Source organism: Stenotrophomonas sp. GQ19, from assembly GCF_059758695.1.
The window spans coordinates 227,368-285,038 of sequence record NZ_JCAXES010000005.1 but is presented as its reverse complement, the minus strand read 5'-3'; the positions used below and the strand labels follow the sequence as shown (position 1 = coordinate 285,038).

The 57,671-nt window shown below is 67.6% G+C and carries 44 protein-coding genes (2 of these 44 only partly in view); 32 read left to right on the top strand and 12 right to left on the bottom strand.

Translation table 11 applies throughout. The annotated features are described in order from the left end of the window. The 3 genes from AC6CHL_RS12330 to AC6CHL_RS12320 all read right to left on the bottom strand — a co-directional run. Positions 1 to 37, bottom strand: the beginning of a protein-coding gene (locus AC6CHL_RS12330; protein WP_128098102.1) for a BPSS1780 family membrane protein. It extends 866 nt beyond the left edge of the window; the window shows 37 of its 903 coding nt (coding positions 1–37); it begins with the start codon at positions 35 to 37; the stop codon falls past the left edge of the window. Between the two features lie 130 nt (positions 38 to 167). Continuing rightward, the gene (locus AC6CHL_RS12325) at positions 168 to 887 is read right to left on the bottom strand and encodes a glutamine amidotransferase (RefSeq protein WP_038685423.1); all 720 of its coding nucleotides are present in this window, start codon (positions 885 to 887) and stop codon (positions 168 to 170) included. After that, positions 859 to 2,709, bottom strand: a complete 1,851-nt coding sequence (locus AC6CHL_RS12320; RefSeq protein WP_038685425.1) for a GspE/PulE family protein — start codon at positions 2,707 to 2,709, stop codon at positions 859 to 861. The genes AC6CHL_RS12325 and AC6CHL_RS12320 overlap by 29 nt, the downstream gene beginning before the upstream one ends. A 116-nt stretch (positions 2,710 to 2,825) precedes the next feature. Here AC6CHL_RS12320 and glyQ point away from each other — a divergent pair, with 116 nt between their 5' ends. The 4 genes from glyQ (at position 2,826) to AC6CHL_RS12300 (ending at position 11,734) form a co-directional block, all read left to right on the top strand. Next, positions 2,826 to 3,737, top strand: coding sequence for a glycine--tRNA ligase subunit alpha (gene glyQ / locus AC6CHL_RS12315; RefSeq protein ID WP_498294567.1), 912 nt, complete (start codon positions 2,826 to 2,828; stop codon positions 3,735 to 3,737). Next, on the top strand, positions 3,734 to 5,830 hold the full coding sequence (gene glyS, locus AC6CHL_RS12310; protein WP_320490273.1) for a glycine--tRNA ligase subunit beta: 2,097 nt from the start codon (positions 3,734 to 3,736) through the stop codon (positions 5,828 to 5,830). The genes glyQ and glyS overlap by 4 nt, the downstream gene beginning before the upstream one ends. Positions 5,831 to 6,110: 280 nt before the next feature. Further along, on the top strand, positions 6,111 to 7,895 hold the full coding sequence (locus tag AC6CHL_RS12305; protein WP_185753416.1) for an autotransporter assembly complex protein TamA: 1,785 nt from the start codon (positions 6,111 to 6,113) through the stop codon (positions 7,893 to 7,895). Further along, positions 7,892 to 11,734 carry a translocation/assembly module TamB domain-containing protein gene (locus AC6CHL_RS12300; protein ID WP_498294565.1) on the top strand — a complete coding sequence of 1,281 codons (3,843 nt, stop codon included), beginning with the start codon at positions 7,892 to 7,894 and terminating at the stop codon, positions 11,732 to 11,734. Before AC6CHL_RS12305 ends, AC6CHL_RS12300 begins: the two co-directional genes overlap by 4 nt. An 84-nt stretch (positions 11,735 to 11,818) precedes the next feature. On the opposite strand, the gene AC6CHL_RS12295 is transcribed toward AC6CHL_RS12300, so the two are convergent. Together AC6CHL_RS12295 and AC6CHL_RS12290 are read right to left on the bottom strand one after the other, a co-directional pair. Continuing rightward, positions 11,819 to 13,360 carry a hypothetical protein gene (locus AC6CHL_RS12295; protein ID WP_498294563.1) on the bottom strand — a complete coding sequence of 514 codons (1,542 nt, stop codon included), beginning with the start codon at positions 13,358 to 13,360 and terminating at the stop codon, positions 11,819 to 11,821. After that, on the bottom strand, positions 13,357 to 15,045 hold the full coding sequence (locus tag AC6CHL_RS12290; RefSeq protein WP_498294561.1) for an Hsp70 family protein: 1,689 nt from the start codon (positions 15,043 to 15,045) through the stop codon (positions 13,357 to 13,359). Before AC6CHL_RS12290 ends, AC6CHL_RS12295 begins: the two co-directional genes overlap by 4 nt. A gap of 126 nt (positions 15,046 to 15,171) precedes the next feature. Between AC6CHL_RS12290 and AC6CHL_RS12285 the strand changes: the two genes are divergently transcribed. Together AC6CHL_RS12285 and AC6CHL_RS12280 are read left to right on the top strand one after the other, a co-directional pair. Next, complete coding sequence (locus AC6CHL_RS12285) at positions 15,172 to 17,319, top strand: S46 family peptidase (protein WP_498294559.1); 2,148 nt, start codon at positions 15,172 to 15,174, stop codon at positions 17,317 to 17,319. Positions 17,320 to 17,570: 251 nt separating this feature from the next. After that, positions 17,571 to 21,020, top strand: coding sequence for a hybrid sensor histidine kinase/response regulator (locus AC6CHL_RS12280; RefSeq protein ID WP_498294557.1), 3,450 nt, complete (start codon positions 17,571 to 17,573; stop codon positions 21,018 to 21,020). 25 nt (positions 21,021 to 21,045) lie between these two features. Here AC6CHL_RS12280 and AC6CHL_RS12275 read toward each other — a convergent pair whose 3' ends face one another. From AC6CHL_RS12275 to acs, 3 genes are all read right to left on the bottom strand, one after another. Further along, entirely contained in the window at positions 21,046 to 21,624 is a 579-nt protein-coding gene (locus AC6CHL_RS12275) for a manganese efflux pump MntP (protein WP_038685438.1), read from the bottom strand. Between the two features lie 667 nt (positions 21,625 to 22,291). Continuing rightward, on the bottom strand, positions 22,292 to 22,957 hold the full coding sequence (locus AC6CHL_RS12270; RefSeq protein WP_038685440.1) for a response regulator transcription factor: 666 nt from the start codon (positions 22,955 to 22,957) through the stop codon (positions 22,292 to 22,294). 157 nt (positions 22,958 to 23,114) lie between these two features. Continuing rightward, entirely contained in the window at positions 23,115 to 25,058 is a 1,944-nt protein-coding gene (gene acs, locus AC6CHL_RS12265; RefSeq protein ID WP_038685442.1) for an acetate--CoA ligase, read from the bottom strand. Between the two features lie 437 nt (positions 25,059 to 25,495). Between acs and AC6CHL_RS12260 the strand changes: the two genes are divergently transcribed. Then, positions 25,496 to 26,923, top strand: coding sequence for a DcaP family trimeric outer membrane transporter (locus tag AC6CHL_RS12260; protein ID WP_498294555.1), 1,428 nt, complete (start codon positions 25,496 to 25,498; stop codon positions 26,921 to 26,923). Positions 26,924 to 27,026: 103 nt separating this feature from the next. Further along, positions 27,027 to 28,676, top strand: coding sequence for an MFS transporter (locus tag AC6CHL_RS12255; protein ID WP_038685446.1), 1,650 nt, complete (start codon positions 27,027 to 27,029; stop codon positions 28,674 to 28,676). Between the two features lie 260 nt (positions 28,677 to 28,936). Here the strand turns inward: AC6CHL_RS12255 and AC6CHL_RS12250 are convergent, their stop codons facing one another. Further along, positions 28,937 to 29,581: a hypothetical protein gene (locus AC6CHL_RS12250; RefSeq protein ID WP_498294553.1), complete on the bottom strand. Its 645-nt coding sequence runs from the start codon at positions 29,579 to 29,581 to the stop codon at positions 28,937 to 28,939. Here AC6CHL_RS12250 and AC6CHL_RS12245 point away from each other — a divergent pair. Together AC6CHL_RS12245 and AC6CHL_RS12240 are read left to right on the top strand one after the other, a co-directional pair. Then, the gene (locus AC6CHL_RS12245; RefSeq protein ID WP_137190818.1) at positions 29,580 to 30,497 is read left to right on the top strand and encodes a hypothetical protein; all 918 of its coding nucleotides are present in this window, start codon (positions 29,580 to 29,582) and stop codon (positions 30,495 to 30,497) included. The genes AC6CHL_RS12250 and AC6CHL_RS12245 overlap by 2 nt on opposite strands. A gap of 83 nt (positions 30,498 to 30,580) precedes the next feature. Further along, the gene (locus AC6CHL_RS12240; protein WP_498294551.1) at positions 30,581 to 31,990 is read left to right on the top strand and encodes a coniferyl aldehyde dehydrogenase; all 1,410 of its coding nucleotides are present in this window, start codon (positions 30,581 to 30,583) and stop codon (positions 31,988 to 31,990) included. Between the two features lie 36 nt (positions 31,991 to 32,026). Here the strand turns inward: AC6CHL_RS12240 and AC6CHL_RS12235 are convergent, their stop codons facing one another. Next, positions 32,027 to 32,353 carry a hypothetical protein gene (locus tag AC6CHL_RS12235; RefSeq protein WP_498294549.1) on the bottom strand — a complete coding sequence of 109 codons (327 nt, stop codon included), beginning with the start codon at positions 32,351 to 32,353 and terminating at the stop codon, positions 32,027 to 32,029. Between the two features lie 182 nt (positions 32,354 to 32,535). On the opposite strand from AC6CHL_RS12235, the gene xth reads away from it, so the two are divergent. After that, positions 32,536 to 33,303 carry an exodeoxyribonuclease III gene (gene xth / locus AC6CHL_RS12230; protein ID WP_448134756.1) on the top strand — a complete coding sequence of 256 codons (768 nt, stop codon included), beginning with the start codon at positions 32,536 to 32,538 and terminating at the stop codon, positions 33,301 to 33,303. A gap of 116 nt (positions 33,304 to 33,419) precedes the next feature. Here the strand turns inward: xth and AC6CHL_RS12225 are convergent, their stop codons facing one another. After that, positions 33,420 to 33,671 carry a GlsB/YeaQ/YmgE family stress response membrane protein gene (locus AC6CHL_RS12225; protein ID WP_038685456.1) on the bottom strand — a complete coding sequence of 84 codons (252 nt, stop codon included), beginning with the start codon at positions 33,669 to 33,671 and terminating at the stop codon, positions 33,420 to 33,422. Between the two features lie 90 nt (positions 33,672 to 33,761). On the opposite strand from AC6CHL_RS12225, the gene AC6CHL_RS12220 reads away from it, so the two are divergent. The 15 genes from AC6CHL_RS12220 to AC6CHL_RS12150 all read left to right on the top strand — a co-directional run bounded on the left by AC6CHL_RS12220 (position 33,762) and on the right by AC6CHL_RS12150 (position 48,943). Next, complete coding sequence (locus AC6CHL_RS12220) at positions 33,762 to 34,361, top strand: 4'-phosphopantetheinyl transferase family protein (RefSeq protein ID WP_498294547.1); 600 nt, start codon at positions 33,762 to 33,764, stop codon at positions 34,359 to 34,361. A gap of 83 nt (positions 34,362 to 34,444) precedes the next feature. After that, on the top strand, positions 34,445 to 35,083 hold the full coding sequence (rsmG, locus tag AC6CHL_RS12215; protein ID WP_038685460.1) for a 16S rRNA (guanine(527)-N(7))-methyltransferase RsmG: 639 nt from the start codon (positions 34,445 to 34,447) through the stop codon (positions 35,081 to 35,083). 211 nt (positions 35,084 to 35,294) lie between these two features. After that, on the top strand, positions 35,295 to 36,092 hold the full coding sequence (locus AC6CHL_RS12210; protein ID WP_038685462.1) for a ParA family protein: 798 nt from the start codon (positions 35,295 to 35,297) through the stop codon (positions 36,090 to 36,092). After that, positions 36,092 to 37,015, top strand: coding sequence for a ParB/RepB/Spo0J family partition protein (locus AC6CHL_RS12205; protein WP_038685464.1), 924 nt, complete (start codon positions 36,092 to 36,094; stop codon positions 37,013 to 37,015). The genes AC6CHL_RS12210 and AC6CHL_RS12205 overlap by 1 nt, the downstream gene beginning before the upstream one ends. Before the next feature lie 35 nt (positions 37,016 to 37,050). Further along, complete coding sequence (locus tag AC6CHL_RS12200; protein WP_137190815.1) at positions 37,051 to 37,359, top strand: helix-hairpin-helix domain-containing protein; 309 nt, start codon at positions 37,051 to 37,053, stop codon at positions 37,357 to 37,359. Positions 37,360 to 37,400: 41 nt separating this feature from the next. Beyond that, positions 37,401 to 38,126, top strand: coding sequence for a suppressor of fused domain protein (locus AC6CHL_RS12195; RefSeq protein WP_498294545.1), 726 nt, complete (start codon positions 37,401 to 37,403; stop codon positions 38,124 to 38,126). Positions 38,127 to 38,176: 50 nt separating this feature from the next. Further along, a complete protein-coding gene (locus AC6CHL_RS12190) occupies positions 38,177 to 39,142 on the top strand; it encodes an NAD-dependent epimerase/dehydratase family protein (RefSeq protein ID WP_498294543.1) in 966 nt (321 codons plus the stop codon). Positions 39,143 to 39,229: 87 nt separating this feature from the next. Next, positions 39,230 to 39,952, top strand: a complete 723-nt coding sequence (locus AC6CHL_RS12185; RefSeq protein WP_038685472.1) for a glycosyltransferase family 2 protein — start codon at positions 39,230 to 39,232, stop codon at positions 39,950 to 39,952. Continuing rightward, positions 39,952 to 40,293, top strand: a complete 342-nt coding sequence (locus tag AC6CHL_RS12180) for a lipid-A-disaccharide synthase N-terminal domain-containing protein (RefSeq protein WP_038685475.1) — start codon at positions 39,952 to 39,954, stop codon at positions 40,291 to 40,293. Before AC6CHL_RS12185 ends, AC6CHL_RS12180 begins: the two co-directional genes overlap by 1 nt. 179 nt (positions 40,294 to 40,472) lie before the next feature. Further along, complete coding sequence (locus AC6CHL_RS12175; RefSeq protein ID WP_038685477.1) at positions 40,473 to 42,257, top strand: DUF885 domain-containing protein; 1,785 nt, start codon at positions 40,473 to 40,475, stop codon at positions 42,255 to 42,257. Between the two features lie 100 nt (positions 42,258 to 42,357). After that, positions 42,358 to 42,726 carry a DUF2946 family protein gene (locus AC6CHL_RS12170; protein ID WP_051598684.1) on the top strand — a complete coding sequence of 123 codons (369 nt, stop codon included), beginning with the start codon at positions 42,358 to 42,360 and terminating at the stop codon, positions 42,724 to 42,726. 57 nt (positions 42,727 to 42,783) lie between these two features. Then, positions 42,784 to 44,079, top strand: coding sequence for a TolC family protein (locus tag AC6CHL_RS12165; RefSeq protein ID WP_038685479.1), 1,296 nt, complete (start codon positions 42,784 to 42,786; stop codon positions 44,077 to 44,079). Next, positions 44,076 to 45,068, top strand: a complete 993-nt coding sequence (locus AC6CHL_RS12160) for an efflux RND transporter periplasmic adaptor subunit (RefSeq protein ID WP_498294541.1) — start codon at positions 44,076 to 44,078, stop codon at positions 45,066 to 45,068. Before AC6CHL_RS12165 ends, AC6CHL_RS12160 begins: the two co-directional genes overlap by 4 nt. Then, positions 45,058 to 48,264, top strand: a complete 3,207-nt coding sequence (locus tag AC6CHL_RS12155; protein ID WP_498294539.1) for an efflux RND transporter permease subunit — start codon at positions 45,058 to 45,060, stop codon at positions 48,262 to 48,264. Before AC6CHL_RS12160 ends, AC6CHL_RS12155 begins: the two co-directional genes overlap by 11 nt. Before the next feature lie 184 nt (positions 48,265 to 48,448). After that, the gene (locus tag AC6CHL_RS12150; RefSeq protein WP_448134747.1) at positions 48,449 to 48,943 is read left to right on the top strand and encodes a YjaZ family protein; all 495 of its coding nucleotides are present in this window, start codon (positions 48,449 to 48,451) and stop codon (positions 48,941 to 48,943) included. A 216-nt stretch (positions 48,944 to 49,159) separates the two neighbouring features. On the opposite strand, the gene AC6CHL_RS12145 is transcribed toward AC6CHL_RS12150, so the two are convergent. Next, the gene (locus AC6CHL_RS12145) at positions 49,160 to 50,419 is read right to left on the bottom strand and encodes a glycosyltransferase (protein ID WP_498294537.1); all 1,260 of its coding nucleotides are present in this window, start codon (positions 50,417 to 50,419) and stop codon (positions 49,160 to 49,162) included. Between the two features lie 304 nt (positions 50,420 to 50,723). Between AC6CHL_RS12145 and rpmB the strand changes: the two genes are divergently transcribed. The 6 genes from rpmB to uvrD all read left to right on the top strand — a co-directional run. Then, on the top strand, positions 50,724 to 50,960 hold the full coding sequence (gene rpmB, locus AC6CHL_RS12140; RefSeq protein ID WP_019185625.1) for a 50S ribosomal protein L28: 237 nt from the start codon (positions 50,724 to 50,726) through the stop codon (positions 50,958 to 50,960). A gap of 10 nt (positions 50,961 to 50,970) precedes the next feature. Beyond that, a complete protein-coding gene (rpmG, locus tag AC6CHL_RS12135; RefSeq protein ID WP_172407465.1) occupies positions 50,971 to 51,138 on the top strand; it encodes a 50S ribosomal protein L33 in 168 nt (55 codons plus the stop codon). 653 nt (positions 51,139 to 51,791) lie between these two features. Then, complete coding sequence (gene cls / locus AC6CHL_RS12130) at positions 51,792 to 53,210, top strand: cardiolipin synthase (protein WP_498294576.1); 1,419 nt, start codon at positions 51,792 to 51,794, stop codon at positions 53,208 to 53,210. Between the two features lie 36 nt (positions 53,211 to 53,246). Further along, entirely contained in the window at positions 53,247 to 54,647 is a 1,401-nt protein-coding gene (locus tag AC6CHL_RS12125) for an FAD/NAD(P)-binding protein (RefSeq protein ID WP_498294574.1), read from the top strand. Between the two features lie 146 nt (positions 54,648 to 54,793). Then, positions 54,794 to 55,801 (top strand): subclass B3 metallo-beta-lactamase, encoded by a 1,008-nt coding sequence (bla, locus tag AC6CHL_RS12120; RefSeq protein ID WP_498294535.1) that lies wholly within the window; start codon positions 54,794 to 54,796, stop codon positions 55,799 to 55,801. Positions 55,802 to 55,835: 34 nt separating this feature from the next. After that, positions 55,836 to 57,671, top strand: the 5' portion of a protein-coding gene (uvrD, locus tag AC6CHL_RS12115; RefSeq protein WP_038685491.1) for a DNA helicase II. Its footprint extends 357 nt past the window's final position; the window shows 1,836 of its 2,193 coding nt (coding positions 1–1,836); it begins with the start codon at positions 55,836 to 55,838; the stop codon falls past the right edge of the window.

The following is a 57,671-nucleotide window of genomic DNA, read 5'->3' as shown; positions in this document are numbered from 1 at the left end:
CGCCGGCCGAGGCGGGCAGCTTGCGAATCTCGCTCATACCATTCCGGAAGCAGGGGGAAGGGGCGCAGCCGCCCCGAATCCGTTCGATTATCCCTGTTTTCCGGACGCGCCACCTGAAGGCCGGGCAGCAACGCCGGGACGCTGCGTCGCAGTGCCCGGGACGCGGCTCAGGCGTTGCGGGCCTGGCGCACGAAACGGCGCAGCAGCTGCCGCGCCAACGGCGCCGCGCTGACCCCGCGCGCCACGCTGCGGGCGCAGCCACCGTGGCTGCGGATGCATTCGGCGCGGGCGCGCACGTAGCCGCGCATGTGGTGGGTGGCGAACTCCGGGTGGAACTGCACGCCCCAGGCCTGGCGGCCGAAACGGAAGGCGTGGCAGTTGTCCTGCGCCGAGCGCGCCAGGATCGACGCGCCCTCCGGTGCGCGCAGCACCGTCTGCATGTGGGTGGCGTGGGCCGGGAACCGCTCGGGCAGCCCGGCAAACAGCGGGTCGCTGCTGGCCGACGGGTCCAGGGCCAGCTCGATGGTGCCGGACTCGCGGCCGGCCGGGTTGTAGGCCACTTCGCCGCCCAGGGCGTGCGCCAGCAGCTGGTGGCCGTAGCAGATGCCAAATACCGGGCGGTCGTCGTGGACCACGCCGCGCAGCCACTGTGCGCTGCGCTCGCTCCAGTCGGCGCGGTCGGTGACGTAGGCGGCCGAGCCGGTGACGATCACCCCGGCGAAGTGGCGGTGGTCGGGCAGGGCGCCGCCATGTTCAACGTCCACCACCACCGTTTCGTCGGCGTCCAGCCCGGCCGCCACGCGGATCCAATGCGGAAAACGCCCGTAACGACGCAGCGAGGCGACGGGTTGGCCGGTTTCAAGAATCAGGAACGGGGCGGAATTCATCCGGGGGCGGCAGCACTGACAGGACTTCCTCGATTGTAGTCAGCCCTGCGGCCACCTTTTCAAGTCCCGCGCGGCGCAGGGTTCGCACCCCTTCAGCACGCGCGGCACGGTTGAACGCGGCCAGATCCATGTCCGCGCGGATCAGGCTGCGCAGGCGCGAACCCAATGGCAGCAACTCATACAGCCCCACCCGACCCAGGTAACCGGTGCGCCGGCAGTCGATGCAACCGGCCGGTGCATATGGCGTGGGTGACTCAGGTAATGCTTCATCGGCATCAGCCAGCACCGCCCATTGGGCGGCACTGAGCGGGCGCGGCACCTTGCAGTTGGGGCACAGGGTGCGCACCAGGCGCTGGGCCAGGATGCCGTTGAGGGTGGAGGCCAGCAGGTAGTGCGGCACGCCCAGGTCGAGCAGGCGGGTGATCGCCGAGGGCGCGTCGTTGGTGTGCAGGGTGGACAGCACCAGGTGCCCGGTGAGCGAGGCCTGCACCGCCATCTGCGCCGTTTCCAGGTCGCGGATTTCGCCGATCATGATGATGTCCGGGTCCTGCCGCAGCAGGGTGCGCACGCCGCTGGCGAAATCCAGGTCGATGTTGGTCTGCACCTGCATCTGGTTGAATTCCGGCGCGATCATCTCGATCGGGTCTTCCACCGTGCACACGTTCACGTCCGGGGTGGCCAGCCGCTTGAGCGTGGAATACAGGGTGGTGGTCTTGCCCGAGCCGGTGGGGCCGGTGACCAGCACGATGCCGTGCGGGCGCTCGACCAGGGCGGTCCAGCCGGCCGCTTCCTGCGGGCTGAAGCCGAGCTGGTCGATGCTCTTGAAGGCCGCATCCGGGTCGAAGATGCGCATCACGCACTTCTCGCCGAACGCGGTGGGCATGGTGGACAGGCGCATTTCGACCTCGCGGCCGCCCGGCGAGCGGGTCTTGATGCGACCGTCCTGCGGGCGCCGACGCTCGGCCAGGTCCATTCGCCCGAGCACCTTGATGCGGCTGACCACGGCGGTCATCACCGCCGGCGGTACTTCGAACACCTTGTGCAGCACCCCGTCGATGCGGAAGCGCATGCGGCCCATGTCGCGGCGCGGCTCCAGGTGGATGTCCGAGGCGCGTTGTTCGTAGGCGTACTGCAGCAGCCAGTCGACGATGTGCACGATGTGCTGGTCGTCGGCGTTGACGTCGCCGGCGCGGCCCAGTTCCACCAGCTGCTCGAAGCTGGGCAGGGTGCCGTTGGTTTCGCCGCGCACGTCGCCGCGCGCGCCGCGCACCGAGCGGGTGACCCCGAAGAACTCCATGGTGTAGCGGTGCAGGTCGAGCGGGTTGACCATCGCCAGCTCGATGCGGCGCCGGGTCAGGTGCTGCAGGTCGCGCAGCCATTCCTGCACCAGCGGCTCGCTGGTGGCCACCAGCAGGCGCTCGGCGTCCACGGCCAGCGGCAGGAAGCGGTGGCGGCGTGCGTAGGCATGGGAGACCACGGCGGTCACCGAGGCCACGTCCACCCGGGTCGGGTCGATGCGCAGATAGCGGCTGCCGGTGCGGGTGGCCAGCCATTCGGTCAGCCGTTCCAGTCCGAGTTCACCGCCACCGGCGGCGGCCAGTTTCAGGTTGGCCAGCAGCACCAGCGGATGGACCTCGCTGGCATTGCGCGCGCCCTGGGCCGAGAACCGGATGCGCTCCAGGTCGACCTCGGCCACCAGGCCATCGGCCACCAGCGCGGCGGCCACCTGGTCGAAGCCGAGCCGACCCGGCGGCAACGGCACCGGCGCGGCCGGCCCCGGGCCTGTGGCAGGGGCGAAAGGTACCGGTGGGCGCTGATCCATCCGCCAAAGTCCTCGAAGCGCGCCAGGCGCGCAGTAATGGGGTGGGCCGTCCGGAAGGCGGCAACGCGGTCGCTGGCTATACTAGCGCACCCCTCCTGCAGGCAAGAATCCGCCGCATGTCCGTCACCACGAACGTTGCCATCACTTTCCAGGGCCTGATCCAGACCCTCAACCAGTATTGGGCGCAGCAGGGCTGCGTGCTGATCCAGCCGCTGGACCTGGAGGTCGGTGCGGGCACCTTCCACCCGGCCACGTTCCTGCGCTCGATCGGTCCGGAAAGCTGGAATGCCGCGTACGTGCAGCCCTCGCGCCGTCCCACCGACGGCCGCTATGGCGAAAACCCGAACCGCCTGCAGCGGTATTACCAGTACCAGGTGGCGATGAAGCCCAGCCCGGACAACATCCAGCAGCTGTACCTGGATTCGCTCAAGGCGCTGGGCATCGACCCGCTGGTGCACGACCTGCGCTTTGTCGAGGACAACTGGGAGTCGCCGACGCTGGGCGCCTGGGGCCTGGGCTGGGAAGTGTGGTTGAACGGGATGGAAGTCACCCAGTTCACCTATTTCCAGCAGGCCGGCGGCCTGGAGTGCAAGCCGGTGCTCGGCGAGATCACCTACGGTCTGGAGCGCCTGTGCATGTACCTGCAGAACTGCGACAACGTCTATGACCTGATCTGGACCTACGGTCCGGATGGCACCCCGGTCACCTACGGCGATGTGTACCTGCAGAACGAGATCGAGCAGAGCACCTACAACTTCGAATACGCCGACGTGGAGGAAATGTTCCACCGCTTCGATGCCTGCGAAAAAGAAGCGCAGACGCTGGTCGATGTGGGCCTGCCGCTGCCGGCCTACGAGCAGGTGTGCAAGGCCAGCCATGCGTTCAACCTGCTGGATGCGCGCCGTGCGATCAGCGTGACCGAGCGCCAGCGCTACATCCTGCGCGTGCGCGCGCTGGCCCAGGCGGTGGCCAAGCTGTACGAGGCCAAGCGCCTCGAAGCCGTCGCCGCCACGGAGGTGCAGGCATGAGCACGATGCTGCCGCTGCTGATTGAACTGGGCACCGAAGAATTGCCGGTGAAGGCGCTGCCGGGCCTGGCCCAGGCTTTCTTTGATGGCGTGGTCGATGGCCTGGCCAAGCGTGGCGTGGCCATCGAACGCGGCGATGCCAAGCCGTTGTCGACCCCGCGCCGCCTGGCCGTGCTGCTGCCCGGCGTGGCCGTTGAACAGCCCGAACAGCACAGCGAAGTGCTGGGCCCGTACCTGAACATCGCGCTGGATGCCGAGGGTCAGCCGACCAAGGCGCTGCAGGGTTTCGCGGCCAAGGCCGGGATCGACTGGAGCGCGCTGGAACGCACCAGCGACGCCAAGGGCGAACGCTTCGTGCACCGTTCCACCACCCCGGGCGCGCGCACCGCCGCGCTGCTGCCGGAGATCCTGCGCGAGGCGATCGCGGCCATGCCGATCCCCAAGCCGATGCGCTGGGGCAGCCATGCCTATGGCTTCGCGCGCCCGGTGCATTGGCTGGTGCTGCTGCACGGTACCGAGATCATCGAGGCCGAGGTGCTGGGCCTGAAGGCCGACCGCATGAGCCGCGGCCATCGTTTCATGCACGACAAGACCGTGTGGCTGTCCTCGCCGGAGGATTACATCAGTTCGCTGCAGGCCGCCTTCGTGCTGGTGGATGCCGACGTGCGCCGTGCGCGCATCGTCGAGCAGGTCAACGCTGCCGCGGCCACGGCCGGTGGCCAGGCGCGGATCACCGAGGACAACCTGCAGCAGGTGGTCAACCTGGTGGAATGGCCGGCACCGGTGCTGTGCAGTTTCGAGCGCGAATTCCTGGCGGTGCCGCAGGAAGCGCTGATCGAGACCATGGAGATCAACCAGAAGTTCTTCCCGGTGCTCGATGCCGGCGGCAAGCTGACCGAGAAGTTCATCGGCATCGCCAACATCGAATCCAAGGACGTCAATGAGGTGTCCAAGGGCTACGAGCGGGTGATCCGCCCGCGCTTCTCCGACGCCAAGTTCTTCTTCGACGAAGACCTCAAGCAGGGCCTGGAATCGATGGGCGACGGCCTGAAGACCGTGACCTACCAGGCCAAGCTGGGCAGCGTGGCCGACAAGGTGGGCCGCGTGGTGGCGCTGGCCGGGGTGATCGCCCCGCAGGTGGGCGCCGACCCGGTGCTGGCCAAGCGTGCCGCACTGCTGGCCAAGAACGACCTGCAGTCGCGCATGGTCAACGAGTTCCCGGAGCTGCAGGGCATCGCCGGCCGGCATTACGCGCTGACCGGCGGCGAGTCGCCCGAGGTTGCGCTGGCCATCGACGAGGCCTACCAGCCCCGCTTCGGCGGCGATGACATCGCGCTGTCGGCGCTGGGCAAGGTGCTGGCCATTGCCGAACGCCTGGACACCCTGGCCGGTGGGTTCGCCGCGGGCCTGAAGCCGACCGGTAACAAGGACCCGTTCGCGCTGCGCCGCAATGCCTTGGGGCTGGCCCGTACGATCATCGAGAGCGGGTTCGACCTGGACCTGCGCGCGCTGGTGGACAGCGCCCTGGCCGGCCTGCCGGCCGCCGTGCAGCCCAGTGCCGAGCGCAAGACCGACGCGCTGCCGCAGGAGCTGTACGACTTCATCCTGGACCGCCTGCGTGGCTACTACGCCGACAAGGGCGTGCCGGCCACGCACTTCAACGCGGTGGCCGAGCTGAAGCCGGCGTCGTTGTATGACCTGGACCGTCGCATCGACGCGATCGGCATCTTCGCGGCCCTGCCCGAAGCCGATGCGCTGGCCGCGGCCAACAAGCGCATCCGCAACATCCTGCGCAAGGCCGAGGGCGACATTCCCGGCATGGTCGACCCGGCGCTGCTGGCCGAGCCGGCCGAAAGCGAACTGGCCGAGGCGGTGGAAGCGGCCATCGACGACAGCAACGCCAGCCTGCACCACAAGGACTACGTGAGTGTGCTGAACCGCCTGGCGCGCCTGCGCCCGCAGGTGGATGCGTTCTTCGATGCGGTGATGGTCAATGCCGAGGACCCGGCGCTGCGCGGCAACCGCCTGGCGCTGCTCAAGCGCCTGGGCGACCGCCTGGGCAGCGTGGCGGCGATCGAGCACCTGTCCAGCTGAGGCGTGGCGGGCAGCCCTGCCCGCCGGTGGTAATGCAGAAGGCGCGACGGCCCCGGCCGCTCGCGCCTTCTGCGTTTCAGGCCTGTCATGAGCGCGGGTGTCGGCCGCGTGGGCGGTGCCGCACGCGCGTGCGGACGGATCTGTCCGGCGAGGTGTCGGCATCGATCCGCTTGAAAACGACGTAGCCGATGTTCTGCGCGATTTTAACGGGGCCTTCACCGTCATTCTGAAACAGCCCCGCCGATTTCGCATGCTCGCAATGGCCCGTTATGCTGTCCCCATGCAGCCAAAGAATTACGCCCTTCCCCTGATGTTCCTGTCGCTGGTCACCGCCTCGGTGGCACACGCACGCGGAACCATCGACAAGGTGGAAATCAAAGGACTGGACAAGGGCGACGACGCCGAGATGATCGAGAACATCGAGGTCTCGCTGTCGCTGTACGACACCATCGGCAAGCCCCAGGGCGAGTCGCGGCTGGAGTATCTGTTGTCCCAGGCCGAGCGCCAGACCCGGGAAGCACTGGAGCCGTTCGGCTACTACAACCCGGTGATCAAGGTGGACAGCCCGCGCGAGGGCGAGAACCTGCGGGTGGTGATCCAGGTCGACAAGGGCCCGCCGACGCTGGTGCGGCGCGAGCACATCGACATCACCGGCCCGGCGCAGCTGGACCAGTACCTGCAGGAAGACCTGGAGAAGTTCAAGCCGCGCAAGGGCCAGCGTTTCGAGCATACCCAGTACGAAGCCAGCAAGATCACCGTGACCCGGCGCCTGGCCGAGCGCGGCTATTTCGATGCCGACTACACCCAGCGCCAGGTGCAGGTTACCCGTGCCGACAATGCCGCCGACATCGACCTGACCTGGGACAGCGGCCGCCGTTACAACATGGGCGATATCCGCTTCCACCAGGACTATTTCGTCGACAAGCTGTTCGACCCGCTGGTGTACTGGGAAAAGGGCAGCTATTTCCACGAAGGCAAGCTGGACCGCCTGCGCGAGTCGCTGACCAAGCTGGACTACTTCAGCGTGATCGACATCCAGCCCCGCCCGGACCAGGCCGATGCCAACGGTGACGTGCCGGTGGACGTCAACCTGACCCGGGCCAAGCGGTCGATCTACACCGCCGGCCTGAGCTACGGCAGCGAGAGCGGCGCCGGTGTGCGCGGCGGTCTGGAGCGGCGGTTCCTGAACAACCGCGGCCACAAGATGAACACCCAGCTGGACTATGCGCAGAAGCGCAAGAGTCTGGTCACCAGCTACCGCATTCCGGCCTTCGCCTGGCTGGATGGCTGGTACGCCTTCACCGCCAGTGCCTACGATGAGCAGACCGATTACATCGACCTGCGCAACTTCAAGCTGTCGGCCAGCCGCAGCGGTGAAATCAACGAGCACTGGACGGCGATCGCCTCGATCAACGCGCTGCGCGAGCGTTGGCGCTACGCGTCGGGCACCGAGTTCAACGATGCGCTCTACACCACCTCGACCCTGGTCTACCCGCAGCTGGTGGCCGACTACGTCAACGTGGACGACGAGCTGTTTCCGCGCCGCGGCATCAGTGGCAGCGCGACGCTGCGTGGTGGCGTGGAAGGCGTGGGCTCGGACACCAGCTTCGTGCAGGCCAACATGGTGCTGCGCTGGTACGTGCCGATCGGCGACAGCGACCGCCTGATCCTGCGCGGCGAAGGCGGCACCACCTGGACCAGTGATCTGGTGGCGATGCCGCCCAGCCTGCGCTTCTTCGCCGGTGGCGACCGCAGCATCCGCGGTTACGCGTTCCGCGAAGTCGGGCCGCGCACGCCGGCGCCGGACAAGTTCGCACTGGGCGCCAAGAACCTGGTGGTCGGCTCGGCCGAGTATGAGCATTACTTCAAGGGCGGCCCGTGGGGCGCGGCGGTCTTCGTCGACACCGGCAGCGCGTTCGACAACACCATCGACCTGCACACCGGCGTGGGCTTTGGCGTGCGCTGGAAATCGCCGGTGGGCCCGGTGCGCGTGGATATCGCGCACGGCCTGAACGACCCGGATTCGCAGTTCCAGCTGTACCTGAACATCGGAGCGGACCTGTGAGCACGCCGACCCCGTCCGCATCCGCCACGCCGCCGCCGCGCGTGCGCTTCTACCGCAAGCGCCGCTTCTGGGCGTGGTCCGGCTTCACCGTGCTGGGCCTGGTGCTGCTGGCGCTGCTGCTGGTGTACTGGCTGCTGCAGACCGTGGCCGGTCGCGACGTGCTGCTGGCCCAGGTGGTGGCGCGGCTGCCGGTGGGCGCCACGTTGAAATGGAGCAAGGTCGATGGCCCGGTCGCCGGGCCCCTGGTGCTGCATGACCTGGATTTCCGTTACGACGATATCCACTTCACCGCCGAGCGCGCCTACCTCGATCCGGACATCCGCCCGCTGCTGGGGCGCAAGCTGCAGCTGGACGCGCTGCAGCTCAAGAACGCCTCGCTGAACCTGGCCAAGAGCGATGAGCCGTTCGAACTGCCGTCCTGGCCGGACTCGCTGCCGCAGATTGAAATGCCGCTGGCGATCCAGGCCGACACCATCATCATCGATGGCTTCCGCATCACCCAGGCGCAGCAGCCGCTGATCGACATCGCCACGCTGCGCGGCGGGGTGGAAATCGCCAATGGCGAATTCCGCGCCAGCCAGCTCAAGATCGACAGCGACCTGGGCTACTTCCGCGTGGACGGGCGTTACCTGCCACGCAGCGACTACGACACCGACATCACCATCGGTGCACGCCTGCCGGCGCCGCTGGGGCGCACGCCCGCGCGGCTGGGCCTGGTGGCACGCGGCGACCTGGGCCATATGGAAGTGGCCGTGGCCGGCAACGCGCCGGCGCCGCTGCAGGCCAGCGTGGTGTTCGACGGCCGCACCGACCCGGTCTGGACGGCCAGCGCACGCACCCGTGAGTTGGATCTGTCGCTGCTGGTACCGGGCATGGATGCCAGCGCCAGCACGCCGATGGCGCTGGATTTCAAGGCCGACGGCAAGGGCGGCCAGGCCAACCTGCAGGGCAGCTTCAAGCAGGGCGACATCGCGGTGGAACTGGCACCGTCCAAGGTAGGCCTGGCCGACCAGGTGCTGACCGTGGCGCCGCTGCAGGTGAAGGCCTTCGGTGGCCAGGCACGCCTGCAGGGCAAGGCGGATTTCACCGACAAGGAAAACGCCAGCCTGCGCTTCTCGATCGTGGCCAACGACCTGACCTTCGTGCCAGCCGCCGATACCACCACCGCCGGCGCCGCCGCGCCGGTGCCGGTGACGCTGAAAGAGGCGCGGATGGGCCTGGCCGGCACGCTCAAGAACTGGGCGGCGGTGGGCAATGCCTCGGTGGAGCGCGAAAAACAGACCGCCGACCTGACCTTCGATGTGCGCGGCAACGACCAGGCGGCGTCGATCAAGCAGTTGCTGGCCAGTACCCCGGGGGGGTCGCTGGACGTCACCGGCCAGGTGGCGTGGGCACCGCAGCTGGACTGGGACGTGGCCGCCAAGCTGGCCGGATTCGACCCGGGCTATTTCGCACCGGGCTGGGACGGCAAGCTGTCCGGCGCATTGGCCTCCAAGGGCCGGCAGTTGCCGCCACCAGCTGGCAGCCCGGCCGGTACCGCCGGCGCTTACGAAGCCACCGTGGACGTGCCCGGGATCAAGGGCATGCTGCGCAAGCGCACGGTGGACGCACAGGGCAAGTTCGCGCTGCGCGGTGAGCAGGGCGAGGGCAACGTGAAACTGGCGGTGGGCAACAGCCGCCTGACGGCCAAGGGCTCGGTGGGCGACCGGCTGGATATCGACGCGCAGCTGGAGCCGGTGAACCTGGACGACCTGCTGCCGGGCAGCACCGGCAGCCTGCGCGGCCACGTGCTGGTGAAGGGACCGCGCACCGCGCCGGACATCAGCGCCGACCTGGTGGGCAACGGCCTGCGCTGGAATGACTGGAGCGCCGAGGCGATCAGCATCAAGGGTCGCCTGCCGTGGCAGGGCGACAGCGGCACGCTGGCGGTGCAGGGCCGCAAGGTGCAGGTGGGCATGCTGCTGGACACGCTCAACGTGGATGCGCGCGGCAGCCTGTCCAACCTGCGCCTGGATGCGCAGACCAGGAACGAACTGGGTGCGGTCGCCCTGAGCGGCGGCGTGCGCCAGCAGGGCCAGGCCTGGCGCGGCGACCTCACCGCCCTGCGCATTGCGCCGGTGAAGGGCGATGCGTGGAGCCTGCGTGCGCCGGCCACCTTCGGCGTGCAGGGCAGCAACTTCACCCTCAGCGATGCCTGCCTGGGCGCGGCCACCGGCGGCGCGTTGTGCGCCAGCGCCAACTGGCCGCGCGAAGGCCTGTTGGTGCGGGGCGATGCATTGCCGCTGGCGCTGGTGCAGCCGTGGCTGCCGCCGCAGTCGGGGCGGCGCATGTACCTGCGTGGCGAACTGACCCTGGACGGCCGCATCCGTCCGCGTGGCAATGCCTTTGAAGGCAACTTCAAGGTGGCCTCGATGGAGGGCGGCATCCGCCTGGGCGACAACGCACGCGGCGAGCTGGTGCGCTACGACCACTTCTCCGCCGACGTGGAAATGACCCAGGCACAGATCAACGCCAAGCTCGGTGTCGGCTTCCAGGGCGACGGCTTCGTCGATGCCAAGGTGCAGACCGGGTGGGATGCCAATGCGCCGCTCACCGGCGAGCTGTACATGAACATTGCGCGGCTGTACTGGCTGGAGCTGTTCTCGCCGGACATCGTGCGTCCGACCGGGCTGATCGAAGGCCACGTCAGCCTGCGTGGCACGCGCGGCACGCCGTCGCTGGGCGGCGAGGCCACGCTGAGCAAGTTCAAGGGCGAGTTCCCGGCGTTGGGCCTGACCTTCGATGAAGGCAAGGGCAGCTTCACCGCGCAGCCCGATGGCTCGGCCAAGATCGCCGCGCAGGCCAATTCGGGCCAGGGCACGCTGTTCGTCGATGGCGGGCTGTCCTGGTTCGGCGATGCGCAGCCGTTGCAGCTGCACATCCACGGCGAGAACGTGCTGCTGGCCAATACCCCCGAACTGCGGGTGATTGCCAACCCGAATCTTGATTTCACCCTGGCCGGCACCGCCATGCAGCTGCGGGGCAGCGTGCATGTGCCCGAGGCCGATCTCGACCTGGAACGCCTGGACCGCGGTACCTCCGTGTCCGAGGACGTGGTGGTGCTGGACCCGGTGGATCCGGAAGAAACCCCGACCTCGCCGCTGGACATGGACCTCACCGTCAGCCTGGGCGACAAGGTCAAGATGAGCGGCTTCGGCCTGAAGGGCGCGCTGGGCGGCAAGATGCAGGTGTGGTCGCGCCCGGGCCGGGAGATGACGGCCAACGGCGGGCTGGAAGTCAGCGGGCGCTACAAGGCCTATGGCCAGGACCTGACCATCACCCGCGGCAACCTCAGCTGGAACTACAACGCGGTGGCCGATCCGCGCATCAACATCCGCGCCGAACGCACCATCGGTGACGTGGTAGCCGGTATCGATGTCAGTGGCCGTGCGCAGTCGCCGCGGGTGGATGTGTGGTCGACCCCGGCGATGTCGCAGTCCGAGGCGCTGGCCTACCTGGTGCTGGGCCGCAGCTTGACCGGCGCCAGCAGCGACCAGGCCCAGCAGGTCAACGCGGCCTCGGCGGCGATCTCGGCCGGCAGCGGCCTGCTGGCCTCGCAGCTGGGCGCCAAGCTCGGCCTGGACGATGCCGGGGTGAGCCAGTCGCGCGCGCTGGGCGGCTCGGTGATCGGCGTGGGCAAGTACATCTCGCCCAAGCTGTATGTCGGCTACGGCGTGTCGCTGGTCGGCAGCGGCTCGGTGCTGACCCTGAAATACCTGCTGCGGCGCGGCTTCGACGTGGAAGTGGAATCGAGCACGGTGGAAAACCGGGGCTCGTTGAACTGGCGGCGCGAGAAGTAGCGCACCGCCGTCATCCACAGGTAGAGCCGAGCCATGCTCGGCTGCTTTTCAACCGTCGTGGTGCATCTTCGACCTCGATCTGCATCACTTGGTCGTGATCGACTCCATTCTCTCATTGATCATCAGCAACACCCCAAACCACAGCAGGATCGTCACAGCAGCAGCGACTTCGCCGATGATCATCATCAGGGTGAGCCCCTTGAGTGCCGGAAGAAGTATCAGCAGGCGCCAGGAACTGAGCTTGCGACGCTCGCTGACACGTGACCACAGGCACTTTGCTGTCAGCAACAACGTCAGCCCGGCAATGACGCTGCCGGCGATGCGTGCCTCGGCAAGATGGATGGTCAGTACCGAGAACAGGGCCAACGCAGGTGGGATGCACAGCCGCCATGGATGTTGAAAACTCATTGCATTCAACCACCGCGACAGCGCGACCAACGTGACCCACGCCAGCCAACACAGCAGGAGGGCCGCGCAAGCGCGCGCCATCTGGCGCGGGCCGGTATCCAGCACAAGCATGAGGCTGATCGCGATCAACCACACGGGAGACCAACGAAGGGCGCTGACTTGCAGCGACGCCGACGAGAGGTGCCGGTGGTCACCGCAGCGATACCAGAACTCGGCCGTTTCCTGATGGAGTAGCGGATGGGCGGACACTCCGGGGCTGAAATCGAGGGCATCGAGCAGCTGGCGCATCCGTCGCGCGGCCAGCGGCCATACCCCCGCCAGCAACCGTCTCGCGCGCGACATGCCCTGACACAACAGTGCACTGCGTCGCAGACCTCCCTCCACATCGCCGATGCCGCAACGCGTCAGGTGCGCGCGGAGGTGTTGCTGCCCGTGGGGCTGCAATGCCCACAACGCCTGCATCCGCCGCTGTTGACGCAGCAGCAGCCCGAGGTCGATCGAGGCGTTGACATCGTCCCAATCGAAGAAGTCGATCAGGACCTGTGTGTTCTCGGCGCAGATTGGTTCGTCCGCAGCCATCAGTCGCGCACCAATTTCATCGGACAGGGTGCCCTTCAGTGTCAGGGACCAGTTCAGCTGTGCCGCGTTGAGCCAGCGCGCAAGTTCACCGGGCGAGAGCGACCGGGCGTTGCCCATGACACGCTCAGGCAGGTATCGCTGCTCTGCACCGTCGGCTTGTGCGGCCGGCAGAGGGGGGGGCTGAGGGCGAGGTGTATCGGCCCGGTGCAGCGATGAATGTTCGCCCCGCTCTACGACGGGTGGGTGCGCATCGAGGCGAGATTCATCGATGTCCACGTCTGCGTCGAGCGACGTCTGCACTTCCCCTGCCGTCCGTGTTGGATCGAACGCGGCACCCAGCGCGCCGTCGACCGCGATATCGGTATCCGGCCAGGGCTTCACATCGGCGGCCAACCACACGGCATTCGCCTGCAGCGCTTCTGCCATGACCCACGAAGGGGAACTACCGGGTGCTGCGTCGCTTGGCAGCGCAGCTTCCCGGCAGGCGTCCAGCGCTGCCCTGTAGGCCTCATGCAGGCGCTGGAACGCCGCCGGATCGGTGTCGGGCCGGGTGACCCGCAACTTTGCCGCATAGGCGCGCTTGATCGAGCGCGCATCAGCGTCTTCTTCAAGTTCCAGCCACTCCAGGGCCCAGCTCACCTCTGCAATTCCAACTCACCGAGGATGCGCTCCAGGCGTGAGCGATGCTCTTCGACCCGTTGCCGGTCCTGGCTGTCAATACTGTCGCGGAATCCAGCAAGGCAATCCTGCAGGCGGGATCGAAGATCAAGTCGTTCTTCGTACAGCCTTTCCATCCGCGCCACCAAGGCAAGGTTCTGCTGATCCTCGCGGGGGTGGATCTTCAGACAGGCGAGTGCAGCGATCCGCTCGGCGATCAGTGCATCATCCATCTGCATCTGTCCCTGCTGCAGCACCAGTTCGTGGCGCTTTCCCGATGCCTCTTCAATCGCCTCAACGTGCAGCAGGCCATCGACATCATAGGTAAAGCGCACCGTGACGCTGGATCTGTCTCCTCCCTTGCGTGACGTCAGCGGAACCTGAACCTCGCCCAGCTTGATGTTGTTGGCAACCATCGGGCTCTCACCCTGGAAGATATCGATGACCACCACCTCCTGCATGTCCGATGTGGCCTGGAAGTAGTCCTCCCGGCTCACCGGCACCACGCTGTTGCGCGGGATGATCGGATGGAAGAAACCCGCAACATGCTCGCCCTCCGCATTCTCCCGTGACACCTGGGTGCCAAGGGTGTAGGGGCAGACATCGGTCATGACGACCTCTTCCAGGCTCTCGTCGCGTGCCTTGAGTCCACCCGCGATGGCGGTACCCAGCGCGATCGCGTGGTCGGGATGCACGTGCCGCAGCGGCAGGCGGCCAAACATGCGGGCGACCATGCGACTGATCATCGGCATGCGCACAGCGCCCCCCACCAGAATGATTTCGTCAAGATCGTCCGGCTTGAGCTTCGCATCGCGCATGGCGCGCTCAACCGGTGCACGCATGCGCTGCAGCAGCGGCTCGCAAAGGGAGGCGAACGCAGGCTCATCGATCACCCATTGGCGATCGATGCCATCAAGCCGCAGCTGCATACCGGCTTGGCCCCCACTGCTCAGTTCCCGCTTCAGTGCTTCCAGGTGACGGCCGAGCTGTGCCAGTTCCCGGGCAGGCAAGGCGGTACGGTCGATGCCCTGATGTGCATGAAACGCCTGCTCAAGGACGTGCAGGAAGTCTTCGCCGCCAAGGAAGTTGTCGCCTGCGCTGGCGTGAACCTCCACGATGCCTTCGAACAATTCCAGCAGCGAAACGTCAAACGTACCGCCGCCAAGGTCCAGCACCATGACCTTGCCATCTTCACCGCGACGCTGGAGACCGTAGGCCAGTGCGGCGGCGGTAGGTTCATTGATCAGCCGCTCGACCCGGATGCCGGCCAGCATGCCGGCGGTGCGCGTAGCTTTTCGCTGCGTGTCGGAAAAATAGGCCGGCACACTGATGACCGCTTCGCGCACCGGCTGGCCCAGTGCAGCCTCCGCATCGGCCAGCAACGACCGCAGGACCAATGCAGACAGTTCCTCGGGCCGGTACACACCGCCGCCCAATCGGGTCTCCCTGTCGGTCCCCATCCATCGCTTGAAGGTGGCAACCGTCAGCTCCGGATGGCTGACCAGACGGTCTTTGGCCGGCTGTCCGACCAGCACCTGCTTGCCGTCCAGGCTGACCACCGAGGGGGTCAGCACCTCACCATGCGCGTTGGTGAACAGTCGGGGTCCCTCGGCAGCGTGAATGCCGATGAGTGAGTGCGTGGTACCAAGGTCGATGCCGACAATCATGGCTTTCCTGGGTTCTCATGGGTCTTCCATCCTAGAAGCGTCCCCCCGCCCCTGACTGATGGCGGTTGCCCTTCACAGGCTTGAGGGCTATGTTTTCCGGTTGTTCCGACGTTTCCGGGTGTTCCCATGCTGTGTCGCAAAACACTTCCTGCCGCGCTGGCCCTTGGCCTGACCCTCGCCGCCGGCGCCCACGCCGATGAAGGCATGTGGATGCCGACCCAGCTGCCGGACCTGGCCAAGCCGCTGAAGGCGGCCGGCTTCAAGGGCAACCCGGCCGACCTGGCCAACGTCACCGCGCCGCCGCTGAGCGCGGTGGTGCGTGCCGGTGGCGGTACCGGTTCGTTCGTGTCCGCCGACGGCCTGCTGCTCACCAACCACCACGTGGCGATGGGCGTGATCCAGTACAACAGCTCGCCCGAGCACAACCTGATCGACAACGGCTTCATCGCCCAGGGCCGCAGCGACGAACGCGCGGCCAACCCGGACTTCCGCGTGCTGGTCACCACCGGCTTCGACAAGGTCACCGACGAGGTGCTGCGCGACGCGCGCGGCAAGACCGGGCGCGCCTATTTCGATGCGGTCGACCGTGCCAGCAAGCAGCTGGTGGCCGACTGCGAGAAGGAAGGCAACGTGCGCTGCAGCGTGGCCGACATGTACTACGGCACCGACTTCTACCGCATCCGCCAGCTGGAGCTGAGCGACGTGCGGCTGGTGTACGCGCCGCCGCGTGCGATCGGCAACTACGGCGATGAGATCGACAACTTCATGTGGCCGCGCCACACCGGCGACTTCACCCTGCTGCGTGCCTATGTGGGCAAGGACGGCAAGCCGGCCCCGTACAGCCCGGACAACGTGCCCTACCAGCCGCCGGCGCACCTGAAGATGGCCATCGATGGGCCGAAGACGGGCGATTACGCGATGCTGGCCGGCTACCCGGGCATCACCTACCGGCACCGTACCGCCGCCGAGTTCGCCAGCCAGATCGACGCGGTGCTGCCGCGCCGGGTGGCGGTGTTCCAGCAGATGATCGACACCATCGAGGCGGCCACCGCCAAGGATGCGCAGGCGCGTACCCGCTACGCCTCGCAGCTGCAGTCGCTGAAGAACAACCGCAAGCGCGCCGCCGGCGAGCTGGAAGGCCTGCTGCGCAGCGATGCCAAGGCCCAGCGCGCCAGCGATGAAGGCGCGATGCTGAAGGCTACCGACGCCCAATTCCAGGGCGACATCCAGGCGCTGCTGGGCTCGCTGTCGCAGGGCGCGTCGGTGGGTGAACGCGACCTGCTGCTGGACCTGCTGTCGGCGCAGAGCCAGCTGCTGCGTTCGGCGCTGACCCTGGAACGCCTGCGCATTGAATCGGCCAAGCCCGATGCCGAGCGCGAAAGCGGCTACCAGCAGCGCGACCTGGCGCTGATCGAAGGCACCTTGAAGCAGGTGCAGCGTCGCTATTCGCCCGAGGTGGAAAAGGCGCTGCTGACCACGCTGCTGACCCGCTACCAGCAGCTGCCCGAGGCACAGCGCGTGCCCGAGTTCGACGCGGCCTTCGGGCGCACCCCGGCGGCGCTGGCCAAGGCGCTGGACGGCCTGTATGCCAGCACCACGCTGGGTGAGGAAGCCCAGCGCCTGTCGAGGTTTGCCGCGGCAAAGGACGGCAAGCCGCTGGCGCACGACCCGCTGATCGACCTGGCCGGCCCGCTGGTGGCCGCGCAGCTGCGCCTGGACGACCAGAGCAAGGCCCGCGCCGGTGAACAGCTGCGCCTGCGCCCGGCCTACATGCAGGCGCTGTTTGCCTGGCGTGCCAAGCAGGGGCGCGCGGTGTACCCCGATGCCAACCGCACGCTGCGCATCAGCTACGGCAAGGTGGAAGCGCTGTCGCCGCGCGATGCGGTGCATTTCGACCCGGTGACCACCGTGGCCGGCATCGTGGAAAAGAACACCAACGCCTATCCGTTCGATGCGCCCAAGCCGTTGCTGGCCGCGATCGCCAAGGGCGACTTCGGCTCCACCGCCGACCCGGTGCTGAAGACCCAGACGGTCAACTTCCTGACCAACCTGGACACCACCGGCGGCAACTCCGGCTCGCCGGTGCTCAACGCCAAGGGCGAGCTGATCGGGCTGAACTTCGACAGCAACTGGGAATCGGTGAGCGCCAGCTGGTGGTTCGACCCGCGCTACAAGCGCGCCGTGCACGTGGACATGCGCTACCTGCGCTGGTTGCTGGCCAAGGTGTACCCGGCGCCCGAGTTGCTGAAGGAAATGGGCGTTCCGGCGGAATGAGTTGGGGCGGGTCACGACCGACGGTCGTGACCTACCGGTTGGGTGGGGCGTGAACGGTCCGGTGGGGGCGGGCGTGACCGGTCCGGTGTGGCGATGGGCGTCACCGCCCCGGTAGGTGCCCACCGTTGGTGGGCACGGTGCCGGCAATCACGGCCAACCGTTGTGGTCGGCCGGCCGATTGGGCGGTGGCGATGTTTCCATCACGACCAACGGTCGTGATCTACTGCTGTTTACCCTGACGGAATCACCTCGTGGTCTCCAGCTGGATCCTGCTGTTGGTATCGGTGGCCTATGCCGCGCTGTTGTTCGGCGTGGCGTGGTGGGGCGACCGTCGCCCGATGTACCCCGACCGGCCGTGGCTGCGGCCGGTGGTCTACAGCCTGGCGCTGGCGGTGTACTGCTCGTCGTGGACCTTCTACGGGGCGGTGGGCACGGCGGTGCGCAACGGCATCGGCTACCTGCCGATCTACCTGGGGCCGCTGCTGCTGTGGCTGTTCGGCTGGCGCATCATCGAGCGTCTGGCGCTGATCGCGCGCAGCCAGAATGTGGTGTCCATCGCCGACTTCATCTCCTCGCGGTTCGGGCGCTCGCGGCGGCTGGCCGCGCTGGTGGCGGTGATCGCGCTGATCGGCATCGTGCCGTACCTGGCGCTGCAGTACAAAGCGGTGGCGATGAGCCTGCAGGTGCTCACCGGCAATGTCGGGCCCACCGGTTTCTTCACTGATCCGGCGCTGTACGTGGCGCTGCTGATGGCGCTGTTTGCCACCCTGTTCGGTACCCGCCAGGTGGATGCCACCGAGCACCACCACGGCATGATGCTGGCCATCGCGCTGGAATCGCTGATCAAGCTGATCGCGATGGTGGCGCTGGGGTTGTTCGCCTACCTGTGGCTCAACGACCGTACCGACGCGGTGCTGGAGTCGGCGCATACGCTGTTTGCCGGGTTGCCGCCGGTCGGGTTCATCTCGCAGACCCTGCTCAGTTTCCTGGCCATCATCTGCCTGCCGCGCCAGTTCCACGTCGCGGTGGTGGAGTGCGGCGACGTGCGTGACATCCGCCGCGCGCGCTGGATGTTCGGTGCGTACCTGGTGATCATCTCGGCGATGGTGATCCCGATCGCCACCGCCGGCGTGACCCTGTTCGGCACCGGCGGCAGCGTCGCCGACGACAGCATGGTGCTGGCCCTGCCGCTGGCCGAAGGCCGCAAGTTCCTGGCGCTGGTGGCCTACGTGGGCGGCTTCTCGGCGGCCACCGGCATGGTCATCGTGGCCTCGATCGCGCTGGCCACCATGGTCAGCAACGACCTGGTGATGCCGGTGCTGCTGCGCCGCAGTGGCGACCACCAGGAAGCGGCCGACGTGGCCTCGCGGGTGCTGTGGATCCGGCGCACCGCGATCCTGCTGCTGGCGCTGGCCGCCTACAGCTACTACCGCGGCAGCAGCAATGACAGCACGCTGGCCTCGTATGGGTTGATGGCGTTCGCGGCGGTGGCGCAGTTCGCGCCCGGGCTGATCGGCGGCCTGTACTGGCGCGGGGCCAGCCGCCGGGGTGTGGAAGTGGGCATGCTGCTCGGCTTCGCCACCTGGGTGTACACGCTGTTGTTGCCGGCGCTGACCCATGCCGGCTGGATGGATGCGGCGTGGCTGGTGCAGGGGCCGTTCGGCATCGACTGGCTGCGGCCGCAGCGCCTGTTCGGCATGAGCGGCTGGGACCCGCTGACCCACGGCACGTTCTGGTCGTTGCTGGTCAATGCCGCAGCGATGCTGCTGGTGTCGGTGCGCTGGCGCCCGGGCGTCGACGAACGCCTGCGCGCGGCGCCGTTCCTGGACCCGTATGCGCAGCGGCCGTCGGTGGCCGGGGCGTGGCCGGGCCATGTGCACGTTGAAGACCTGCTGGCCCTGGCCTCGCGGGTGGTCGGCGACCGCCATGCGCGGCGCTCGTTCTTCGAGCAGGCCCAGTCGATGGGCCGCGAACTGCAGGCGTCCGCGCCGGCGGACCGGGCCTGGGTGCAGTTCACCGAGCGCCTGCTGGCCGCCTCGATCGGCGCGGCATCGGCGCGCCTGCTGCTGACCAGCCTGCTGCGCGGCTCGGGCATGGACCTGGGCGAAGTGGTGGCGGTGCTGGACGAAGCCGGCCAGGAGCTGCGCTTCAACCGCGAGATCCTGTCCACCACGCTGGAGAACATCAGCGCCGGGGTCAGCGTGGTCGACCCGGACATGCGCCTGACCGCGTGGAACCGACGCTACCAGCAGATGTTCGGCTACCCCGACGGCATGCTCTACGTGGGGCGCCCGGTGGCCGACCTGATCCGCTACAACGCCGAACGCGGTGAGCTGGGCGAGGGCGACATCGACGTGCAGATCAACCGCCGCATCGGCTATATGCGGGCCGGTTCGCCGCACATCTTCGAGCGCACCCGCAGCGACGGCAAGGTTATCGAAATGCGGGGCCAGGCACTGCCCGGCGGCGGCTATGTCACCAGCTACAACGACATCACCGATTACAAGCACGCTGAAAAAGCGCTGCTGGAAGCCAACGAAACCCTGGAGCAGCGCGTGGCCGAGCGCTCGCACGAGGCCGAGGTGGCGCAGCAGTCCAAGACGCGCTTCCTGGCGGCGATCAGCCACGACGTGCTGCAGCCGTTGAACGCCGCGCGGCTGTTCGCCTCCGCGCTGCGCGAGAGCCACCACAACAACGAAGAGCAGCGCCACCTGGCCGAGCGCGTGGATGCCTCGCTGCGCGCGGCCGAGGAGCTGCTGGACGGCCTGCTGGACGTGTCGCGGCTGGATGCGGGCGGGCTGCACCCGGTGATCGGCGATTTCGACGTGAGCCTGTTGATGCGCGAGCTGGCCGCGCAGTACTCGCCGGTGGCGGCAGGGCGCGGGTTGCGCCTGGACCTGTTCGCGCGCCCGGCATGGATCCGCAGCGACCGCCGGCTGTTGCGCCGGGTGCTGCAGAACTTCCTGGCCAACGCGTTGCGCTACACCCGGCAGGGCCGGATCGTGCTGGCGGTGCGCCACCGTGGCAACGAGGTGGAGCTGCAGGTCTGGGATACCGGGCCGGGCATTCCCGAGCACCACATGCAGCAGATCTTCGACGAGTTCCACCGCTACCAGCAGCCCTTCGACTGGGGCGAGCAGGGCTTGGGGCTGGGGCTGTCGATCTGCCAGCGCATCTCGCGCCTGCTCGACCACCGGCTCAACGCACGCAGCCGGGTGGGCAGCGGCAGCATGTTCTCGATCATGCTGCCGCGGGTGGACGCGCCGGTGCTGCCGCAGTCGGCCCTGGTATCGCCGACGCCCACCCCGACCCGGACCGATTCACTGGCCGGCATGCGGGTGCTGTGCGTGGACAACGACCAGGAAATCCTGGACGGCATGCGCGCGCTGCTCGGGCGCTGGGGCGTGGAGGTGATCACCGCCAGCACGGTGGACCAGGCGCTGGAGAAGGTGGACCTGCACCCGGACGTGATGCTGGTGGACTACCACCTGCACGACCGGCTGGATGGCCTGGATACGCTGGTGGCACTGCGCGACAAGGCCGGGCGCGCGATTCCGGGGGCGTTGCTGACCGCCGACGGGCGCGACGAACTGAAGCGGATGGCGCGCGAGCGCGGCTACCGGTTGCTGACCAAGCCGATCAAGCCGGCCTCGCTGCGTGCCTTCCTGGCCGCCTTCCACGCGCCGCGCGGCGACATGTAGCCGCGCGGCGGTGGGGCAGGGCGCATCAGCCCATGGCGCCGCTGAGGTGTTCGTACAGGATCGTCGAGCCGATGATGATCAGGATGATGCCGCCGATGATCTCGGCGCGCTTGCCGACCATGTTGCCCAGCACGCGGCCCAGCATGACCCCGGCAGTGACCATGGTGAAGGTGCACAGGCCGATCACCAGCGCCATCACGCCGATGTGGACATCCAGGAAGGCCAGGCCGATGCCGACCGCCATCGCATCGATGCTGGTGGCAAAGCCGGTGACGGCCAGGCGCCAGAAACCATGGTGTTTGCTGGTGTCTTCGTCCTCGGCACTGTCATCGGGCCGGATGCCGTTGATGATCATGTGCACGCCCAGCGCACCGAGCAGGCCGAACGCGATCCAGTGGTCGAACGCTTCGACGTACTGCAGGGCGGCGCGGCCCAGCAGCCAGCCGATCACCGGGGTGATGGCTTCGATGACGCCGAAGATGAGGCCGGCGCGCAGCGCATCGGGGAAGCGTGGCTTGCGCATGGCCGCGCCTTTGCCGATCGCCGCGGCGAAGGCATCGGTGGACATGGCAAAGCCGATCAGCAGGATCGAAAGGGGAGACATTGGAGTACACGGCAGGTCGGGCGATTGCGAGCAACGGACCGCGAACGCGCCCAACCTGTCGTTGCGCACGCGGACCGCTGGTCTCGCCAACCACGATGGCTACCCGCACCACGGCGCACTGGCCGAGTATGTTGATGCGGGCGATTCCTGCAGCAGGAATCCGGCTACTCCCCAAGGGGACGCGAAGCTTAGCACCGGGCTCACCGGATCGATCATTTACCGGCAATTGCGCAGGCAACGCTGGCTTTCATAGCCCCGGCTATAAGCCGGGGCGGGTAGAGCCGACCGTTGGTCGGCTGCCCTTATCCGCCCACCACGCAATTTCCCCACCGTTCGCACAGCACCGCCACGCAGCGGCCGCATGAACCCACCACCAACCTGCCTGGATGCCGGTAGGGTCGCGCCCCAGCCGACTGCCGATACACGTGCAGCGTTCGGGAACGGCATGACCTTCAACGAAGCAGAGGCCACAGCCGGCGCCGTTCAAACGTCATGCCGATATCGAACGCGGGAGCCGCATCGGCAGTCGGCTGGGGCGCGACCCTACCGGCTGGACATCACGCACACCGCGTCGTCGCAACGCGGAAATGCAACCGGCCGCCCCTGCATGCTCCCTTGACGGGTAGAGCCGACCGTTGGTCGGCTGCTCCTGACGCAACCGCCGCCCTCAATCCTCTTCCGGCGGCAACACGATCTGTTCGTCGTCGATGGCCAGCTTGCCGGCCATCAGCACGGCCTGGGTGCGGTTGGTCACGCCCAGCTTGCGCAGGATTGCGGTGACGTGGGCCTTGATCGTCGCCTCGGACACGTTGAGGTCGTAGGCGATCTGCTTGTTGAGCCGGCCGGCGCCCAGCATCTGGAGCACGCGGAACTGCTGCGGGGTGAGTTCGCGCAGGCGCTGGCCGATTTCGCGTTCCTCGCGCCCGGTCGGCGGCACGTTGTGTGCTTCCGGTGGGGCCCAGGTTTCACCATCGAGGATGGTGCCCAGCGCATGGCCGATGGTGTCCGAATCGGCGGATTTGGGAATGAAGCCGAACGCGCCATGGTCCAGCGCACGCCGCATCACGGTGGGCTCTTCGCGCGCGGACACCACCACCACCGGCAGCTGCGGGTGCAGGGCGCGCATGTGCACCAGCGCGTTGAAGCCCTGCGCACCGGGCATGTTGAGGTCCATCAGGACCAGGTCGGCGTCGGTGTGCTGGTCGGCCAGCTGGTACAGCGCTTCCACGCTGTCGGCTTCAAACAGCTGCACGCCGGGAATGACGCGTTGCACGGCCCCGCGAAGGGCTTCGCGGAACAGCGGGTGGTCGTCGGCAATCAGAAGGGTTGTCATGGTGGGGGCCATGTTGCGAAAGGGGTGACACGACGTAACGGAACGAGTGCATCGAGATGACAACCCCCTGAGTCAGGGGGCGGGGCGCGAGTGAGAAGGGCCCCACGGTCCGCTTGCAGACCGTGGGAGCGACAGCGCGAATGCGATGTGGCGACCCTTACTTCACCTTGCGCTCTTCCACCAGCGACGCCACCACCGACGGATCGGCCAGGGTCGAGGTATCGCCCAGCTGGTCCGGCGCGTTCTCGGCGATCTTGCGCAGGATGCGGCGCATGATCTTGCCCGAGCGCGTCTTGGGCAGGCCCGGCGCCCACTGCAGGTGGTCGGGCGCGGCGATCGGTCCGATCTCCTTGCGCACCCAGGCGATCAGTTCCTTGTGCAGGTCATCGCTCGGCGTTTCTTCGGCGATCAGGGTGACATAGGCATAGATGCCCTGGCCCTTGATGTCGTGCGGGAAACCGACCACGGCCGCTTCGGCCACCTTCGGGTGCGAGACCAGCGCGCTTTCCACTTCGGCGGTGCCGATGCGGTGGCCGGACACGTTGATCACATCGTCCACGCGGCCGGTGATCCAGTAGTAGCCGTCTTCATCGCGACGGCAGCCGTCGCCGGTGAAGTAGCTGCCCGGGTAGGTACGGAAATAGGTGTCGATGAAGCGCTGGTGGTCGCCATACACGCTGCGCATCTGGCCCGGCCACGAATCGCGGATGATCAGGTTGCCCTCGGTGGGGCCGTCCTGGATCTCGCCTTCGGCATTGACCAGCGCCGGCTGCACGCCGAAGAAGGGCAGGGTGGCCGAACCCGGCTTGAGATCGACCGCGCCCGGCAGCGGGGAAATCAGGATGCCGCCGGTTTCGGTCTGCCACCAGGTGTCCACGATCGGGCAGCGGCTGTCGCCGACCACCTCGTAGTACCAGCGCCACGCTTCGGGATTGATCGGCTCGCCGACACTGCCCAGCAGGCGCAGCGAGGCACGCGAGGTGCGCTTCACCGGTGCCTCGCCTTCCCGCATCAACGCGCGGATGGCAGTGGGTGCGGTGTAGAAGATGGTCACCTGGTGCTTGTCGATCACCTCCCAGAAACGCGAGGTGTTCGGGAAGTTCGGCACGCCCTCGAACATCAGCGAGGTGGCGCCGTTGGCCAGCGGACCGTACACGATGTAGCTGTGGCCGGTGACCCAGCCCACGTCGGCGGTGCACCAGTAGATGTCGTCCTCGCGCAGGTCGAACACTGCCTCATGGGTGTAGGACGCATACAGCAGGTAACCGGCGGTGGTGTGCAGCACGCCCTTGGGCTTGCCGGTGGAACCGGAGGTGTAGAGGATGAAAAGCGGGTCTTCGGCGTTCATCCGCTCCGGTTCGCACTGCGCCGGCTGCGCATCGACCACATCGTGGAACCAGCGGTCGCGCGGGGCCTGCATGTCCACCGCGCCGCCGGTGTGGCGCACCACCAGCACGGTCTCCACGGTGGTGGTGCCGGGCAGCTTCAGTGCCGCATCCACGTTGGCCTTGAGCGGAATTTTGCGGCCACCGCGCAGGCCTTCGTCGGCGGTGATGATCAGTTTGCTGGCGCAGTCGATCACGCGGTCGGCGATCGAGTTCGGCGCGAAGCCGCCAAACACCACCGAGTGCACCGCGCCGATGCGTGCACAGGCGAGCATGGCCACGGCGGCGTCGACGATCATCGGCAGGTAGATGGTGACCCGGTCGCCCTTCTGCACGCCGAGGTTGCGCAGCGCATTGCCCAGCCGGCACACGCGCTCGTACAGCTCGCGGTAGGTGACGCCCTGCGACGGTGCGTCGGGGCTGTCCGGTTCGAACAGCAGCGCGACCTTGTCGCCGCGCTGTTCGAGCTGGCGGTCCAGGCAGTTGACGCTGGCGTTGAGCTCGCCGTCCTCGAACCACTTGATGCGGAAATCGTCGAGGTTGTAGCTGACGTTCTTGATCGTGGTCGGCTGCTTGAACCACTGCAGGCGCTGCGCGGCCTTGCCCCAGAAAGCATCCGGGTGCTCGATCGACTCACGGTAGAGCGTTTCGTACGTGTTCTTGTCAATGCGCGCCTTGGCGGAAAAATCCGCCTTGACGGGGTAAAGATCGGCCATGGCACCCTCACTTGCAACAGGACTTGGGTTGTGCGGTCGCAACATAAGGTGCGACCTCTCCCCCTCAGTTTGCCGCATCCACCCTGCTTCGCGGTGGATGGGTGGTTAGACCATGGTCGAACGCGGCAGGAACGCCGGGAACAGGTCAGGTTGGAGCGTACGGGGTGGGCAGCAAGCGGCTGTCGGCGGGTGCCGGGTGCGTTGGGGCCCGTGGTAAGGGGGCGTGGCGCTATCTGTGAGGAAGAGCGTACCGACCAACGGTCGGTACCTGCCCAGGTGCCTGTGGCACCTGCCGTCCGCCGTTGGCGCCCGGGTCGTGCTCGCCCGGCGGGCGCGTACGACTAATGGCCAATAGCCGTTGCGGGCGCGGCGGCCCCACTGTCGGCTCGACCGTGCCCAGCGCGGCGTTCGCATTGCCACCCGGGAGAGAGGGCAACATGAGCCACCGTTTATTGAAGACGACACGCCGGCCGTTGGCGGCCGCCCTGTTCGTTGCATTGATCGCACCAGGCGTCGCATTCGCCGATACCGCCAAAGAGAAGGCGCTGGAAGCACGCATCGCCGAGCTGGAGCGCCAGGTGCAGATGCTGGTCAATACCAGCCAGCAGCAACAGACCCAGATCAGCCAGGCCCAGACCGACGTCACCGCGGTGAAGACCGTGCAGGCCCAGCAGCCGTTGGCTGCGCAGGTGCCGGCCGGCAAGCAGCCGATCCAGGTCACCACCATCACGCCGGGCGCCGCGCCGGGTACCACGGTCAAGATCGGTGGCTTCATCAAGGCCGACTTCATGGCCACCCAGACCGGTGATGGCCAGCTGGCCGACGACGCCACCGGCCGCGCGCTGTACCTGCCGGGCCAGACCCCGGTGGCCGGTGCCGGCGGCAGCGGCAAGCGCTCGGACGTGGACTACAACGCCCACGCCAAGTTCTCGCGCTTCAACCTGGGCATCGACAACATCAGCGAAGGCGGCAACAAGGCCGGCGCGTTCTTCGAGATGGATTTCTTCGGTAACTCGCTGGGCAACCAGACCGCCACCAATACCTACGGCGTGACCCTGCGCCACGCGTACATGTACTGGAACAACTGGCTGGCCGGCCAGACCTGGTCCAACTTCATGGACGCCGCCTCGCTGCCCGAAGCAGCCGACTTCGTCGGGCCGACCGACGGCGTGCTGTTCGTGCGCCAGGCGCAGATCCGCTACACCCAGGGCGGCTTCAGCGTCGCGCTGGAAAACCCGGAAACCACCACGCTGACCGGCACCCGCAACCCGATCACCGGGGCGTGGACGAATGTGGCCGGCAACTCCGACCGCGGCGCGCTGCCCGACCTGACCCTGCGTTACGGCTGGAAAGGCGATTGGGGCACCTTCGGCGTGGGCGGCGTGGTGCGCCAGCTGCAGATCGACAACCAGGCCACCGGCGCCAAGGCCGACAAGATCGGCGGCGGCCTGACCCTGGGCGGCAAATGGGTGATGGGCGGCAGCGACACGCTGCATTACCAGATCAGTGGCGGCGAAGGCATTGCCCGTTACGTAGGCCTGGGCGTCACCGCCGATACCGCCTATGACATCGCCCGCGACGAGCTCAACCCGACCGGCGTGCTGGCCGGCTACGTGGGCTGGCGCCATGCGTTCACCCCGAAGCTGCGCACCAACCTGATCTACGCCCGCAGCGACTACGACAACGACGGCAGCCTGGGCCCGCTGGTCACCAAGAGCGTGCAGAGCATCCGCGGCAACATCTTCTACACGCCGATGCCCAAGGTCGATATCGGTGCCGAGTACATGTACGGCGTGCGCGAGATCGAGGACGGGCGCAAGGGTGACATCAACCGCCTGCAGTTCACCACGAAGTACAGCTTCTAAAAAATGTGTGCCGACCAACGGTCGGCACCTACACAACTAGAAACCACCCGACCAACACTGCGATTGCCGATCAACGGTCGGCACTACCGAGGGGATGCTTCCCATGTCAACAACACCCGCACCTGCCACGCTTACCCAGGGACACAAGAAGGTCATCTTCGCGTCCAGCCTGGGGACGGTCTTCGAGTGGTACGACTTCTTCCTGTACGGCTCGCTCGCGGCGATCATCGCCAAGCAGTTCTTCAGTGGCGTCAACGAAACCACGGGCATGATCTTCGCCCTGCTGGCCTTCGCCGCCGGCTTCTTCGTGCGTCCGTTCGGCGCGGCCTTCTTCGGCAGCCTGGGCGACCGTATCGGCCGCAAGTACACCTTCCTGGTCACGATCCTGATCATGGGCATCTCGACCTTCCTGGTCGGCGTGCTGCCCAACTATGCGTCGATCGGCTTTGCCGCGCCGGTGATCCTGATCATCCTGCGCCTGGCCCAGGGCCTGGCGATGGGCGGCGAGTACGGTGGCGCGGCCACCTACGTGGCCGAGCATGCACCGGCTGACAAGCGTGGCCTGTACACCAGCTTCATCCAGTGCACCGCGACGCTGGGCCTGTTCATGTCGCTGCTGATCATCCTGGCCTGCCGCTACTTCCTGGGCAACGAAGCCTTCGAAGCCTGGGGCTGGCGCATTCCGTTCCTGGTGTCCATCGTGCTGCTGGGCGTGTCGGTGTGGATCCGCCTGCAGCTGAGCGAGTCGCCGCTGTTCCAGCAGATGAAGGCCGAAGGCAAGGGCTCCAAGACCCCGTTCCGTGACAGCCTCAAGGGCGGCAACCTCAAGCTGATGCTGCTGGTGCTGCTCGGTGCCGCGGCCGGCCAGGCCGTGGTGTGGTACGGCGGCCAGTTCTACGCGCTGTTCTTCCTGAGCAGCATGCTCAAGGTCGATGCCACCACCTCCTACCTGCTGATCGCCGCCGCGCTGGCTCTGGGCGTGCCGTTCTTCATCTTCTTCGGCTGGCTGTCCGATCGTATCGGCCGCAAGAAGATCATCCTGGCCGGCTGCCTGCTGGCCGCCATCACCTACATCCCGATCTTCAAGGGCCTGACCCACTTCGCCAACCCGGCCATCGAAGAAGCCCGCACCAATTCGCCGGCGCTGGTAGTGGCCGATCCGAACACCTGCTCGTTCCAGTTCGATCCGGTTGGCATGCGCAAGTTCACCAGCTCCTGCGACGTGGCCACCGCCGCGCTGACCAAGGCAGGCGTGCCGTACGAAGTGAAGCCGGCCGGCGCCGGTTCGCTGGCGATCATCAATGTCGGCAGCGCGAGCGTCACCTCCTACGAGGCCGCCGGCCTGACCAAGGAAGAGGGCAAGGCCAAGGCCGATGCGTTCGGTGCCGAGCTGAAGACCGCCCTGACCACCGCCGGCTACCCGGCCAAGGCCGACAACGCTCGCGTCAACATTCCCGGCACGATCTTCATGCTGTGGCTGCTAGTGCTGTACGTGACCATGGTCTACGGCCCGATCGCCGCCTATCTGGTCGAGTTGTTCCCGACCCGCATCCGCTACACCTCGATGTCGCTGCCGTACCACATCGGCAACGGCTGGTTCGGTGGCTTCCTGCCGGCGATTTCCTTCGCGCTGGTGGCCGGTACCGGCAACCTCTACTACGGCCTGTGGTACCCGATCATCATCGCGTTGATGACGGTCGTGGTCGGTGGCCTGTTCCTGAAGGAAACCCGCGGGGTGGACATCACCAAGTAACGGTGCGCCACACGGCATGACCAAGGGGCCGCGATGCAGATCGCGGCCCTTTTCGTTCCCGTTCGCCGGGTAGAGCGAGCGGGGGTAGAGTCGACTGTCAGTCGACTGCCTCATGCGTCATGTCCAGGATGCCTGGCACGACAGGATGTTCGATTATCCATGCCGTAGCAGACGGCTGAGTTGGCTACAAGCAGGGCCGCCTTGAGTCTCACCATCCCGCGTCGGTGATGGAAATCAGGCTTGCCCGCGATTCAGCGATCTCAGCACATCAAATTTCCGATAGACTCGTTTCGGATTGAGATCGTACAGGTGCGTACGCGCTCGACCGACATGAAGGGGCGATTGGGCGTGAAGCTGATCTTTAGCTGCAGATGATCTGGCTTGAACGCAATGCTCTGGAAATGCACGTGCACTAAACTGCCAAAATCCACACCCGCGAAGTCATCGAGACGTGATTTGCCAACCGAGCAGATCCTCTTCTCACGAACGACCTCCCAATTTCCCCGGCTGATGATCTGGACGATGAGACAAGAGGAGTCGAACATCTCCAGATAGCGAACCAGAGAGCCTTGAACGTTGGCGCTGTCTGCCTTGAATACCGCTGCGGAGCTTGTGGAGCGTTGAGCGGTTTCAGCATTGGCAGAAAAGGCCAGGAAGCCAGCCAGGAATGCAGGAATTTTCCGAACCATCTCGATGTCCATGGAAAACGGACGCACACCTTGATGGACGTGACGCTGCACCGCCATGAAAGAAGTACGAATCTGCGCCCGTCCTGGCGCGATTGGCCAGGTGCCTGAGCAGATTTTCAGGTTGCATCCGACAATCCACGACGTGCGCGGCTCAATCCAGGTTGCGCATCCACGCGCCAAGTAGCATGACGGAACCATCGAATCGGAATGGCTCATGTACGGCTTACTTTTTGCTGCAGCGTCCGTCGTGGCGATGGCATCACCGGCACCGCCCGCAGCAGCCGATAAGGTGACTGGCGTGCGAGAAGGCATGGAGTACACACAGGTACGCAGGATGCTTCTTGACGCAGGGTGGGTGCCGCTGGACGCAGAATACCTGCGCCCGTGGCCAGCTTATCCGGACTATCCAGAGGTCAATTGTGGCTCCGGCTGGCAGGCTACCTGTTCCGCATACTATTTTCGCGGTGACTACTACTTCGGGGTGGGACTGAACCCCCTGGAGTCACGACGCGATCTGCCCGTGGAGTGGACGTCGAGGTCGCGTGATCCGGACGGGTTGGCACGCGACCGCCGGGTTGTGAAAGCAGTCATCAGCTCGACGCGCCAGGGCAATGTGCAGATCGAGGAAAGATCATCCGTGATCAAGGTGGCGTGCGGAACGAAGAAGGTCTGGCTGTCCTGGAACAATGCAGCACCAAACGCAACCTTGGTGACCTGCGATTACGGCGGCACGGCGCATGACAATTGGGGCTGGCTGGTTGAGACGGGATTGGAGGACGAGGAGGCGCAGGTACGCCGTTTTTCTCTGGGCAAGGTGTCCAGCGTCGCCGAGTTCAAGCGGATTGGCGCACAGGTTCCGGATACCTTCACCTCGCATCCCTGGTGCTCAGGCGCCAAGCCGAAGACGCCGTTGAATGCGGTATTTGCAACGTTGGTGAAGGCGCCCAGCCAGAATGAAGATGCGCCGTACTGCTTCACGCCCCACTTCTTCGCAGGCAACACAGCGACTCCATTGCGGAGGATGCCGGCGGCGGACGAAGTATCGCCGGATGTTCCGTGGGAAGAGGAACGCCTGATCGCGAGGGAGGTCGAGATCCTGCGTGATTGGCGGCTGGAGTTTGAGGCTGAGTAAGGCTACGCGGCCCTTTGATCCGCTCGCCAAGCACGTGAAGGCTGGCATGGGAATCGCGCGTGGCTCACCTCTACAATCGGCCCATGACCACCACCACCGCAGCCGAACTCCCGACCGTCCTGCAGACCCTGCGTAGTGCCTGGCAGACCCGGCGCCCGTCGCTGGACCAGCGCGAGGAAGATCTGCGCCGCCTGCGCGCGGCGCTGAAAGAGAGGATGGACGACATGGCGCAGGCCATCTCCGCCGACTTCGGCCACCGCTCCACCCACGAATCCATGATCGCCGACGGCATGACCGTGCTCGGCGAAATCGACCACCTGCTCAAGCACCTGCGCCGCTGGGCACGGCCGCGCCGGGTCGGCGTGGGCTGGCGGTTCTGGCCGGCGCGCGCGCAGACCCGCGCGGTGCCGCTGGGCGTGGTCGCGGTGATCTCGCCGTGGAATTACCCGGTCAACCTGGCCCTGATTCCGCTGGCCACCGCGATTGCCGCGGGCAACCACGTCATTCTCAAGCCCTCCGAACATACGCCGCGCACCAGCGCGTTCCTGCAGGCACTGCTGGCCGAGGTGTTCCCGGCCGACCGCGTGGCGGTGGTGCAGGGCGACGGTGCGCTGGCCAGTGCCCTGGCCGGCTCGCCGCTGGACCACCTGGTGTTCACCGGCTCCACCGCCATTGGCCGCAAGGTGATGGCCGCCGCCGCCGAACACCTCACCCCGCTGACCCTGGAACTGGGCGGCAAATCGCCGGCCATCGTGTGCAGCGATTACCCGCTGGAGAAGGCGGCCGCGCGCCTGGCCACCGGCAAGTGGTTCAACGCCGGCCAGACCTGCATCGCCCCGGACTACGTGCTCATCGATGGCGCGCGCCAGCGCGAACTGGTGCAGCAGCTGCAGACCCAGGTGCGCGCGCGCTACGGTGATTTCAGCGATGCCACCGACTACACCCGCATCATCCACGAGGGCCAGTACCAGCGCCTGCGCGGCTACCTGGACCAGGCGCGTGCGCGCGGCGTGCCGGTAATCGAGCTGGCCACGGTGGATCCCGAACGTGCCGCACGCGAACGCCTGATCGTGCCGACCATCGTGCTCGACCCGCCGGCCGACCTGGACCTGATGCAGGAGGAAATCTTCGGCCCGATCCTGCCGGTCTGCGCGTATCCCAGCCTGGACGCCGCCCTGGCCGAGGTGCAGGGCCGCGACCGGCCGCTGGCGCTGTACGTCTTCAGCCAGCAGCGTGACACGGTTGAACGCGTGCTCGGGCAGGTGGTGGCCGGCGGTATCACCGTCAACGACACCCTGCTGCACTTCGCCATCAACGACCTGCCGTTCGGCGGCGTCGGCCCCAGCGGTATGGGCGCCTACCACGGCCGCGCCGGCTTCGACGGGCTCAGCAAGCAGCTGCCGATCCTGTGGCAGTCGCGCTGGGCCGCCAGCGACCTGCTCAAACCGCCGTATTCGAAGATCGCCGGGATGCTCAAGGCGCTGGTGCGCTGACCCGCAGCCGATAGCACGGCCGCGTAGCGCATGGGGTCAGCGCGAGGAGCGGCCGTCGTGGAACCACGCGTAGGCGGCCGCCTCCAGATCGCCTTCTTCGGCGATCACCGAACCGTCTTCGTCCAGCACGGTGTAGTGACGCTGGTCGCCGCCCAGCGCGGCGCTGCCGTCCAGCCCGAGCAGCAGGGTGTACATGGCATCGGTGGCGAACACATCGAGCACCTCCCGCAACTGCTGTGCCTGCGTGGGTGACAGCGCCATCGCGGCGATCCGTGCTGCCGATTCCGTGCCCGGGGCCCAGGCGGCGGCCAGCAGCTGTTCTTTCTCGGCGTACCACTTGGCTACGAAGGCGTCTGCGTCCATGGGGTTTCCGTGCGATCAGGGGCCACAGCGTAGCGTGCGCAACGGCGATGCAGCTGTCCGCGATGCCCGGGTTGCACGGGGTTGCCGGCCAGTGGCCGGCACTACCGCGCCCACCGAGCAGCGGCCGGCATTGCCTGCGCCCACCGACCACCGGTCGGTGGCTACCCGGTAGAATGGCGCGCATGAAAATCGCCTCCTGGAACGTCAATTCGCTCAACGTGCGCCTGCCGCACCTGGAACAATGGCTCACGGCGTTCGCGCCGGACGTGGTCGGTATCCAGGAAACCAAGATGGAGGACCACAAGTTCCCCGACGCGGTGCTGGCCGGGCTGGGCTACCGCAGCGTGTTTGCCGGGCAGAAGACCTACAACGGCGTCGCGCTGCTGTCGCGCGAACCGGCGCAGGACGTGCAGATCGGCATTCCCGGGTTCGAGGATGAGCAGAAGCGCGCCATCGCCGGTACCGTCAATGGCGTGCGCATCATCAACCTGTACGTGGTCAACGGCCAAGACGTGGGCACCGACAAGTACGCCTATAAGCTGCGCTGGCTGGAAGCAGTGCACGCCTGGGTCGAGTCCGAGCTGGCCCGCTACCCCGAGCTGGTGGTGATGGGCGATTTCAACATCGCCCCGGACGCGCGGGATGTGAACGACCCGCTGGTCTGGAACGAGAACCACATCCTGACCTCCACCGCCGAGCGCGGCGCCCTCAACAAGCTGCTGAAGCTGGGCCTGCACGATGCCTTCCGCCTGCACAGCGAGGAAGAAGGCGTGTTCAGCTGGTGGGACTACCGCGCGGCCGGTTTCCGCCGCAATCTGGGCCTGCGCATCGACCTGACCCTGGTTTCGGACGCACTCAAGGCGCGCGCGATCGCCTCGGGCATCGACCGCGAGCCGCGCACCTGGGACCGCCCCAGCGACCACGCCCCGGCGTGGGTGCACCTGGGGTAATGCCAGCCGCCGGCTGGCCTGCAAGGTGAGGCACCCCATACAACAAGGCCCGGCAGTGCCGGGCCTTGTTGCACAATCGGCGTTCCAGCCGCCGCGTACCGACCAACGGTCGGGCGTTACCGGACGCTTCGACGCGTAAACAGATTCACGATCGCCAGCAGGATCACCGCGCCGATCAACGAGAACAGGAACGTACGGATCGTGATCGCTTCGTTGATGCCACCGCCGAACAGCCAACCGGCCAGCAAGGCGCCGATGATGCCAACCACGATGTTGAGGATGATGCCTTGTTGCGCGTCGCGCTTCATGATGATGCTGGCAAGCCAGCCCACGATGCCGCCGACGATCAGCCAGATGATGATGCCCATAGCGTTGACTCCCGGTTTGCGTGAACGACCGGGCCAGTTGACGGCAGCCCCCGTGAAATCACCGTGCAGCCGTCCTCACCGGGTGTGGGCATGACCCTGCCGGCCACCCCCGGCGGTCCGTGGCAGTTCGGCCCGGTCACGGTCTGGTGCCTGCCGCACGTCAACGGCACCCGGGGCGAGCCGCAGGCGCGGGTGCTGCTGGCCGATCAGCTGGGCGGCACGCCGGACACCCTGCCGCTGCAGCGCGACGCCCGCGGCCGCCCCGAACTGCACGGCCCGCTGGCGCACATCGGCACCGGCTGGAGCCACAGCCATGGCCTGCTGCTGGTAGCGATGGCCGAACGCGTCCGGCTGGGCGTGGACCTGGAGCCGCTGCGCCCGCGCCCGCGCATGGTGGAAATCATCGAGCGCTTCTTCCACCCGGCCGAGGTTGCCTGGCTGCTGGGGCTGGATGAGGCCACCCGCAATCCGTGGTTCTTCCGGGTCTGGTGCGCCAAGGAAGCCATCCTCAAGGCGCAGGGGCAGGGCATTTCCTTTGGTCTGCACCGCCTGCAGCTGGCCCCGGACGCCGAAGGCCGCCTGCAGCTGGCCTGGTGCGACCCGGAGCTGGGCAACGCGGCGCGCTGGCACCTGCACGAATGGCAGGCGGCGGCGGATTTCCGCGCGGCGCTGGCGTGGCATGTGATGTGAGAGGGGCAGCCCGGCCGACGGGTGGGGTTACGGGCCGAGCAGCCGGCCAACGGTCGGCTCTACCGGGGTGCGATAATGGCGGCATGAAAGAACACACTCTCCCCGCTGGCGTGGCCGATGCGCTTGAGCGCGGCCTGGCCGCCATGCAGCTGGACGCCGCGCTGGCGCCGCCGCTGCTGACCTACCTGACCCTGCTCGACCGCTGGAACCGCACCTACAACCTCACCGCCATCCGCGACCCGCTGGAGATGGTCACCCGCCACCTGCTCGACTCGCTGGCCATGCAGCCCTACCTGGAGGCCGGCACCCTGGCCGACCTGGGCACCGGCCCCGGCCTGCCCGGCATCCCGCTGGCCATCGCCCGCCCGCAGCTGCAGGTGACCCTGGTCGAAAGCAACGGCAAGAAGGCGCGCTTCATGCGCGAAGCCGTGCGCCAGCTGGGCCTGACCAATGCCCGCGTGGCCGAATCGCGGGCCGAAGCGCTTGCCGAACCCGGCGCCTACGACCACCTGACCGCCCGCGCCATGGACACCCTGGCCGGCATCATCGCCGTCGGCGGTCATCTGCTGCGCCCGGGCGGCCGTCTGCTGGCCATGAAAGGCGTGCACCCGCATGACGAAATTGCCCAGCTGCCGGCCGGCTGGACGGTTGAACAGGTGCTGCCGCTGCACGTGCCCGGCCTGACCGGTGAGCGCCATCTGGTGGTGGTGGCCGGTCCCTGACCGGTCCCCGGCGCGCGCCGGCCTGCGGCTGCGCGCGTGCCCTCATATCGGCGGCAACGCCCGCCACAGCTGCCGCTGCGGTGTCCACCGGGCGCATGCCAGGCGCCCCATCGAGGTCGCGGGCGCCTGTCGGCGCGCATCTCACAGTGCATGACACGCCCCATATACGCATAATGACCAGTCCCACTCCCTGCCGATGAGGCTCACACGCATGGCCCGCATCATCGCCATCGCCAACCAGAAAGGTGGCGTCGGCAAGACCACGACCGCCGTCAATCTGGCCGCCTCCCTGGCTGCTGCACCCAAGCGCGTGCTCCTGGTCGACCTGGATTCCCAAGGCAATGCGACCATGGGCAGCGGCGTGGACAAGCGTGAAGTCGCCGCGTCCACCTGCGACCTGCTGCTGGGCGAAGCCACCGCTGCCGAAGTCCGGGTCACCACCCCGGAAGGGTTCGACCTGCTCCCGGGCAACATCGACCTGACCGCCGCCGAGATCCAGCTGATGGACCAGGGCGAGCGCGAGCAGCGCCTCAAGCGCGCCCTGGCTCCGGTCCGTGACGAGTACGACTTCATCCTGATCGACTGCCCGCCGGCGCTGTCGCTGCTGACCCTGAACGCCCTGGCCGCCGCCGATTCGGTGATCGTGCCGATGCAGTGCGAGTACTACGCGCTGGAAGGGCTGAGCGCGCTGGTGGAAACCATCGAAGCGCTGCGCGCCAACCTCAATCCCAGCCTGGAGATCGAGGGCGTGCTGCGCACCATGTTCGACGTGCGCAACAACCTGGCCAACGCGGTGTCGGCCGAGCTCACCGAACACTTCGGCGACCGCGTGTTCCGCACCATCGTGCCGCGCAACGTGCGCCTGGCCGAAGCACCCAGCCACGGGCAGAGCATCGTCGGTTACGACCGCGCCTCGCGGGGCGGCGTTGCCTACCTCGGCCTGGCCGGCGAGATCATCCGCCGCCACCAACAACGCAACACGGCCGATAAAGCCCTGGAGACCGCCTGATGAGCACCAAGCCCGCCCTCGGCAAGAAACGCGGCCTCGGCCGCGGCCTCGATGCGCTGCTGGGGCCCAAGGGTGCGGTGACCCAGGTACAGGCGGCCGCGGTGATCGAGCCCATGCCGGGTGAAGTGCTGCGCAAGCTGCCGGTAGGCCAGCTGCAGCCGGGCAAGTACCAGCCGCGCCGCGACATGGACGAAACCAAGCTCGCCGAGCTGGCCGAATCCATCAAGGCGCAGGGCGTGATCCAGCCGATCCTGGTCCGCCAGCTCGGCCCGGACAGTTTCGAAATCGTCGCCGGCGAACGTCGCTGGCGCGCCTCGCAGCTGGCCGGCCTGGACGAAGTGCCGGTGGTGGTGCGCGAGCTGGAAGACCGCACCGTCATCGCGATGGCGCTGATCGAGAACATCCAGCGCGAAGACCTCAACCCGCTGGAAGAAGCCGAAGCGCTGCAGCGCCTGATCAGCGAGTTCGCGCTCACCCACGCCGAGGCGGCCCAGGCGGTGGGCCGTTCGCGCGCGGCGGTGTCCAATCTGCTGCGCCTGCTTGAGCTGCCGATCGCGATCCGCCTGCTGCTGGAAACCCGCCGGCTGGAAATGGGCCATGCGCGTGCGCTGCTCACCCTCGCCCCGGAACTGGCCAGCAAGCTGGCCCAGGAAGCGGCCGACCAGGGCTGGTCGGTGCGCGAAGTGGAACACCGTGCGCAGCAGTTCGCGGCCGGCAAGGTGCCCGGTTCGCTGCGCAAGAAGCCGGCGGCCAGCGCGCCGCAGGCCGACATCGCCTCGCTGGAAACCGAACTGTCCGAATCGCTGGGCGCCCGCGTGGCGATCAACCACGGGCGTGGCGGCAAGGGCAAGCTGATCATCCATTACACCGACCTGGACACGCTGGATGGCGTGCTCGAACGACTGCGCGCACAGAAGGGCTGAGTCCCCCGCCGGCGCAAGAGGATCATCCCCCCGCAATGAACCCTGCCAAGGTCGACCGCAACCATCTGTTGCGTCTGACCGACCTGCCGAATGTCGGGCCGGCCTGTGAGAAAGATCTGCGTCTGATCGGTATCCGTGTGCCCGCGCACCTGCGCGGCCGAGATGCCTACGACATGTATGCGCAGCTCTGCATGCGCACCGGGGTGATGCATGACCCGTGCGTGATCGATGTGTTCCTGTCGATCGTGCGCTTCCTGCAGGGCGAGGCACCCCGCCCGTGGTGGGATTTCAGCAAGGAACGCAAGGCCACGCTGGCCAAGGATGCGCCGCTCACGTTGTGGTGACGCAGTCCCGGCAGCCGGTGGCGGCCCACAAGGAGGGATGGATGAGCGATACCTACGACGATGTCAGCCCGGGCGGCAGTCCCCTGTTGACCCACACCCGGCCCCGCGACTTCGCACCGGCGGCGGGTGAGGCGTGCATCGAGCAGATCAGCGCCCATATCGAACGGCACCTTGGCCCGGTCTCGAGCGTGTTCCACGAGATCGTGTCCGACGCGGTGCACATCGACGTGCACGTGGTGCCGGCCACCGAGGCGTTCCCGCATCTGCGGCTGGTCACATCGGGCATGAGTGACCTGCCGATGACCCTGTCCGACGACGTCGACGCGCCGCGGTACATGGAGCTGATGGTGACCCTGCCGGCCGACTGGCCGCTGCAGCAGGCCGACCTTGAGGACGAGCGCCACTACTGGCCGATCCGCCTGCTCAAGATGATGGCGCGGCTGCCGCACAAGTTCGACACCTGGCTGGGCTTCGGCCACACCATTCCCAACTTCGATCCGCCCACCCCCTATGCGCCGGGCGTCGGCTTCGACGGCGTGATCGTGCTGCCTCCGGTCAATGCCCCGGAAGACTTTGGCCAGCTGGTGGTCGACGATGAAAAGACCATCGTGTTCATGTCCCTGGTGCCGCTGTACCCGGAAGAAATGGCGCTGAAGCTGAAGAAGGGCAGTGACGCGCTGCTCGACCGTTTCGATGCCAAGGGCGTCAGCGACATCATCGAGCCGGGCCGGGTCAACGTCGCCAGGAAACGCTTCGGCCTGTTCTGAGTGACATACCGCACCGCTATGCTGTTCCCCGTATTTCCAGGACTACTGCGATGACCATTCTCGTCACCGGCGCTGCCGGCTTCATTGGGGCCAACACGGTCCGCGCGCTGCTCGATGCCGGTGAAACGGTGGTCGGGCTGGACAACTACAACGATTACTACGATCCGCAGATCAAGCGCGACCGTGTGGCCGCACTGTGCCCGGACGCCGATATCCGCGTGCTCGACCTGACCGACCGCGACGGCCTGGCCGCGCTGTTCGACGAGGTCGCCCCGACCCGGGTGATCCACCTGGCCGCGCAGGCGGGCGTGCGTTACTCGATCGAGAACCCGCACGCCTACGTGGACAGCAACCTGGTCGGCTTCGTCAACATGCTCGAGCTGTGCCGCCACCGTGGCGTGGCGCACCTGGTGTATGCGTCCAGCAGTTCGGTGTACGGCGATTCGGCCACCCCGCCGTTCTCCGAAGACCAGCGCATCGACAAGCCGCGCTCGCTGTACGCGGCCACCAAGGCCGCCAACGAGCTGATGGCCTACACCTACGCGCAGCTGTACAGCCTGCGCGCCACCGGCCTGCGCTTCTTTACCGTGTACGGCCCCTGGGGCCGGCCGGACATGGCACCGCTGCTGTTCTCGCGCGCGGTGCTGGCCGGGCGCCCGATCGACGTGTTCAACGACGGAAAAATGCAGCGCGACTTCACACATGTTTCCGACATCGTGGCCGGTATCCTCGGCGCGCTGGCGCATCCGTCCAGCGAGGATGTTCCGCACCGTGTCTTCAACCTGGGCAACCACACGCCGATCGAACTCGAGCACTTCATCGGGGTCATCGAAGCGGCGGCCGGACGCCCGGCGCACAAGGTGTACAAGCCGATGCAGCCCGGCGACATGGTGCGCACCATGGCCGATACCACGCGCGCCCGTGACGCATTCGGCTATGAGCCGACCACGCCGATCGAGCAGGGCCTGCCCCCGGTGGTGGCCTGGTGCCGCGATTATTTCGGTAATCACGCCTGACACACATCTGCGGATTCATCTTCGGATAACCTCGGGTGCGGAAAATGCGCGCTCGTTTTCGATCCTGGCCCTCCGCAGAGCCCGACCATGAGCCAACCCCAGCTGTCGGTTGTTGTTCCCGTCTTCAATGAACGCGACAACGTGACCCCCCTGATCGAGGAGATCACCGCCGCGCTGCGTGGGCAGGTGGTGTTCGAGATCGTCTACGTCGACGACCATTCGCGCGATGACACCCTGGCGGTGCTGCAGGGGCTCAAGGCCGTCCACCCGGAGCTACGGGTGCTGCACCATGTCAGCCAGAGCGGGCAGAGCACGGCGGTGCGCACCGGCGTCAAGCAGGCGCGCGCGCCCTGGATCGCCACGCTGGACGGCGATGGCCAGAACGACCCGGCCGATATTCCCAAGCTGCTGGCCGCGCGCGCCGCGGCTGCGCCGCAGGTGAAGCTGTTCGCCGGCTGGCGGGTGCACCGCCAGGACTCGGGCAGCAAGCGCTGGGCCAGCAAGTGGGCCAATGCCATCCGCGCGCGCATGCTGCGCGACGACACCCCCGACACCGGCTGCGGCATCAAGCTGTTCGAGCGCGAGGCGTTCCTGGACCTGCCGTACTTCGACCACATGCACCGCTACCTGCCGGCGCTGATGCAGCGCGCCGGCTGGAAAACCCTCAGCGTGCCGGTCAACCACCGTCACCGCACCGCCGGGGTGTCCAAGTACACCAACCTGGGCCGCGCGCTGGTCGGCATCCGCGACCTGCGCGGGGTGGCCTGGCTGATCACGCGCAGCAAGCGCACCGCCGTGGAAGAACGCTGATGGAGCTGCACTGGCTCGACCAACCGTTGACCTGGCTGTACTGGACCGGCCTGCACGTGACCGGCTGGAAGCTGATCGGCTACACCGGCGCGCTGATGTTCGGCGGCCGCTGGCTGGTCCAGTTCGTGGCCTCCCGGCGTGCGGGCAAGCCGGTGATCCCGCGGCTGTTCTGGTACATGAGCGTGGTCGGCAGCCTGATGACGCTGAGCTACTTCCTGTTCTCGGCCAAGCAGGACTCGGTGGGTGTACTGCAGAACCTGTTCCCGGCGTTCACCGCGCTGTACAGCCTGAAGCTGGATATCGCCCACCGTGGGTGGAAGCGGGACAAGGCACCACATTGAGGATGGGCCCACCGACCAACGGTCGGTGGCTACCGGTCCGTCCGTATCCGCGATTCCCGGTCGGTGGCTACCGCGCGCCCCGGTCCTGCCCCGCGAAGCGGGCAGGACCTTTGATCCATGCGCGGGGCCTTCGCCGGGTGCCATGATCGGGGTTTGCCGTCCACCGGGAACCGCTGATCGTGAAATCGCCCCTCGTCACCGCGCTGCTGCTCGCCCTGGCCCTTCCTGCCGGCGCCGTTCTGGCCGCCCCGCCCGCTGCACCGGCGGCCGCACCGGCCAGCCTGGCGGCGGAAAGCCCCGCCGATGCGCAGTTCCGCAGCATCTACGAAACCGAATGGAAGTGGCGCCAGGACGGCGGTGGTGAAGCCAGCGAGGACGGCGACGGCCCGGCCAACGCCACCCGCATGCCCGACGTGGGCGCGGCGGCCCAGCAGGCCCGGCTGAAGGTCTGGGACGAGGTGCTGGCCAAGCTCGGCAGGATCGACCCGAAGGCGCTCTCGGCCGACAACCAGATCAACTTCGCCATCTACCGCGACCAGGTCTTCAACCTGGCCGCCGAGGTGCGCCTGCGCGGCTATGAAATGCCGTTCAACGCCGACTCCTCGTTCTGGTCCAACCTGTCCTTCATGGCGCGCCGCGAGATGAAGACCGCCAAGGACTACCGCAACTACATCGCCCGCCTCAACGACGTGCCGCGCTACTTCGACCAGCAGACCGACAACATGCGGGCCGGGCTCAAGCGCGGCTTCAGCGTGCCGCGCGCGGTGCTGGACGGGCGCGAAGTGTCCATCGCCACCGTGTCCGAACTGAAGGACCCGACCGCCTCGCCGCTGTACGCGCCCTTCAAGAAGCTGCCCGCCAGCATCCCCGCGGCCGAGCAGGCGCAGCTGCAGGAACAGGCGCGGCAGGCCATCGGTGGCAGCGTGGTGCCGGCGTTCGCCAAGCTGCGTACCTTCTTCGTCAGCGAGTACGTGCCGCAGGCGCGCACCACCCTGGCCGCCGAAGCGATGCCCGACGGCAAGGCGTACTACAAGCAGCAGATCCACGAATACACCACGCTGGACCTCACCCCGCAGCAGATCCACGAGATCGGCCTGAAGGAAGTGGCGCGCATCCAGACGGAAATGAACGGCATCATCAAGCAGGTGGAATTCAAGGGCAGCTTCGCGCAGTTCCTGACCTTCCTGCGCACCGATCCGCAGTTCTACGCCAAGACCCCCGACGAACTGCTGCACCGCGCCGCGTGGATCTCCAAGCGCGTGGACGGGGTGATCGGCAAGTACATGACCCTGCCGCGCGCACGCTTCACCATCGTGCCGGTGCCGCCGGACATCGCCCCGTTCTGGACCGCCGGTCGCGGCGGCATGGGCACCTACTGGCTCAACACCTACAACCTGCCGGCCCGCCCGCTGTACAACCTGCCGGCCCTGACCCTGCACGAATCCGACCCCGGCCATGCGCTGCAGGGTGCACTGGCGGCCGAGCAGGGCGAGCAGCCCGAGTTCCGCCGCAACGCCTACATCTCCGCCTATGGCGAAGGCTGGGGCCTGTACTGCGAAAAGCTCGGCGTGGAAATGGGCATCTACGAGACCCCCTACGAGGACTTCGGCCGCCTGACCTACGAAATGTGGCGTGCCGCGCGCCTGGTGATCGACACCGGCGTGCACCACAAGGGCTGGACCCGCGAGCAGGCTATCGCCTACCTCCGCGACCACACCGCGCTGAGCGAGCATGAAGTGACCACCGAAGTGGACCGCTACATCTCCTGGCCGGGCCAGGCGCTGAGCTACAAGCTGGGCGAGATCGCCATCGTGCGCCTGCGCGCGCAGGCCGAGCAGGAGCTGGGTGACCGGTTCGACGTGAAGTCCTTCCACGATGCCGTGCTCAAGCAGGGCTCGGTGCCGCTGCCGGTACTGGAGCAGCAGATCCAGGCCTATATCGCCCAGCGCAAGGCCGCCAGCTGACCCTTACGGGATCGGCCGTCACGCGGCCGATCTCGTCAACGTGAACCATCGCGCCGCGCTGCGATTGTGTAACGGGCAAGCCGCCCGCTACCCTGCCGGCATGTTCCGCCACGCCCGCCCCCGTCCGTCCCTGCTGCTGCGCCTGCTGATGCTGGTGGCGGTGGGCCTGGGCGTGTTCGGCACGGCCACGGCGTCGGCACTGGCCGACATCCATATCAGCCTGCACAGCGACGCGGCCCCGGCCGACACCGCGCTGCCGGGCGATGCCGAACCCGATCCGGCCGACGGCGACCTGCTGCACGCGCTGGTGCATTGCGGCCACTGCCACGGCCACGGCGGCGTGCTGCCGATGGCGTCACTGCCGTGGATCCTGCCCGCCGCGCCGGCGCACAGCGTGCCGGCCGGGTTGGTCGCGCAGTTGCGCACCCAGCCGCCCGAAAGCCTGCTGCGCCCCCCGATAGCGTCCTGATGTCACGCGGCCCCGCGCCGCCGTTGTCCATCTGAACCGTTATCTGGAGATTCCCCCATGTGGATGCGCCTGGCAGCCTTGGCTGTCCTCGCGTTCGTGCCGTGCGTGTATGCGCAGGGCACGAAAACGCCTGACCCGTTGACCCTCGACGACGCCATCGCGCGCGTCGCCCAGTACCACCCCGACCTTCGCCTGGCCGAGGCGCAACGCCCGATCTGGGAAGCGCGCCGTGACGCGGCCGGGCTGCGCCCGCCACTGACCGTGGGTGTGGACCTTGAGAACGTGCTGGGTAGCGGCGATGCCAGCGGCCTGCGCAGCGCCGAGCTGACCGTCACCCTGGCCGGCATGCTCGAACGCGGCGGCAAGCTGGACGCCCGCCGTGCCGTGGCCCAGGCCAACCTGGACAGCCTGGCTCCCCAGCGCGAAACCGCCCGGCTGGACCTGATGGCCGAGGTGGCACGCCGCTATCTCGCTGTCACCGACGCCCGCCAGCGGCTGGCCATCGCCCGCACCGACATCGAGCAGCGCAAGCGCGCGGTGGCGGCCGCGCGCCTGCGGCTGCAGGCCGGCGCGTCGCCCGAATCGGTGCTGCTGACCGCCCAGGCAATGCTGGCCCAGGCCGAGCTGGACCGCGACCGCGCCACCCAGGCCGACCAGTCCGCGCGCGCCGCGTTGTCGGCGATGTGGCGGCAGCGCGAGCCCGGCTTCGACGTCGTCACCGGCGACCCGATGCAGCTGCCGGCGCTGCAGGACTTCGCCGTGCTGGCCGACACACTGCAGCGCACCCCCGAGCTGGCCATGCTGGCCGGCGAGCGCCGCATCCGCGAGGCGCAGGTGCAGCTGGCCCGCACTGCCGCGCGGCCGGATGTCAGCTGGCAGGTGGGCGTTCGCAACAACCGTGAGAGCCGTGACAGCGCCTTCGTGGCCGGCTTCAGCGTGCCGCTGGGCAGCGTGGCCCGCGCCGCGCCGGAGATCCGCGCCGCCGAAGCCGAACTGGCGCTCAACGCGGTGGAACGGGATGCGCGCGCGCTGCAGCTTTACGCCACCCTGGCCGAAGCCCATGGCCGCTACCTGACCTCGCGGCTGGAGGTCACGCGCATGGCGCGCGACGTGCTGCCGCAGCTCACGCGTGCCGAGAACGCCGCCGAGAAGGCCTGGCGCGCCGGTGCCATCAGCTACATGGAGTGGGCGCAGCTGCAGGCCATGCGCATCGAGGCCCGCCAGCGCCAGCTGGACGCGGCCATCGCCGCGCAGACCGCACTGATCGAAATCCAGCGTCTCACCGGGCAGAGCATGCTCGCCGCCGGCGACACCCCCGCCACTGCCGCCGTGTCCACGGAGGACCGCCGATGACCACTTTCTTCCCCCGCACCGCGCTCACCGCCGGCCTGCTGCTCACCCTGCTGGCCCTGGCCGGCTGCGCGAAGGAGGCCGGCACCCCGGCCGCGGCCGATCCGGGCCACGGCGAGGCCGGGCACAGCGACGAGGCGGCGCACGACGAGGACGCGCATGACGAAAGCGCGCCGGAAACCACCACCATCACCGCTGCGATGGCCGAACAGGCCGGCATCCGCGTCGCCCCGGTCGCAGCGGGCACCATCGCCGACGAGCACGACGTGCAGGGCCTGCTGACCCCCGTCGATGGCCGCGTGGCGCAGGTGATGGCGCGCTTCCCCGGGCCGATCCGCTCGCTGCGCGCCAACGTCGGCGACCGCGTCGCGGCTGGCCAGGTGCTGGCCAGCATTGAAAGCAATCTCAGCCTCACCACCTACACCGTCAGCGCGCCGATCAGTGGCGTGGTGCTGGCGCGCCAGGCCCAGGTAGGCGGCGTGGCGGGCGAGGGCACGCCGTTGTTCGAGATCGGCGACCTGTCCACGTTGTGGGTGGACCTGCATATCTTCGGCAACGACACCCAGCACATCACCGCCGGCGTACCGGTCACGGTGGCGCGCATGACCGATGGGGTCAGCCAGACCACCACGCTCGAACGCGTGCTGCCCGGCACCGCCACTGCCAGCCAGAGCACCGTGGCCCGCGCCACGCTGCGCAATGACGATGGCCTGTGGCGGCCCGGTGCGGCGGTGAAGGCACGTATCGTGGTGGCCACCCAACCGGCCGCGCAGGTGGTGCCGCTGAGTGCGCTGCAGAGCATGGACGGCAAGGACGTGGTGTTCGTGCGCACCGGCGACACCTACACCGCGCGCCCGGTGCGCCTGGGCGCGCGCGATGCGGGCAAGGTCGAAGTGCTGGACGGGGTAACGCCCGGCGAACAGGTCGTGGTCGAGCAGAGCTACGTGGTGAAGGCCGACATCGGCAAGGCGGGGGCGTCGCATGAGCATTGAACGCGCCGGTGTGCTGGAACGCATCATCGGTGCGTCCATCGCCCACCGCTGGCTGATGATGAGCCTGACCCTGGTGCTGGTGGCGGTTGGCATCTGGAGCTTCACCAAGCTGCCCATCGACGCCACCCCGGACATCACCAACGTCCAGGTGCAGATCAACACCGCGGCCCCCGGCTACTCGCCGCTGGAAACCGAACAACGCATCACCTACCCGGTGGAAACGGTGATGGCCGGCCTGCCGCGCATGGAACAGGCACGCTCGCTGTCGCGCTACGGGTTGTCGCAGGTCACGGTGGTGTTTGAAGACGGCACCGACATCTACTTCGCCCGCCAGCAGGTGGCCGAACGCCTGCAGCAGGTGAAGTCGCAGATCCCCGAGGGGCTGGACCCGCAGCTGGGCCCGATCTCCACCGGCCTCGGTGAGATCTTCATGTACACCATCGACGCCGATCCGAAGGCGCGCAAACCCGATGGCAGCGCGTACACCGCCACCGACCTGCGCACCCTGCAGGACTGGGTGATCCGCCCGCAGCTGCGCAACGTGCCGGGGGTGACCGAGGTCAACACCATCGGCGGCTTCCAGCGCCAGGTGCACATCACCCCGGACCCGGCACGCCTGCGCGCGCTGGGCTTCACCCTGGAGGACGTGGCGCAGGCGGTGGAAGCCAACAACCAGAACGTGGGCGCCGGCTACATCGAGCGCAACGGCCAGCAGTTCCTGGTGCGCATTCCGGGCCAGGTGGCCAACCTGGAGGAGATCGGCAACATCGTGCTGGCCCGGCGCGAAGGCGTGCCGATCCACGTGCACGACGTGGCGCAGGTGCAGGACGGCCCGGAGCTGCGCAGTGGCGCGGCCACCCAGAACGGCCACGAAGTGGTGATGGGCACGGTGGTGATGCTGATCGGCGCCAACAGCCGCGACGTGGCCCAGGCCGCCGCCGCACGGCTGCAGCAGGCGCAGGCCAGCCTGCCCGAAGGCGTCACCGTGACCGCCAGCTACGACCGCACCGCGCTGGTGGACCGCACCATCGACACCGTGGCCAAGAACCTGATTGAAGGTGCGCTGCTGGTGATCGTGGTGCTGTTCGCGCTGCTCGGCAATTTCCGCGCGGCGCTGATCACCGCCGCGGTGATTCCGCTGGCGATGCTGTTCACCCTGACCGGCATGGCACGCGGTGGGGTGTCGGCCAACCTGATGAGCCTGGGCGCGCTCGATTTCGGCCTGATCGTCGACGGTGCGGTGATCATCATCGAGAACTGCCTGCGCCGTTTCGGCGAACGCCAGCACACACTCGGCCGCGACATGACCGCCGCCGAACGCTTCGCCGAAACCGCCAGCGCCACCGCCGAGGTGATCCGCCCCAGCCTGTTCGGGCTGGGCATCATCACTGCGGTGTACCTGCCGATCTTCGCGCTGTCTGGTGTGGAAGGAAAAATGTTCCATCCGATGGCGATCACCGTGGTGCTGGCGCTGACCGGTGCGATGCTGCTGGCGCTGACCTTCGTGCCGGCGGCCATCGCGTTGTTCCTAGGCGGCCGCGTGCAGGAAAAGGAAAACCGGCTGATGGCGTGGGTGCGCCGGCGCTATGAGCCGCTGTTGGCCTTCTCGCTGCGGCGCGGGCGCTGGATGGTGGGCGGCGCGCTGGTGCTGGTGGTGGGCTGCGGCCTGCTGGCCACGCGCCTGGGCAGCGAATTCGTGCCCAACCTGGACGAGGGCGACGTGGCCATGCATGCCATGCGCATCCCCGGCACCAGCCTGACCCAGTCGATCCAGATGCAGCTGCAGATCGAAAAACGGCTGGTGCAGTTCGCCGAGGTCGACAAGGTGTTCTCCAAGATCGGTACGCCGGAAGTGGCGTCCGACCCGATGCCGCCGTCGGTGGCCGACACCTTCATCATGATGAAACCGCGCAAGGACTGGCCGGACCCGCGCAAGTCACGGGCGGCGTTGCTGGGTGAGCTGGAAGCGGCGGTGGAACAGTTGCCGGGCAACAACTACGAGTTCACCCAGCCGATCCAGATGCGCACCAACGAGCTGATTTCCGGCGTGCGGGCGGACGTGGCGGTGATGCTGTTCGGTGATGACCTGGACACGCTGCTGAGCGTGGGCAAGCGCATCGCCAGCGTGGCGGGCACCGTGCAGGGTGCGGCCGACGTGCGCGTGGAGGAAACCAGCGGGTTGCCGTTGCTGACCATCACCCCCAACCGCACCGCGCTGGCCGGTTACGGGCTCAATCCCGGCCAGGTGCAGTCCACCGTGGCTACCGCGGTGGGCGGGCAGGTGGCCGGGCAGCTGTTCGAAGGCGACCGCCGCTTCGACATCGTGGTGCGCCTGCCCGAAGCGCTGCGCCAGGACCCGGCCGCACTGGCCGACCTGCCGGTGTCGCTGGCCCCGGCACTGGCCGGCGATGATGCCGACGAGTCCAGCCGCGCTGGCAGCTGGACCAGCGGCAGCGCCCGCACCGTGCCGCTGCGCGAGCTGGCCACGCTGGGCAACAGCGAGGGGCCGAACCAGATCAACCGCGAAAACGGCAAGCGCCGCATCGTGGTCACCGCCAACGTGCGTGACCGCGACCTCGGCAGTTTCGTAACCGACCTGCAGCAGGCCATCGGGCGCGACGTGCAGGTGCCCAACGGGTACTGGATCGAGTACGGCGGCAGCTTCGAACAGCTGATTTCGGCCAGCCAGCGCCTGTCCATCGTGGTGCCGGTGACGCTGGCGATCATCTTCGCGCTGCTGTTCTGGGCATTCGGGTCGGTCAAGGACGCGGCGATCGTGTTCAGCGGCGTGCCGCTGGCGTTGACCGGCGGCGTGCTGGCGCTGGCCGCGCGCGGCATTCCGCTGTCGATCTCGGCCGGTGTCGGCTTCATCGCGTTGTCCGGCGTGGCCGTGCTCAACGGGCTGGTGATGATCAGCTTCGTGCGCAGCCTGCGCGAGGGCGGTTTGCCGCTGGCCGATGCCGTGCGCGACGGCGCATTGGGGCGGCTGCGCCCGGTGCTGATGACCGCACTGGTGGCCTCGTTGGGCTTCGTGCCGATGGCCTTCAACGTGGGCGCCGGTTCGGAAGTGCAACGCCCGCTGGCCACGGTGGTGATCGGCGGCATCGTGTCGTCCACGCTGCTGACGTTGCTGGTGCTGCCGGTGTTGTATCGGTGGTTGCACCGCAAAGACGATGCGACACCGCTCCCCCGGTAGCACCCGATCGTTGGTCGGGTGATGCACCCTGCGGCAGGCATGCAACGTCATGCCTGTCGCGCACTGACGGGCAGGCATGACGTCAGCAGGATGCACCACGATGCGACGTCGAGCGCACTTGTGTGCTGATCCGCGCCGCTATCATCAATGCCGTCCAGGAAGAGCTGCGCATGGAGTGCACCAGGTGTCATACGGGAAGTTCACGGTCGGCACGCGGGTATATGACCTCTCACATCTCGATCCATTTACGCTTTCGATTGTTGTGCACGGTTCGATCGTCGAGGTGGACGTGATGTTCAGCTTTCATCTATTCACCGATCAAAAAGGCAGGGGGCCGCGATTTCCACATCACACCGAAGAACGCTACTTTTGTCTGGATCGCTACCAGTTGAGTCACGATGTGGCGCATTTCATGCGCGGTGCGTTCTTCGACGCATCCGTCCGTCGGCAGGTGCGTCAGGTTCGTGGTGAGGCACGTGAGCAGTACTTCTGCACCGACATGGGCCACGGTGACATCATCTGGACCCGTATAACGCGGCGAGCAGAACCCAACCGCGCCCACATCTGGGTTGCCAGTGCCTACAACCGCAATTGGCACGGCCAAGTCCTGCCACACGGACATGGCGTGTTTCGCGTCACCAAGGTGCTCGCCAGCAAGCTTGGAATCTCCAGGCCCTGAACGAAAAAAGCGCCCCATCTCTGGGGCGCTTTCAGATTTCGTTCTCGGTGCTTGTGTATCGCGTCGGCTTGCGCCTATCCCGCCAAAGGCTGAGGAAAGTCCGGGCCACGCCGGTCTTCGCAGCACTACTTTCCTGTTGCCAGGTCCCGATCAGCAGCGCTTGAAGGGAATCATGCCATGTGGCCGACGGCGTGTAAAACCACCCGAACGTCTTGGTTAATGTTCCCAGGGCAGGGTTTTGTGATCACTGCCAGCCTTGTGCTGGCGCCGGATCAGCCATTGTTCGAGCCGCGTGATGGCCTCATCTACGCCGCATTCCTCGGCCATCGCCTCTCCCAGTGTGACCGCCCGGGCCCGGGTGCCGGGGGCTTCAACGAACGCCAACGCTTTCGCCAGCGTCCTTGCATCCAACCGCTTCGGCGACAACGCCGCCGGCGCCACGCCCAACGCCTGCAAGCGCGCCGCCCAGAAAAACTGGTCGGCCGCGAATGGCATCACCAGCGATGGCACCCCGGCCCGGCAGGCCGAATGCGTGGTGCCGCTGCCGCCGTGGTGGATCACCAGCGCGCAGCGCGGGAACAGCGCCTCGTGCGGGGTTGGCCCGACCACGAACACGTGGGCGGGCAGGGGGGTGCTGGGCAGCCCCGCCCAGCCGGGGAACAGCAGCACGCGGCGGGGCGCCAGTGCGTCCAGCAGCGCCGACAGCACGCGGTCGCGATCAAAGCCGGTCATGCTGCCAAAGCCCAGGTACACCGGGGCGGGGCCGGCATCGAGGAAGGCCTGCAGGTCCGGTGGCGGTTGCCACGGGCTGTCCGGCAGGCGCCACTGGCCGCAGATGCGATGGTTGGCGGGCCAGTCCGCCGGTTGCGGCAGCAGGCTGGGCGAGATGCCGTAGAGCATCGGCAGATCGCGCCAGAGGCTGCGTCGCTGTGGCATGCCCAGTGCGTGCCGGGCCTGGTTGATCGGCTGCCGGAAGGTGCGCCAGACCGCCTGGTTGACCAGCCCGTAGCTGAGCCGGTTCAGCGCACCGGGCAGCGGCAGCCGGGGCAGGAATGGGGACGGGAAGGCGGCGGTGGGCGTCAGCGGGATCATGCCCAGCCCGATCGCGGGCAGGCCATGCCGCTCGGCCACGGTCATGCCCACGAAGGCGGCCAACCCACCGGTCAGCACCGCATCGCACCCGGCGGCGGCCGCATCGGCCTGCCGGGTCCACGCCGGCACGTGCCGGCGCGCCATCCGGGCCAGTCCGCGCGAGGCGGCCAGCGTGTTGTTGCCGCGCGACACCAGCGCCACCACCTCGTCGTGGATGTCGCCCTCCAGCGCGGCGTGCGGCACGCCCAAGGCGCGCGCGCTGCCCAGGGTGCCGCCCTCGGCCAGCAGCATCACCTCGTGTCCGGCGGCCATCAGGCCGTGGCAGAGCATGACCAGCGGGCGGGTGTCGCCTTCGGTGCCGTAGGTAAGTGCCAGCAGCCGCATCGAGGGGTCCAGGGGAAAAGGGCGGCCAGTATCGCCGTCCCCCTCGGGTGGCCATGCGAACATCGCGGATCGGCCCGGCACCGGGGGGCGCCATGGCCCTGTGGACAACTTGCGCCAGCCCACGGCCTGCGGCATAATGCGCGGCTCGCTGTGTCCAGAAATCTTTGGATCGGCGGCCGGGAACACGTCATCCGGTCTGCCCTCGACAGCGTAACCCTTTGATTCTCATGACGTGTGGCGGGAAACCGTCGAGGCCGCCGTCGCCCGGGCTATGGGCTGACAACTACTTTCATCGAGGTGCGCAATGTCCCGCGTATGCCAAGTTTCCGGCAAGCGAGTGCAGACGGGTAACAACGTCTCGCACGCCAACAACAAGACCCGTCGTCGTTTCCTGCCCAACCTGCACGAGCGCCGCTTCTGGGTTGCCAGCGAAAACCGCTGGGTCAAGCTTCGTGTTTCCGCGCATGCCCTGCGCACCATCGACAAGAACGGTATCGACTCCGTTCTGGCTGAGCTGCGTTCGCGCGGCGAAAAGGTCTGAGGAGTAAACGATCATGGCAGGCAAGCGCGATAAGATCCGTCTGATTTCGACGGCCAACACTGGCCACTTCTACACGACGGACAAGAACAAGAAGAACACCCCCGGGAAGATGGAATTCCTGAAGTACGATCCGGTCGTGCGCAAGCACGTCCTGTACAAGGAAGGCAAGATCAAGTAATCCGCAAGGATGCTTGAGCTTCCCCAAGAAAAAACCCGCCCTCGTGGCGGGTTTTTTTTTGTTCTTTCTCTCGTCCGCTTGGCGAGCACGAACCGTGCGGTGAACCTTTTCAGGCGCGGCCGTCGGTGGATCGGGCGCTGGGCCCCCATACCCTTTCCGGCGAATGTCCTCCGGCGTCGGCCTGCGGCCGCCGCCTCCCCCTTTATTTCGCCTCCAAGGGTATGGGGTCCCAGCGCCCGACCCACCGACAGTGCCAGAAAAGCCTGGCTTCCCCCGCTTGCCGCAAGCCGAGCCCCGTAGCGGCCGGTAGGCCCCTGGGCAAAATAAAGGAGGAGGCCGCCACGCGGCCGGGGGACATTTGCGCCAGGGGCCTACCGGCCGCTACGGGGCCCTCACGCGCGCGACAGACCCGATCGGAGACGCCACCCGATCCAAACGGGCGCCTGCACACCCTTCCACGCGCATAGCGCCCTACGCAATCTGCTACGTCCCTCGAAACAAGGCGCTCCCCGCCATCGGGAGAAACATCTTTTTCGATGCCGGGCGCGATGGGCCTCCTGACGAAGTGACGAGGAGCCGGCCGGCGGCCGGCACCACCGGGTGCATGCACCGGCCATGTCAGAATGCCGGCCTACCTCCCGACGGGCGACGCGATGCTGTTCGAGTGGCTGCTGGGTTCGTGGTTGTTGATGCTGGATTGGTTGATCCGGCTGGCCGCGCTGTTGTGGATTCCCAGCCGCACCACGCCCGGTGCCGCGCGCAGCTGGCTGCTGCTGGTCGGCTTCGTGCCGCTGCTCGGCTTGCCGCTGTACCTGCTGTTCGGCCACCCGTGGCTGTCGCGCCAGCGCGTGCAGCGCCAGGCCGAAGCCTCGCAGGTGATCCGCGAGGAACAGGCGTTGCAGCCGCCGCTGCGCTGGACGCCGGAGCCCGACACCGCCATGGCCGAGATCGTGCCGTTGATCGAACGCCAGGGCGACTTCATGCCCATCCATGGCAACGCCGTGGAACTGCTGGTGGACTACGACGCCTCGCTGCAGGCGCTGATCGCCGACATCGACCAGGCGCGTGAGCGCGTGCACCTGCTGTACTACCTGATGTTCGACGACGCGGTGGGCGAGGCCATCGTGCAGGCGTTGCAGCGTGCCGCCGCGCGCGGCGTGCATTGCCGCCTGCTGCTGGATGCGGTGGGCGCCAAGCGCGGGCTGCGCCATTACCGGCACCGGCTGCAGGCGCTGGGCGTGGACGTCCGCGCGATGCTGCCCGGCGGCCTGCGCTGGCGCCGCAGCGGGCGCATGGACCTGCGCAACCACCGCAAGATCGCGGTGATCGACAACCGGGTGGGCTACATCGGTTCGCAGAACCTGGCGCAGCCCGAGTTCGTGCCGGGCTTTCCCAACAGGGAACTGGTAGCGCGCGTACGCGGCCCGGGCGTGGCGCATCTGGAAGCGGTGTTCGCCAGCGACTGGTACATGGAAACCGGGCAGCGCCTGGATGTGCTCACCGCCGTGCCGGTGTGCTCGGCCGACGTGGCCACCCAGCTGCTGCCCAGCGGCCCGGCGTATCCCTTCAGCAACGCACGCGATGCGGTCAACGCGCTGATCCATCTGGCGCGTCGCCGCATCGTGCTGGTCACCCCGTACTTCGTGCCCGACGAGGCCACCCTCAGCGCACTGCGCATCGCCGCGCTGTCGGGTGTGCAGGTGCAGCTGATCCTGTCGGCCAGCAGCAACCAGCGACTCACCGCCTGGGCGCAGGAGGCCTACTACGACGAACTGCTGCGCAGCGGCGTGCGCATCGCGCTGTACGAACCCTGCTTCCTGCACGCCAAGCACCTCACCGTGGACGAGGACATCGCGTTGGTCGGCTCGATCAACCTGGACATCCGCTCGTTCGCGCTCAACGCGGAAATCGGCATGCTCTGCTATGACCGCGGCATCGTCGCCCAGCTGCTGCATATCGAGAACGACTACCTGTTGCAGTCGCGCCAGCTGGAGCTGAAAAGCTGGCGCAAGCGCCCGACCTGGCGGCGCAGCCGCGAAGGCATCGCGCGGCTGGCCGATGCACTGATGTAGCGCTGCGGCGATGGCCCACACGGGGCCACCGCGCGCATCGCCTACAATCGGGGCATGACGGCAACCCAAATCCCTCGCCAGTGTGACCTGGCCATCGTCGGCGGCGGTGCGGCGGGCGTGCTGGTGGCGCTGCATGCGCTGCGCACGGCCACCGCTGCGCTGCATGTCACCGTGTTCGAGCCGGCCTCGGCGCTGGCCCAGGGCATCGCCTACGCCACGCCGTGGCCCGAGCACCTGCTCAACGTGCCGGCCGGCAAGATGAGCGCGTTGCCCGATGCGCCCGATGATTTCCTGGACTACCTGCTGCAGGTGGACGCGTTCCTCGGCCTGCCGCGCGACGCGGTAGCCGCCGAATACGCCCCGCGCCGCTGCTACGCCGCCTACCTGCAGGCACGCCTGGAGCAGGCGCAGGCCAGCAGCCCCGCACAGTTCAACGTGGTGCATGACGCGGTTACCGCGTTGCAGCCCGGCACCGCCACGCAGCAGCTGACGCTGGCCGGTGGCGACACCTGGCAGGCACGCCAGGTGGTGCTGGCCTGCGGCAACAGCATGCGCCCGCTGCCGGTCACCGGCGCCGACGCGCTGCCCCCGGGCAAGGTGGTCGATGCGTGGGACTACGACGGCGTGCGGCTGCTGGCCGGCGACGGCGACCTGGCCATCATCGGCTCGGGCCTGAGCATGGCCGACAGCGTGGTGGCGCTGGCCAATGCGGGGCACCGCGGGCGCATCCACGTGCTGTCGCGGCATGCACTGCTGCCGCTGCCGCACGCGCACGGCGGCGCGGCTGGTTTCGATCCGCAAGCGCTGCCGGGTCTGCCAGTGCGGCAGGCGCTGCACACGCTGCGCGGCCACGCCCGTGACGCCGTCGCGCAGGGCCTGCCGTGGCAGAGCGTGATGGATCGCATCCGCCCGCTGGGCCAGGCACTGTGGCGGGGTCTGGAGGCCGCCGACCAGCGCCGCTTCCTGCGCCACGTGGTGCGGTACTGGGACGTGCACCGCCATCGCATCGCCGAGAGTGTCGAGGCGCAATTGGCTGCGCTGGAACAGTCGGGCCAGCTGCAGCGCCACCGCGCCCGGCTCGATACCGTGCTGGTGCTCGACGGCACTCTGCAGGTGCATGCGCACGGCGCCGGCGGTGGCCTGCCGCCGTTGCGCGTGGGCGCGCTGATCAATGCCACCGGCGTGGAAACCCGCGCCACCGCCATGCGCAACCCGCTGGTGCAGCAGTTGCTGGCCGACGGTCACGCCCGGCCAGGCCCGCACGGCCTGGGGCTGGATACCTCGGTGGCGCATGCCGAACTGCTCGCGGCCAACGGCCAGCCGCATCCGGGCGTGCAGGTGGTGGGCAGCCTGCGCATCGGCACGCTGTGGGAAAGCCTGGCCATTCCGGAGCTGCGGGTGCAGGCGCAGCAGGCCGCGGCGCGCGCGCTGGGCTGACGCCCTGCGTAGGTGGGCCAGCTGCGACACCTCGCGGTACCGGCTGACGCGAGGTATTCAAAGGGCTCATGCCTCTGTCTCGATCTTCGCATTGGTGACGGCGCGCAGACCGCTCTAGGCTGCTGCCTTTCAGACCGGGAATGCGCATGACGCCCACCTCCGCCCCGACCGCCCTGCGCGGACCCGTTACCCCGGCCGTGATGCGCCGCGTATTCGCCGTACTGGGTATGGGCATGCTGCTGGCCGCCTGCCGGCCGGCGGACAGTGCCGATGCCCCCGCATCCGGCGCGCCGGCCAACGCCGCAACGCCTGCGACCAGCGCAGTCGATGACATGCCGGCCTGCCCGGCCGGTGCCAGCGTCATGGACGGCTGGAACGATCGCGCCCCGCCACGGCGCATCTTCGGCAACACGTGGTATGTGGGCACCTGCGGGCTGTCGGCGGTGCTGGTGACCTCCGACCAGGGGCATGTGCTGATCGATGGCGGCACCGCGGCGGCCGGTCCCCTGATCGCCGCCAACATCCGCGCGCTGGGCTTCGATCCGCACGCGGTGAAGTACCTGCTGAACTCGCACGAACACTCCGACCATGCCGCCGGCCTGGCCCACCTGCAGGCGGCCACCGGTGCCCCGCTGCTGGCGCGTGCACCGGCGGTAGCCACGCTGCGCAAGGGCAGGAGCGACCGCAGCGACCCGCAGTACCTCGAACCCGGTGGGACCTTCCCGCCGGTGGCCGACGTTGCGGTGATCGGCGACGGCGAGGTGGTCCGCGTTGGCCCGCTGGCGCTGACCGCGCATGCCACGCCAGGCCACACCCCCGGTGGCACCAGCTGGACATGGCGTTCCTGCGAGGGCGCACGCTGCCTGGACATCGCCTACACCGACAGCGTCAGCGCCATCTCCGATGCGCAGTACCGCTACCTGGATCATCCGGAGATGGTGGCCGCGTTCCGCCGCGGCCTGGACACCCTTGCCGCGCTGCCCTGCGACATCCACGTGACGCCGCATCCGCTGGGCAGCGATCTGTTCGCCCGCCTGGCGGGCGATGGCACGCCGCCGTTGGTGGAGGCGGGGGCCTGCCAGCGTTACGCGCAGAACGGACGCGCCCAGCTGGACGCCCGCCTGAAGGACGAAGCCGCCGGCCGCAAACCCTGACGCAGGGAGGGCGCGGAGGGCGTAAAATAGCCCGATGGATGTCTCCCACTTGCTCGACGGGCTCAACCCCGCCCAGCGCGAAGCTGTGTCCGCCCCGCCCGGCCACCATCTGGTGCTTGCCGGTGCCGGTTCCGGCAAGACCCGCGTACTTATCCACCGCATCGCCTGGCTGAATGAAGTCTGCGGCGTGCCCACCCATGGCATTTTTGCGGTGACCTTCACCAACAAGGCCGCCGGCGAGATGCGCCACCGCATCGACCTGCAGCTGCCGCAGGGCAGCCGCGGCGCGTGGATCGGCACCTTCCACGGACTGGCCCACCGCCTGCTGCGCCTGCACTACCAGGACGCCAAGCTGCCCGACAGCTTCCAGGTGCTCGATTCGGACGACCAGCTGCGGCTGGTCAAGCGCGTGGTGCAGCAGCTGGAGATCGACGACAGCAAGCACCCGCCCAAGCAGATCGCGTGGTGGATCAACGAGCAGAAGGATGAAGGCCGCCGCCCGCAGCACATCCAGCCCGAGCCGCACGACGCGTGGCTGGAAACCATGCGCCAGGCGTACATCGCCTACCAGGAACGCTGCGACCGCGCCGGCCTGGTCGACTTCGCCGAGCTGCTGCTGCGCGCGCATGAACTGCTGCGCGACAACCCCGCGCTGCTGGCCCATTACCGCTCGCGCTTCCGCGAAATCCTGGTGGACGAGTTCCAGGATACCAACGCCATCCAGTACGCCTTCGTGCGCGTGCTGGCCGGCGACAGCGGCCACGTGTTCGTGGTCGGCGACGATGACCAGGCCATCTACGGCTGGCGCGGCGCCAAGGTCGAGAACGTCCAGCGCTTCCTGAAGGATTTCCCCGGCGCACAGACCGTGCGCCTGGAGCAGAACTACCGCTCCAGCGCCAACATCCTGGGCGCGGCCAACGCGGTGATCGCGCACAACCCCGACCGCATCGGCAAGGAACTGTGGACCGACAGCGGCGACGGTGACCCGATCGACCTGTACGCGGCCTACAACGAAATGGACGAGGCGCGCTATGTGGTCGAGCGCGCGCGCCAGTGGGTGCGCGACGGTGGCAGCTATGGCGATGCTGCGGTGCTTTACCGCAGCAACGCGCAGTCGCGCGCGTTTGAAGAAGCCCTGATCTCCGAGCAGGTGCCGTACCGCGTATATGGCGGCATGCGCTTCTTCGAGCGTGCCGAAATCAAGGACGCGCTGGCCTACCTGCGGCTGATGACCAACCGCAACGACGACGCCGCCTTCGAGCGCGCGGTGAACACGCCTACGCGTGGCATCGGCGACCGGACCCTGGATGAAGTGCGGCGGTTGGCGCGCAGCCACGCGATTTCGCTGTGGGAAGCCACCATGCTCACCACCCAGGGCAATGAACTGGCGGCGCGCGCACGCAACGCGCTGGCCGGCTTCCTCACCCTGGTCAACCAGCTGCATGGCGAAGCCGGCGAGATGACCCTGGCCGAGCGCATCGACCACGTGCTGGTGCGTTCGGGCCTGCGCGAACACTGGTCCAAGGAAAGCCGCAACGCGCTGGATTCCGAATCGCGCGCGGACAACCTGGACGAACTGGTGTCGGTGGCCTCGCGGTTCGTGCGCCGCGAGGACGACATCGAAGAGACCGGCGAGACCATGAGCGAACTGGTCGCGTTCCTGTCCTACGCCTCGCTGGAGGCCGGCGAAGGCCAGGCCCAGGCGGGCGAGGAGGGCGTGCAGCTGATGACGCTGCACTCGGCCAAGGGCCTGGAGTTCCCGATCGTGTTCCTGGCCGGCATGGAAGATGGCCTGTTCCCGAGCGCACGCTCGCTGGAAGAAAGCGGGCGGTTGGAGGAAGAGCGCCGCCTGGCGTACGTGGGCATCACC

Coding starts and splice junctions, on each gene's coding strand:
- AC6CHL_RS12325 (WP_038685423.1), bottom strand. CDS start 887: ATGAATTCCGCCCCGTTCCTGATTCTTGAAACCGGCCAACCCGTCGCC.
- AC6CHL_RS12320 (WP_038685425.1), bottom strand. CDS start 2,709: ATGGATCAGCGCCCACCGGTACCTTTCGCCCCTGCCACAGGCCCGGGG.
- glyQ (WP_498294567.1), top strand. CDS start 2,826: ATGTCCGTCACCACGAACGTTGCCATCACTTTCCAGGGCCTGATCCAG.
- glyS (WP_320490273.1), top strand. CDS start 3,734: ATGAGCACGATGCTGCCGCTGCTGATTGAACTGGGCACCGAAGAATTG.
- AC6CHL_RS12305 (WP_185753416.1), top strand. CDS start 6,111: ATGCAGCCAAAGAATTACGCCCTTCCCCTGATGTTCCTGTCGCTGGTC.
- AC6CHL_RS12290 (WP_498294561.1), bottom strand. CDS start 15,045: ATGATTGTCGGCATCGACCTTGGTACCACGCACTCACTCATCGGCATT.
- AC6CHL_RS12285 (WP_498294559.1), top strand. CDS start 15,172: ATGCTGTGTCGCAAAACACTTCCTGCCGCGCTGGCCCTTGGCCTGACC.
- AC6CHL_RS12275 (WP_038685438.1), bottom strand. CDS start 21,624: ATGTCTCCCCTTTCGATCCTGCTGATCGGCTTTGCCATGTCCACCGAT.
- AC6CHL_RS12270 (WP_038685440.1), bottom strand. CDS start 22,957: ATGACAACCCTTCTGATTGCCGACGACCACCCGCTGTTCCGCGAAGCC.
- acs (WP_038685442.1), bottom strand. CDS start 25,058: ATGGCCGATCTTTACCCCGTCAAGGCGGATTTTTCCGCCAAGGCGCGC.
- AC6CHL_RS12260 (WP_498294555.1), top strand. CDS start 25,496: ATGAGCCACCGTTTATTGAAGACGACACGCCGGCCGTTGGCGGCCGCC.
- AC6CHL_RS12255 (WP_038685446.1), top strand. CDS start 27,027: ATGTCAACAACACCCGCACCTGCCACGCTTACCCAGGGACACAAGAAG.
- AC6CHL_RS12245 (WP_137190818.1), top strand. CDS start 29,580: ATGTACGGCTTACTTTTTGCTGCAGCGTCCGTCGTGGCGATGGCATCA.
- AC6CHL_RS12250 (WP_498294553.1), bottom strand. CDS start 29,581: ATGAGCCATTCCGATTCGATGGTTCCGTCATGCTACTTGGCGCGTGGA.
- AC6CHL_RS12240 (WP_498294551.1), top strand. CDS start 30,581: ATGACCACCACCACCGCAGCCGAACTCCCGACCGTCCTGCAGACCCTG.
- AC6CHL_RS12235 (WP_498294549.1), bottom strand. CDS start 32,353: ATGGACGCAGACGCCTTCGTAGCCAAGTGGTACGCCGAGAAAGAACAG.
- xth (WP_448134756.1), top strand. CDS start 32,536: ATGAAAATCGCCTCCTGGAACGTCAATTCGCTCAACGTGCGCCTGCCG.
- AC6CHL_RS12225 (WP_038685456.1), bottom strand. CDS start 33,671: ATGGGCATCATCATCTGGCTGATCGTCGGCGGCATCGTGGGCTGGCTT.
- AC6CHL_RS12220 (WP_498294547.1), top strand. CDS start 33,762: ATGACCCTGCCGGCCACCCCCGGCGGTCCGTGGCAGTTCGGCCCGGTC.
- rsmG (WP_038685460.1), top strand. CDS start 34,445: ATGAAAGAACACACTCTCCCCGCTGGCGTGGCCGATGCGCTTGAGCGC.
- AC6CHL_RS12210 (WP_038685462.1), top strand. CDS start 35,295: ATGGCCCGCATCATCGCCATCGCCAACCAGAAAGGTGGCGTCGGCAAG.
- AC6CHL_RS12205 (WP_038685464.1), top strand. CDS start 36,092: ATGAGCACCAAGCCCGCCCTCGGCAAGAAACGCGGCCTCGGCCGCGGC.
- AC6CHL_RS12200 (WP_137190815.1), top strand. CDS start 37,051: ATGAACCCTGCCAAGGTCGACCGCAACCATCTGTTGCGTCTGACCGAC.
- AC6CHL_RS12195 (WP_498294545.1), top strand. CDS start 37,401: ATGAGCGATACCTACGACGATGTCAGCCCGGGCGGCAGTCCCCTGTTG.
- AC6CHL_RS12190 (WP_498294543.1), top strand. CDS start 38,177: ATGACCATTCTCGTCACCGGCGCTGCCGGCTTCATTGGGGCCAACACG.
- AC6CHL_RS12185 (WP_038685472.1), top strand. CDS start 39,230: ATGAGCCAACCCCAGCTGTCGGTTGTTGTTCCCGTCTTCAATGAACGC.
- AC6CHL_RS12180 (WP_038685475.1), top strand. CDS start 39,952: ATGGAGCTGCACTGGCTCGACCAACCGTTGACCTGGCTGTACTGGACC.
- AC6CHL_RS12170 (WP_051598684.1), top strand. CDS start 42,358: ATGTTCCGCCACGCCCGCCCCCGTCCGTCCCTGCTGCTGCGCCTGCTG.
- AC6CHL_RS12165 (WP_038685479.1), top strand. CDS start 42,784: ATGTGGATGCGCCTGGCAGCCTTGGCTGTCCTCGCGTTCGTGCCGTGC.
- AC6CHL_RS12160 (WP_498294541.1), top strand. CDS start 44,076: ATGACCACTTTCTTCCCCCGCACCGCGCTCACCGCCGGCCTGCTGCTC.
- AC6CHL_RS12155 (WP_498294539.1), top strand. CDS start 45,058: ATGAGCATTGAACGCGCCGGTGTGCTGGAACGCATCATCGGTGCGTCC.
- AC6CHL_RS12145 (WP_498294537.1), bottom strand. CDS start 50,419: ATGCGGCTGCTGGCACTTACCTACGGCACCGAAGGCGACACCCGCCCG.
- rpmB (WP_019185625.1), top strand. CDS start 50,724: ATGTCCCGCGTATGCCAAGTTTCCGGCAAGCGAGTGCAGACGGGTAAC.
- cls (WP_498294576.1), top strand. CDS start 51,792: ATGCTGTTCGAGTGGCTGCTGGGTTCGTGGTTGTTGATGCTGGATTGG.
- bla (WP_498294535.1), top strand. CDS start 54,794: ATGACGCCCACCTCCGCCCCGACCGCCCTGCGCGGACCCGTTACCCCG.